44 protein-coding genes are annotated in these 48,264 nt (G+C 67.0%); 23 read left to right on the top strand and 21 right to left on the bottom strand.

The features are described 5' to 3' along the window. The first annotated feature begins 63 nt into the window (after positions 1–63). From N415_RS28480 to N415_RS28460, 5 genes are read left to right on the top strand one after another with little or no spacing between them, the layout of a single operon-like run. On the top strand, positions 64–1,197 hold the full coding sequence (locus tag N415_RS28480) for a beta-eliminating lyase-related protein (RefSeq protein ID WP_081665582.1): 1,134 nt from the start codon (positions 64–66) through the stop codon (positions 1,195–1,197). Continuing rightward, on the top strand, positions 1,194–3,011 hold the full coding sequence (locus tag N415_RS28475) for an FAD/NAD(P)-binding protein (RefSeq protein WP_068189086.1): 1,818 nt from the start codon (positions 1,194–1,196) through the stop codon (positions 3,009–3,011). Before N415_RS28480 ends, N415_RS28475 begins: the two co-directional genes overlap by 4 nt. A gap of 4 nt (positions 3,012–3,015) precedes the next feature. Then, complete coding sequence (locus tag N415_RS28470) at positions 3,016–4,290, top strand: hypothetical protein (protein WP_068189083.1); 1,275 nt, start codon at positions 3,016–3,018, stop codon at positions 4,288–4,290. Positions 4,291–4,295: 5 nt separating this feature from the next. After that, the gene (locus N415_RS28465; RefSeq protein ID WP_068189080.1) at positions 4,296–5,243 is read left to right on the top strand and encodes a homoserine O-succinyltransferase; all 948 of its coding nucleotides are present in this window, start codon (positions 4,296–4,298) and stop codon (positions 5,241–5,243) included. A gap of 19 nt (positions 5,244–5,262) precedes the next feature. Continuing rightward, a complete protein-coding gene (locus N415_RS28460; protein ID WP_068189078.1) occupies positions 5,263–6,540 on the top strand; it encodes an O-acetylhomoserine aminocarboxypropyltransferase/cysteine synthase family protein in 1,278 nt (425 codons plus the stop codon). 1 nt (position 6,541) lies between these two features. Here N415_RS28460 and N415_RS28455 read toward each other — a convergent pair whose 3' ends face one another. After that, positions 6,542–7,930: a phenylacetate--CoA ligase family protein gene (locus tag N415_RS28455; RefSeq protein ID WP_068189076.1), complete on the bottom strand. Its 1,389-nt coding sequence runs from the start codon at positions 7,928–7,930 to the stop codon at positions 6,542–6,544. Positions 7,931–8,007: 77 nt separating this feature from the next. Next, on the bottom strand, positions 8,008–9,552 hold the full coding sequence (locus N415_RS28450; RefSeq protein ID WP_081665581.1) for an amino acid adenylation domain-containing protein: 1,545 nt from the start codon (positions 9,550–9,552) through the stop codon (positions 8,008–8,010). Positions 9,553–9,659: 107 nt separating this feature from the next. Here N415_RS28450 and N415_RS28445 point away from each other — a divergent pair, with 107 nt between their 5' ends. Beyond that, positions 9,660–10,340, top strand: a complete 681-nt coding sequence (locus tag N415_RS28445; protein ID WP_068189068.1) for a cutinase family protein — start codon at positions 9,660–9,662, stop codon at positions 10,338–10,340. A gap of 16 nt (positions 10,341–10,356) precedes the next feature. On the opposite strand, the gene N415_RS28440 is transcribed toward N415_RS28445, so the two are convergent. Both N415_RS28440 and N415_RS28435 read right to left on the bottom strand, forming a co-directional pair. After that, on the bottom strand, positions 10,357–11,112 hold the full coding sequence (locus tag N415_RS28440; protein WP_068189065.1) for a GNAT family N-acetyltransferase: 756 nt from the start codon (positions 11,110–11,112) through the stop codon (positions 10,357–10,359). Between the two features lie 27 nt (positions 11,113–11,139). Continuing rightward, the gene (locus N415_RS28435; RefSeq protein WP_068189062.1) at positions 11,140–11,760 is read right to left on the bottom strand and encodes an FMN-binding negative transcriptional regulator; all 621 of its coding nucleotides are present in this window, start codon (positions 11,758–11,760) and stop codon (positions 11,140–11,142) included. Positions 11,761–11,981: 221 nt separating this feature from the next. Between N415_RS28435 and N415_RS28430 the strand changes: the two genes are divergently transcribed. Both N415_RS28430 and N415_RS28425 read left to right on the top strand, forming a co-directional pair. Further along, complete coding sequence (locus tag N415_RS28430) at positions 11,982–12,227, top strand: acyl carrier protein (RefSeq protein ID WP_068110477.1); 246 nt, start codon at positions 11,982–11,984, stop codon at positions 12,225–12,227. Between the two features lie 12 nt (positions 12,228–12,239). Then, positions 12,240–12,656, top strand: a complete 417-nt coding sequence (locus N415_RS28425) for a 4'-phosphopantetheinyl transferase superfamily protein (RefSeq protein ID WP_068189060.1) — start codon at positions 12,240–12,242, stop codon at positions 12,654–12,656. Positions 12,657–12,696: 40 nt separating this feature from the next. Here the strand turns inward: N415_RS28425 and N415_RS28420 are convergent, their stop codons facing one another. Genes N415_RS28420 through N415_RS28405 form a run of 4 tightly spaced genes read right to left on the bottom strand, consistent with a single transcriptional unit; the run spans position 12,697 to position 16,742 of the window. After that, on the bottom strand, positions 12,697–13,113 hold the full coding sequence (locus N415_RS28420; RefSeq protein WP_068189058.1) for a hypothetical protein: 417 nt from the start codon (positions 13,111–13,113) through the stop codon (positions 12,697–12,699). Positions 13,114–13,138: 25 nt separating this feature from the next. Beyond that, complete coding sequence (locus tag N415_RS28415; RefSeq protein WP_068189057.1) at positions 13,139–14,974, bottom strand: hypothetical protein; 1,836 nt, start codon at positions 14,972–14,974, stop codon at positions 13,139–13,141. 27 nt (positions 14,975–15,001) lie between these two features. Continuing rightward, positions 15,002–15,517: a hypothetical protein gene (locus N415_RS28410; protein WP_068189054.1), complete on the bottom strand. Its 516-nt coding sequence runs from the start codon at positions 15,515–15,517 to the stop codon at positions 15,002–15,004. 1 nt (position 15,518) lies between these two features. Continuing rightward, positions 15,519–16,742, bottom strand: coding sequence for a molybdopterin-dependent oxidoreductase (locus tag N415_RS28405; protein WP_068189052.1), 1,224 nt, complete (start codon positions 16,740–16,742; stop codon positions 15,519–15,521). A gap of 189 nt (positions 16,743–16,931) precedes the next feature. Here N415_RS28405 and N415_RS28400 point away from each other — a divergent pair, with 189 nt between their 5' ends. From N415_RS28400 to N415_RS28390, 3 genes are read left to right on the top strand one after another with little or no spacing between them, the layout of a single operon-like run. After that, positions 16,932–18,353: a hypothetical protein gene (locus tag N415_RS28400; RefSeq protein ID WP_068189050.1), complete on the top strand. Its 1,422-nt coding sequence runs from the start codon at positions 16,932–16,934 to the stop codon at positions 18,351–18,353. Continuing rightward, the gene (locus tag N415_RS28395; RefSeq protein WP_068189048.1) at positions 18,350–20,509 is read left to right on the top strand and encodes a hypothetical protein; all 2,160 of its coding nucleotides are present in this window, start codon (positions 18,350–18,352) and stop codon (positions 20,507–20,509) included. Before N415_RS28400 ends, N415_RS28395 begins: the two co-directional genes overlap by 4 nt. Beyond that, positions 20,506–21,111, top strand: coding sequence for a DUF1616 domain-containing protein (locus N415_RS28390; protein ID WP_081665580.1), 606 nt, complete (start codon positions 20,506–20,508; stop codon positions 21,109–21,111). Before N415_RS28395 ends, N415_RS28390 begins: the two co-directional genes overlap by 4 nt. Positions 21,112–21,138: 27 nt before the next feature. Here N415_RS28390 and N415_RS28385 read toward each other — a convergent pair whose 3' ends face one another. The 6 genes from N415_RS28385 to N415_RS28360 all read right to left on the bottom strand — a co-directional run bounded on the left by N415_RS28385 (position 21,139) and on the right by N415_RS28360 (position 28,785). Next, positions 21,139–21,990 (bottom strand): methyltransferase domain-containing protein, encoded by an 852-nt coding sequence (locus N415_RS28385; RefSeq protein ID WP_068189044.1) that lies wholly within the window; start codon positions 21,988–21,990, stop codon positions 21,139–21,141. Positions 21,991–22,059: 69 nt separating this feature from the next. Further along, on the bottom strand, positions 22,060–23,334 hold the full coding sequence (locus N415_RS28380) for a glycosyltransferase family 4 protein (protein WP_068189042.1): 1,275 nt from the start codon (positions 23,332–23,334) through the stop codon (positions 22,060–22,062). A 21-nt stretch (positions 23,335–23,355) separates the two neighbouring features. Next, complete coding sequence (locus N415_RS28375; protein ID WP_081665579.1) at positions 23,356–25,524, bottom strand: acyltransferase family protein; 2,169 nt, start codon at positions 25,522–25,524, stop codon at positions 23,356–23,358. 315 nt (positions 25,525–25,839) lie between these two features. Then, positions 25,840–26,550: a DUF1361 domain-containing protein gene (locus N415_RS28370; protein WP_068189037.1), complete on the bottom strand. Its 711-nt coding sequence runs from the start codon at positions 26,548–26,550 to the stop codon at positions 25,840–25,842. 168 nt (positions 26,551–26,718) lie between these two features. Then, on the bottom strand, positions 26,719–27,744 hold the full coding sequence (locus N415_RS28365; protein ID WP_068189035.1) for a hypothetical protein: 1,026 nt from the start codon (positions 27,742–27,744) through the stop codon (positions 26,719–26,721). 42 nt (positions 27,745–27,786) lie between these two features. Beyond that, entirely contained in the window at positions 27,787–28,785 is a 999-nt protein-coding gene (locus tag N415_RS28360; RefSeq protein WP_068189034.1) for an SGNH hydrolase domain-containing protein, read from the bottom strand. A gap of 345 nt (positions 28,786–29,130) precedes the next feature. On the opposite strand from N415_RS28360, the gene N415_RS28355 reads away from it, so the two are divergent. The 4 genes from N415_RS28355 to N415_RS28340 are packed head-to-tail and all read left to right on the top strand — an operon-like array spanning position 29,131 to position 32,649. Continuing rightward, entirely contained in the window at positions 29,131–30,135 is a 1,005-nt protein-coding gene (locus tag N415_RS28355; protein ID WP_068189032.1) for a hypothetical protein, read from the top strand. After that, positions 30,120–30,758 (top strand): SIS domain-containing protein, encoded by a 639-nt coding sequence (locus N415_RS28350; RefSeq protein WP_239645728.1) that lies wholly within the window; start codon positions 30,120–30,122, stop codon positions 30,756–30,758. The genes N415_RS28355 and N415_RS28350 overlap by 16 nt, the downstream gene beginning before the upstream one ends. Further along, positions 30,755–32,002: a glycosyltransferase family 4 protein gene (locus tag N415_RS28345; protein ID WP_152531624.1), complete on the top strand. Its 1,248-nt coding sequence runs from the start codon at positions 30,755–30,757 to the stop codon at positions 32,000–32,002. Before N415_RS28350 ends, N415_RS28345 begins: the two co-directional genes overlap by 4 nt. A 35-nt stretch (positions 32,003–32,037) precedes the next feature. Further along, positions 32,038–32,649 (top strand): HAD-IIIA family hydrolase, encoded by a 612-nt coding sequence (locus tag N415_RS28340; protein ID WP_068189026.1) that lies wholly within the window; start codon positions 32,038–32,040, stop codon positions 32,647–32,649. On the opposite strand, the gene N415_RS28335 is transcribed toward N415_RS28340, so the two are convergent. The 3 genes from N415_RS28335 to N415_RS28325 form a co-directional block, all read right to left on the bottom strand. After that, positions 32,650–33,705, bottom strand: coding sequence for a glycosyltransferase family A protein (locus N415_RS28335; RefSeq protein WP_081665575.1), 1,056 nt, complete (start codon positions 33,703–33,705; stop codon positions 32,650–32,652). A 9-nt stretch (positions 33,706–33,714) separates the two neighbouring features. Continuing rightward, positions 33,715–34,704, bottom strand: coding sequence for an SGNH hydrolase domain-containing protein (locus tag N415_RS28330; protein ID WP_152531623.1), 990 nt, complete (start codon positions 34,702–34,704; stop codon positions 33,715–33,717). Positions 34,705–34,790: 86 nt separating this feature from the next. Beyond that, positions 34,791–35,696 (bottom strand): FkbM family methyltransferase, encoded by a 906-nt coding sequence (locus N415_RS28325; RefSeq protein WP_068189020.1) that lies wholly within the window; start codon positions 35,694–35,696, stop codon positions 34,791–34,793. Positions 35,697–35,978: 282 nt separating this feature from the next. Between N415_RS28325 and N415_RS28320 the strand changes: the two genes are divergently transcribed. Both N415_RS28320 and N415_RS28315 read left to right on the top strand, forming a co-directional pair. Beyond that, the gene (locus N415_RS28320) at positions 35,979–37,574 is read left to right on the top strand and encodes a GMC oxidoreductase (RefSeq protein WP_068189019.1); all 1,596 of its coding nucleotides are present in this window, start codon (positions 35,979–35,981) and stop codon (positions 37,572–37,574) included. After that, positions 37,571–38,482, top strand: a complete 912-nt coding sequence (locus tag N415_RS28315) for an NAD-dependent epimerase/dehydratase family protein (protein ID WP_068189015.1) — start codon at positions 37,571–37,573, stop codon at positions 38,480–38,482. Before N415_RS28320 ends, N415_RS28315 begins: the two co-directional genes overlap by 4 nt. Before the next feature lie 12 nt (positions 38,483–38,494). Here N415_RS28315 and eccE read toward each other — a convergent pair whose 3' ends face one another. After that, positions 38,495–39,700, bottom strand: coding sequence for a type VII secretion protein EccE (gene eccE / locus N415_RS28310; RefSeq protein WP_068189012.1), 1,206 nt, complete (start codon positions 39,698–39,700; stop codon positions 38,495–38,497). 137 nt (positions 39,701–39,837) lie between these two features. On the opposite strand from eccE, the gene N415_RS28305 reads away from it, so the two are divergent. Genes N415_RS28305 through N415_RS32365 form a run of 4 tightly spaced genes read left to right on the top strand, consistent with a single transcriptional unit; the run spans position 39,838 to position 42,882 of the window. Then, positions 39,838–40,461, top strand: coding sequence for a hypothetical protein (locus tag N415_RS28305; protein ID WP_152531622.1), 624 nt, complete (start codon positions 39,838–39,840; stop codon positions 40,459–40,461). 60 nt (positions 40,462–40,521) lie between these two features. Continuing rightward, complete coding sequence (locus tag N415_RS28300) at positions 40,522–41,517, top strand: GNAT family N-acetyltransferase (protein WP_152531625.1); 996 nt, start codon at positions 40,522–40,524, stop codon at positions 41,515–41,517. 6 nt (positions 41,518–41,523) lie between these two features. After that, on the top strand, positions 41,524–42,198 hold the full coding sequence (locus N415_RS32370) for a DUF5642 family protein (RefSeq protein WP_068189006.1): 675 nt from the start codon (positions 41,524–41,526) through the stop codon (positions 42,196–42,198). 27 nt (positions 42,199–42,225) lie between these two features. Further along, a complete protein-coding gene (locus N415_RS32365) occupies positions 42,226–42,882 on the top strand; it encodes a DUF5642 family protein (protein ID WP_068189003.1) in 657 nt (218 codons plus the stop codon). Positions 42,883–43,007: 125 nt separating this feature from the next. On the opposite strand, the gene N415_RS28285 is transcribed toward N415_RS32365, so the two are convergent. After that, positions 43,008–43,604, bottom strand: a complete 597-nt coding sequence (locus N415_RS28285; protein WP_193376517.1) for an alpha-ketoglutarate-dependent dioxygenase AlkB — start codon at positions 43,602–43,604, stop codon at positions 43,008–43,010. Between the two features lie 70 nt (positions 43,605–43,674). Between N415_RS28285 and arcA the strand changes: the two genes are divergently transcribed. After that, the gene (gene arcA / locus N415_RS28280) at positions 43,675–44,886 is read left to right on the top strand and encodes an arginine deiminase (RefSeq protein ID WP_068188996.1); all 1,212 of its coding nucleotides are present in this window, start codon (positions 43,675–43,677) and stop codon (positions 44,884–44,886) included. Between the two features lie 54 nt (positions 44,887–44,940). Here the strand turns inward: arcA and N415_RS28275 are convergent, their stop codons facing one another. Both N415_RS28275 and N415_RS28270 read right to left on the bottom strand, forming a co-directional pair. Next, positions 44,941–45,789 carry a hypothetical protein gene (locus tag N415_RS28275; protein ID WP_068188993.1) on the bottom strand — a complete coding sequence of 283 codons (849 nt, stop codon included), beginning with the start codon at positions 45,787–45,789 and terminating at the stop codon, positions 44,941–44,943. A 107-nt stretch (positions 45,790–45,896) separates the two neighbouring features. Beyond that, on the bottom strand, positions 45,897–47,453 hold the full coding sequence (locus N415_RS28270) for a dolichyl-phosphate-mannose--protein mannosyltransferase (protein WP_068188990.1): 1,557 nt from the start codon (positions 47,451–47,453) through the stop codon (positions 45,897–45,899). 24 nt (positions 47,454–47,477) lie between these two features. Here N415_RS28270 and rsmI point away from each other — a divergent pair. Further along, positions 47,478–48,264: 16S rRNA (cytidine(1402)-2'-O)-methyltransferase (gene rsmI / locus N415_RS28265; RefSeq protein WP_068189089.1), on the top strand; the 787-nt coding region annotated here is incomplete at its 3' end.

Genomic DNA, 48,264 nt, shown 5'->3' with positions numbered 1-48,264 from the left:
GGTCCAGCTGGGCCTGATACCGAAGCTCCGGTTACGCGCGGACGACACGGGACCGTGATCGCCATGAGGCCATGCCGCTCCCTCGTCAGCGATAACACCGCGGGGGGTGCACCCGAGATCATCGCGGCCATTGCTGCGGCGGCAGCCGGGCAGGCACCGCCCTATGGCACCGACAGTTGGACGTCCAGCGCCCGGCGCCGCTTCAGCGAGGTCTTCGACCGCGACGTCGATCTGCTCCCCGTTTCCACCGGCTCGGCGGCGAACGCATTGAGCTTGGCCGCGCTGACCCCACCATGGGGCGCCGTGCTGTGCCACCGCGACAGCCACATCAACAACGACGAGTGCGGCGCCCCGGAATTCTTCACAGGGGGCGCCAAACTCATTGCCCTGGGCGGGGATAACGCCAAGATCGACGCCGACGAGCTGCAGGCCGCGGTGCACCGCAAGGTCGGGGACATGCACAGCGTGCAACCCGCCGTGCTGAGCCTCACCCAGTCAACCGAGACCGGCGCGGTATACACCCCCGCCGAGATCGGACGCCTGGCCTCCATCGCGAAGCGTGCGGGCCTGCGCGTCCACCTGGATGGGGCCCGCCTGGCCAACGCCGTCGCGGCGTTGGGCTGCAGCCCCGCCGAACTGACCTGGCGCGCCGGCGTGGACGTGTTGTCCTTCGGCGCCATCAAGAACGGGAGCATCACCGCCGATGCGATCGTCGTGTTCGACCGCTCCCTGACCACCGAACTGAGTTTCCGGGCCAAGCGCGCCGGACAACTCGCGGCCAAGATGCGTTTCGCCGCAGCCCAACTCGACGCCTACCTCGCCGACGACCTGTGGCTGCGAAATGCCTTGCACGCCAATGCCATGACCGCGCGGCTCTACGAGGGTCTGAATTCCATTGCCGGCGCCCGCGTTGCGGGCACGCCGGAGGCGAACATCCTCTTCTGCCGCCTGCCCCAGCAGGTCATCGACGGACTGCTCGAGCAGGGCTACGACTTCTACCACGGCCGGTGGGAACCGGGTGTCGTCCGTTTCGTCACCTCCTTCGCCACCGCGACCCACGTGGTCGACGAACTCGTCGACGCGGTCCGCCGACTCACCGCGGCCGCAATCCAGGAAAACCGGCCGAACCGGTCTCGAACGCAGAGATCAGCCAACGGCCGCCGAGCTGAGGTGGCGTGTATGGGAAGTGTCCGATGATCGAGATGGCCATCGTCGGGCTCGGCGCATGGGGCCTTTGCGTCCTCGAGCGCACGGTGAGCCGGGCCCGGCGGGTCAACACGCCGGTGCGGGTGCACGTGATTGAGCCCGCTCAACTCGGAGGCGGCGTCTACTCCGCCGAGCAGCCCGACTTCCTGGTGCTCAACAACGCCTGCGGCCAGCTCTCCCTTTACGTCGCGCCCGACGGGGACCCGCTGCCGCCCTACGCGGTGGGACTGCATCCGTGGGCGGTGGTCCGCGGCTACCGCTGGATGGGTTACGAATGCCGCATCGGCGCCGGGGGTGACCCCATCCTGCCCACCGACTACCTGCCGCGGCGGTTGATGGGCGAGTACCTGGTCTGGTTCTACGACACGCTGGTGTCCTACGCCCCGCCCAACCTCGAGATCGTCCGGCACTACGCGGCGGCCGTCGACATCTCGCCGGCCCTCCACGGGCGGGAGGAGGTGCTGCTCGACAACGGCACCACCCTCACCGTCGACCACGTGGTGCTGACGTCGGGGCACACCTGGAACCACGAGCGCGGGGCCGACGGGGGCGTGCGCTACCTGCAGCCCTACCCGATCGAGTGCCTCGATCGCAGCGCTCCGGCGGGATCCTCGCTGGCCGTGGCGGGCATGGGCCTGGTCTGCTTCGATGTCCTGACCGCCCTCACGGTCGGACGAGGCGGGACCTTCGTGGACCGGTGCGACCGGGGTGACCGAATGCGGTATGTGCCCTCGGGCAGCGAGCCGACCATCACGCTTTACTCGCGCTCGGGCGCGCCGTACTGCGCCAAGTCGGCCACGGGCGTCGACCCCTACGGCCAGTACCAGCCGGTGGTGTGCACCACCGAGGAGTTTGCGGCGCTGACCAATCCGGGCGGATCGCCGGTGCGGCGGCATGTGGACTTCCGGGCCGAGCTTCTCCCGCTGATCTTCGCCGAGATGCAGGCGCGCTACTACATCCAGGCCGCCTCGCGGGCCGGGGGCGACGTCGAGTCCACCGAGGTCCGCTCCGTCCTTCGGCAAGGCTGGCTCGACGGACACTACGAAAAGGTCGTCGACGGTCTCGAGCCGCGCTACGGCCGCTTCGATCCGGCCACTCACCTCTTCGCCGGGTCGGACCGCCACTACACCTCGGCCGGTGACTACCAGAGCCAGGTCTACGACATGATCGACGACGACCTCACCGAGGCCCTGCTACCCGGGGGCAGCCCCGTCAAGGCGGCCCAGGAGGTGCTGCGCATCCTCCGCGACAAGCTGCGTTCGGTCATCGAGTTCGGCGGCCTCTCGCTCGACTCCTACGTCGAATTTCAGTCCAACGTCCGGGGCCGCATCAACCGGCTGGAGGCGGGCGTGCCACCCATGCGGTCCCAGCAGTTGCTGGCGCTGCTCGACGCCGGAGTGGTGCGGATCCCGCTCGGGCCCAGCCCGGAGCTGGCCGCGTGCGGCGACGGCGTCCGCCTGAGCTCCACGGCCCTCGACGAGCCGACGGCCTTGACGGCCGACGGGGTGGTTCGGGGCTACCTCGACATGCCCTCGCTGGCCCGGTCGGGCTCGCCCCTGCTGAACCGTCTGTACGCCAAGGGCAGGCTGACCCAGCTCACCTACGGTGACACACCAGTGGGCAGCGTGGCCATCAACGAGGACTTCCACCCCTACGACACGGAGGGCCGGCTCCAGCCCAACCTCTCCTTGCTGGGCGTGCTCACCGAGGGGGTGCGCTACTTCACCCACTACCTGCCCTCACCCCGCAGCCGACTGCGGGCCGTGTACGACGCGCAGGACTGCGTCGAGGCCGTGATCGGCTGAGCCCATGACGGATTCCCCGACCGGACGACCGCGGCCGCTGGTGGCGGTCGGCTACGGGCCGCGTTGCGTCCCCGTGATGCAGCTGGCCGAAGCGGCCGCCGGCCTGTGCGACCTGCTGTGGCTGATCGACACGGCAGTGCCGGGGATGGGCGAGATGGTCGATCTCCTCAACCGATTCGGCCCCGTCGTCGACCTGGAGGGCATGAGCGCGGAGCAGGCGGTCAAGATTCTGGGCGACTGGGAGCCCGACGGCATGACCACCTACCTCGACGCCGGCATGGTCGAACTGGCCCATGTGGCAGAGGGGCTCGGCCTTCCCTTCCACAGCCCGGCCACCGCCGCCGCCCTCACCGACAAGGCCCGCCAGCGCCGGGCCCTGGCCGACGCCGGCGTCGAGATCCCCCCGTGCCACCTCATCCGCCCCGACCAGTCCGAGCGCGAGCTGCGGGCCGTCGAGGCCCAGGTGGGCTGGCCCGCCGTCCTCAAACCCCGCTCGGCTCAGGGCAGCCGCTGCACCTTCCTGGCCCGCGACGGCGCCGAACTCGAGAAGCTGCTGAATGCGCTCGGCCCGGGCCGCCGCGACATGGTGCTCGAGGGCTATCTGGCCGACGATCCGGCCCGGGCCGGCGGCCCCTACGCCGGCTACGTCTCGGTCGAGAGCGTGGTGGCCGACGGCGTCGTCAGCCACCTGGCCCTGACCGGCCGCTTCCCGCCGGCCGAGAACTTCCGCGAGACGGGGTTCTTCATCCCCGCCGCGCTCGACGCGGAGAGTCGTTCGGCCGTCCTGGACCTCGCCACCCGCGCCATCGACGCCCTCGGGGTACGCACCGGGTGCCTGCACACCGAGGTCAAGTTCACCCCCGACGGCCCCCGCATCATCGAGGTCAACGGGCGGCTGGGCGGCGGTGTGCCCGAGATGCTGAAGCGCGCCGCCGGCATCAGCCTGCTCGACCTCACCCTGCGGGTGGCCCTGGGCGAGCCGGTCTGCGTCGAGGGACCGGTGGCCACCGACCGCATCGGCTACCGCTTCTTCCTCCAGCCGCCGACCGTCTCGGCCACCGTGACGTCCATCGAGGGCATCAACGACTTCAGCGACCAAGCCGGAGTGGACACGGTGAGCGTCCACCAGCGCCCGGGCGCCTCCCTCGACTGGCGGGACGGCTCCGGCAACCACATCGTCGCGGTGGTCGGCTCGGCCGACGACGAGGAGCAGTTGCAGGCGGCCTACCGGCTCCTCCACCAGGAGGTCACCGTCACCTACACCGATGTCAGGCATTGACGGCGATGGGCGTTCAACTGGCAGGGGACCTCGATCCGACCGACGGGATCGAGGGACCGGCGCGCTGGACGTGCGCCCTGGTCAACAACATGCCGGATGCCGCCTTCGGCGCCACCGAGCGACAATTCATGGGGCTGCTGGGCGCCGGGTCCGGGTCTGACACGGTCGCCGTCACCCGTCACACCATGGTCGGGGTGCCGCGGGGGGAGCGGATCCGCGCCCGCATCGCCGCCGATTACCGACCCCTCGAGGACATCATTTCGAACCCTCCCGGCCTGCTGATCGTGACCGGGTCCAACCCGATCGAGTCCCGTATCGAGGACGAGCCCTACTGGTCCGATCTGCACGGCCTGCTGAAGTGGGGGAGCGAGAACGTGCCCGCCATGGTGCTGTCCTGCCTGTCGGCTCATGCCGCCCTGGCCGTCTTCGACGGCATCGAACGGACCACCCTGCCGGTCAAGTGCACGGGCGTCTTCGCCCAGGAGGCCGACCGGTCCCATCCCCTGGCAGCGGGCTTGGACGGTCCCCTCGTCCTGCCCCACTCCCGGCTCAACGCCGTGCCCGCCGAGACGGTGGCGGCCGCCGGCTACGCGGTGGCATTGCAGTCGGCCGAGGTGGGGTGGAGCGTGGTCAGCAAGACGGTGGGGATTTCCCAGGTGGTGCTGTTTCAGGCGCATCCCGAGTACGACCCGTCGAGCCTGGTGCGCGAGTACGGTCGGGACGTGCGGCGCTACGCCGCCCGCGAGCACGACGAATTGCCCTGCCTCCCAAGGGATTGCGTGACCGGCCCGGACTGGGACGGTCTTCGCCGGCTGCATGAGCGGGTGATAGGTGGCGAACGGGACCCGGCCCTGGTGGCTGCTTTCCCCTTCGACGAGATTGGCGCCCGCGCCCCATGGCGGTGGCGGGGCGCGGCCCTGTGTATGTACGCCAACCTGTTGGCGACGATCTGAGAAGAGGAGGGCGGAGAGGATGCACGACGAGACCATCGCAATCCACGGTGGCTACACCGCCGACGGGACGCGGGCCGTAGCCGTCCCCATCTACCAAACGGTGGCCCACGACTTCATCAGTGCCGAGCACGCGGGTGCCGTGCTCGACCTAGAGACGCCGGGCTTCCACTACAACCGGCTCAACAACCCGACACTCGACGTCCTCGAGCAGCGCATCTGCGCCCTGGAAGGGGGGACGGCGGCCCTGGTGGTGGCTTCGGGCATGGCCGCCGTCAGCTACGCCATCCTGACGGTGGCCACTGCCGGCTCGAACATCGTCGTCGCCCCCCAGCTCTACGGGGCCACCTTCACCTACTTCGCCCACGTGCTGCCCACCCTGGGCATCAAGGCCCGCTTCGCCGCCGACGACCGGGCAGAGTCGATCGCCCGCCTCATCGACGGCGACACCCGCGCCGTCTTCTGCGAGACCATCGGCAACCCGGCGGGCAACATCGTCGACCTCGAGGCCGTCGCCGCCGTGGCGCACGCGGCGGGCGTGCCGTTCATCGTGGACAACACGGTGGCCACACCGCTGATGCTCAAGCCCTTCGAGCACGGGGCCGATGTGGTCGTCCACTCGCTGACCAAGTTCGTGGGCGGCCACGGCACCACCCTCGGCGGGGCCATCGTGGACGGCGGCCGGTTCCCGTGGGCCGACCATCCCCACCGCTTTCCCCTGTTCAACCGGCCCGAGCCCGCCTTTCACGGCGTCGTCTTCGCCCGCGACTTCCCCGACCGGCCGTTCGCCGTGCGGGCCCGCTCCATCCAGCTGCGCAACAGCGGCGCCACCCTGTCGCCCTTCAACGCGTTCATGCTTCTGCAGGGCCTCGAGACGATGGCCGTGCGGCTCGAGCGCCACGAAGCAAACGCGCGGGCGGTGGCCGATTACCTGGCCGCCGACGACCGCGTGGCCTGGGTGAGCTTCGCCGGCTTCCCCGACCATCCCTACCACCACCTCGTCGGGCGCTACCTGCACGGGCGCGTGCCGTCCATCGTCACCTTCGGGGCCGAGGGCGGCTACGAGGCGGGACTGGCCTTCTTCGATGCCCTCCAGCTCGTCAAGCGGCTGCTCAACCTGGGCGACGCCAAGACCCTGGCCATCCATCCGGCGTCGACCACGCACCGCCAGTTGTCCGAGGCGGAACTGGCGAAGGCCGGCATCCGGCCGGAGACGATCCGGCTGTCCATCGGGATCGAGCACATCGACGACATCATCGCCGACATCGATCAGGCGCTGGACAAGGCTATGGCCGGCTGAATCAGCTGGGGTCGAACTGCCGGCACTTCCCCCTCGACAGCCGCTCGATGAATTCCACCTCGCGCACCCGGACATCCGAGGTCGGCCCGCCGTGCCGGCGAAGCAGGTCGACCAGGTCGGTCTGTAGGCGCTGCAGGTCGGAGGAACCGTCGGTCACCACCGACACGTCGAGACCGTGCTGCGCCTTGCCGACGGAGAAGTTGGCGACACCGGGGGTGGCCACGACGGCCTGCTCGACGGCGGCGCGCGGCACCCGAGCACCGCCCTCGTATTCGAAGGCTCCGTTGATCCGGCCGTTGACGGAGAGGATGCGGCGGTGGGCGCAGCCGCACGGACAGGGTTCGTCGGACATCGTCACGGCGTCGACCATGTCGTAGCGGATCAGCGGTTGGTCCAGGTTGAACAGGTTGGTCAGCAGCATCCGATCCGCGGGTTGCCCGAATGGCACGACGTTGCCGTCGGCATCCGCCGGTTCGAGAATGACCAGATCGTCCGCGACGTGCATGCCCTCTCCGACGCCGCACGGAAAGGCGTAGGTCCCCTCCGAGCAGCCCCAGAACTCCGAGGCCTCGATCCCCCACGCGGCCCGAACCGCCTCTCGCACCGGCGGCGTGCAGAGCTCCCCGGCGACGCTCACCCAGGTCGGTTCGATGGTGAGCCGGCCGTTCATCGCCTCCAGGGCCAGCTCGCGGATGAGGCTCGGCCACCCTTGCAGCGCCTGCACCGCGGGACGGGCGTTGTTGAGGCGGTCGACGATCTTGTCCAGGGGGAGCGTGGCATCGCAGCAGTGCGAGGTGGGTCCGCCGCTCTCAAACGTGCTGAAGGCGTAGAAGATCCCGGATTCGTGCTTGGGGCTGCAACTGAAGCACTGCGCCAGCACCGCGTCCGGGTCCTCGCCGCGTCGCCCGGTCCAGCGCGAGCCTTGCATCACGAAGGTGACGAACGCGTCCCAGCCGTAGACGTGGAGTGACGGGGCTTGGACATACCCCGACGTGATGATCGCCCGGTACTGGCCGTCGAGGTAGCCGTCCCCGCTCAACTCGTCGAGGTGCTGTTGGACCCGGGCACGCGTCAACCCGGGGACGGTGACCAGCCGGTCGAACTCCTCCATCATTTCGGCCTTGGTCAGGATCGGCAGCGAGGGGAGGTCGGCCTCGGTGAAATTCGCCAGATCGTGCCCCGCCAGTCGTTCCCGCCAGAACGGCGAATGTTCGGCGGCGTAAACGAGTAGCTCCCGAAGCCGCCGTTCGCGCTCCGCGGCGAGCCGCCCGGCGTCCCAGCGCAGCCGGCGGACCCCCTGCAGATACGTATCTTGCAATTGGGCACGCTGGCGCCGGACCAGCTGTTCGTACGTTTCCCCCGAGGCCGTGCCAGTTGCGCTCGCCTCCACGCGGCGATCGTAGCCCAGGCACCGGGTTCAAATACTGTAGTCAGGCCATTTCCGTGTAAACGACTTGCAACGACCGCTCAGGCCCCGGTGTTCGGCGGAGACAGGCCGGCCTCCTTCAGCAGCCGTCGCTCGTCCACCTTGCTGGACGAGGTCAGGGGCAGGTCGGCCACCAGGACGAATTGATCGGGCAGCATCGTTTCGGGGAGCCGTTCGCTGGCGGCCGAACGGACGGCGATCGGGGTGAGTTCGCCGTCCGGCACCACGAACGCGACGACTCCCAGGTCGCCCTGCAGGTCGAAGGTCGTGCACGCCGCCGATGCCACCCCGTTCAGGCCACCGAGCGCCTCGGTCACCTCGACCAGGGACAACCGCACGCCATGTCGCTTGATGACGCGGTCGGAACGCCCCATATATATGTAGTTGCCCCGGTCGTCGCGGAAGGCGAGGTCACCGGTGCGGTAGACGGTGGATCCCTCGACGACGTCCGTCCGCAGCACGGCCGCGCTCAGCACCGGGTCGTTCAGGTATCCGGCCATGAGCTGCAGCCCGCCGATGTACAGCTCGCCGACCGCTCCGGTGCGATCGATCAGGCCGCCGCGCTCGTCAACAAGGTGAAACGAACTCCCGCTGTGCGGATGACCGATCGGTACCGGTCCCGCGTCGAGCAACTCGGGCGTCAGTTCGAGATGCGCGACGGCGATCGTCGTCTCGGTCGGGCCGTACCGGTTCACCACCCGCAGTCCCGGACTGGCGGCCCATACCGCCCTGATGTCGGCGCTGGACGGCGCCTCGCCGCCCAAGGCGATCACCCTGAGCGCGGTGTCGGCCAGCCGATCGAGCCGGCCGCTGGCCCGGAGTAAGCGGAGGTAGCTGGGGGAGAAGCTGGTCGCCGTGATGCCCTCGTCGGCGACGATCGAAAAGAACCTGCGGGGGAACAGCAGGGCCTCGCGGTCGGGAATGACGAGCGGGAGGCCCCGCACGAGCGGGGGAAACATGGCGGAGAACGACCCGTCGAAGTGCACGGGCGAAACGCACAGGCACCGGTCGTCCGCGCTGAGTCCCACGGCGTCGGCGCACGCCTGGACCGCGGTGTAGAAGGCCCCTGGGGGGATCTGGACTCCCTTGGGGATGCCGGTCGTCCCCGACGTATAGATGATGTAGGAGACGGGGCCGATCACCGGTTCTGGCGGGTGCCCGTCCGCGGCGCTCAGCTCCGCAAGGGAGGTCCACGGCGTGCCGGCCGGAAGTCCCCCCGGGGGCGCCGTCTGGTCAGGGCCCGCGGTGATCACCTGCGCGGGCCGGCAGTCGGTGACGATCTGCTCGCGGCGGATGTCCGGGTCGGTGATGGCCAGCGGCACGAACGTGACCCCGGCCCACAGGCAGCCCAGCGCCGCCACCACGAAGTCCGCCGAGTTACCGATCAACAGGGCGACCCGATCCCCGGGCGCGACGCCTTTCCGACGCAGGCCGGCCGCGACCGCCCCGGCCGCGGCGCGCAATTCGCCCCGGGTCAACGCGCGGTCCAAGTCCTTGACGGCGGGCACATCCGGGGCCCGCTCGGCGTGGCCCAGCACCGCACCGAGCACGTCGCGTCCTGTCACGCCTTCTCGCGGCTGCTGCACGCTCGCTATTCTCGCTCACCCGCGCAGGTCACGAGGCACGACGCGAAAACTCCTGTCGTCCAGCCGCGCTCGGCTTCCGCGGCCGCGGATTGCCGCAATGTGTCAATATGAACGACGTGAGCGTCCGCACGATCGCTCGTTTCCTCGGCGCCGCGCTACTGACCACCTGCGCGGTGCCAAACGCCGTGATCAGCATGCCTTCGACCGCCGCTGCGGCGCCGTGTCCCGACGTCGAGGTGGTGTTTGCTCGCGGCAGCGATGACCCACCCGGGCTCGGCGTGATCGGGCAGACGTTCGTCGATTCGCTGCGTCCGCAGCTCGTGGGGAAATCCGTCGCGGTGTACGCGGTCGACTACCCTGCGACCAGCAAGAGCAGCGAATTGGCCAGCTCCGCGTCCGCGGGCGCCAAAGATGCGAGCGCCTACGTCCAGTCCACGGCGGCGAACTGTTCGGACACCAGGATGGTGCTCGGTGGATACTCCCTGGGCGCGGCCGTGATAGACCTCATCACCGCGGCGGGTGCGCCACCCGCGGGCTTCGTTCCCGCGCCGATGCCGCCGGACGTGGCTCGCCACGTTGCCGCGGTCGCCGTCTTCGGAAATCCGTGGGATAAATCGCTGCGGGCGTCGCTGACCGCGATCAGCCCGCTGTATGGGGCGAAGACCATCGACCTGTGCAACCCCGGAGATCCGATCTGTTCCGACGGCACGGATTCGTCGGCGCACGTCGGCTATGTGCAGAACGGGATGGTCAATCAGGCAGCGAACTTCGTCGCTGGGCGGATCTAGCCGACCGGCGGGCCGTTCAGGCGCGGCCCATCATCCAGCGAGGCCGGGACCAAAGCTGCCAGTACTCGACGACCTGGTAGCCAAGCCCGCGGTACAGGCGCTCGCCCGGCGGCGACGACTGCAGCAGTGAACCCTTGATCCCCGCGTCGAACTGGGACCGCAGCACGGCGGCCAGCAGCCGCCGTCCGTAGCCCTTCCCCTGGTCGCGTGGCCGGGTGGCCATCGACCAAACCACCAGCAGCCCGTCCTCGATGACCCCGGTGAACATGGACACCATGCGGTCGCCGTCAAAAATGCCCCACGCCCCGAGGTCCGGGTCTTGCGCGGCTTGGACGGGGATGGCCACCGCGGTGGCGGCGTCGGACATGCTGTAGGTATCGGCCAGCAGGGCGCGGGCCTCGGGTAGCTCCTCCTCGGTCAGGGCACGCACACCCGCCCCGTCGACGTCGGGCGGGTCGGCACCCTCGAGCAGCATCAGGGGAAGGGCCTCCACCACGGCCCAGCCGGCGTCGACCAGCTTCTGGGCGGTGGCCAGGCCGGGTCCGGCCAGCATGACGATCCCGGGCTTCTTGAGGTCGAGCAGCGGCTGGAGGCAGTGCTCGACCAGCACGTCGTTGTCGGAGGACTGGCAACAGGCCACGTTGTAGTCAACGCTGATCTCGCCGCTGAAGGCGGTCCACCATTCTTCTTCCACGGTGTGATGGGCCGGCGCGGACCACAGGCGGGCGGCGGCGCCGAGGTGCCGCCTCAATTCGATCGCAGTCCGCGCCATGGCCGTCGATGCTAACGGGACACGCCGTTAATTGCTCGGCAAGCGTGCGCGCTCTACGGCCAGAGCAACGTCTTCGCGCCCGGTGGTGATTAGACCCGAGACCACGCCGTCGATGTCGGCGGCCGACCGATTTTGGCTGAGCTTGAATTTGGCCTCGATCCGGGTGATCGACAATTCCACTCCCACGATGGCGCGCAATTGAGCCTCGACGAACTCTCGCGGCGCGTCGTCGACCGACCATGGTTGCGGTCGCCCGACCTCGTGGCGCCCGGTCAGTTCACGCACATTTTGTTCGACCCAGGCGGGGTCGTCGTGGACGGTGAGTCGCCCGTAGACGTGCGCGGTGACGTAGTTCCACGTGGGCACCACCCGCCCGTGCTCCGCCTTGCTCGCGTACCAGGCCGGGGAGATGTACGCATCGGGTCCCCGCACGATGACCAGGGCCTCGCCGACCGCCGGGCGCCGCCACTGGTCGTTGTTGCGGGCGAGATGCCCCCGAAGCGTCCCCGCGCCCCGGTCATACACGAACGGCAGCATGGTGGCGACGACGCCCTCCGGTGTTGCGGTGATCAGGTCCGCTGCTCCGTGGTGCGTGAGCAGGTCGTCGACGGCCTGCTCGTCGGCAGCGAAATGGGCCGGGATGTACATGTCGTCAAGTATGTCGGCCGCGATTGATGGCCACTACCGCCGCCGCGCGGGCGAAAATGCCGCAGCGAGGCGACCGACGCATTCACATTCAGTTCGTCTGCGGCCGACCGGATTTCTGATGCGGTATGAGAACTTTCCGCATAACGCGGTCACGTTTGCGGCGGTACAGTACGACACTGGCTAATAGGTTGCATTACGGCAGAAATTGGAGGACCAGCGCGATGCAGGACCGAATCCGTGACGTCTTAGCTGCCCATGGTCGGATGGCGGTCGATCCGCGTGAGGTGGACGACCAGGCCGACCTGTACGAGCTGGGCCTGACGTCGCACGCGTCGGTCAATGTCATGCTCGCGCTCGAGGATGCGTTCGGCGTCGAGTTCCCCGACGAAGTGCTCAAGAAGTCCACCTTCGCCTCCATAAGCAGCATCGAGCGGGTCGTCGACGGCCTGGTCAACTCGTCTTCCTGACGCGCTGACTGCATGATCAATGTGCCGGGCGAGCTTGACGGGCGCCGCGTGCGCACCGGATGCGACGTCGTGGCCATTGCGGATGTCCGGGACTCGCTGGCGGCGTTCGGGGATCGGTACCTGCACAAGGTTTTTACGGCGAACGAGATCGACGACTGCCGGGGCCGCGATCGGGTGCCCGGACTGGCGGCCCGGTTCGCGGCCAAGGAAGCGGTGATCAAGGCGTTCGGGGAACCCGACATGCCGTTTCCGCTGCGCGAGATCGAGGTGGCCCACGACGGTCCGCTGCCGCTACTGCGCCTGAGCGGAACGCTCGCCGAGCGGGCGCAACTGCAAGGCTGGCTCAGCTCGTCGTTGTCCCTTTCGCACGCCGATTGCCACGCGATGGCCGTCGTCGTCGTGGTCTGCGGCCCCGCCGAGGCCGGCTAGGGACTTCGGGCATGCGCGGGCCCCCGTGGGGGGCAATGCGTTACGGGACCTGCGTGAATTTGACGCTGCTGGTCAACCTGTACCCCAGCGGGCGGCCGCAGGCCGTGCTCTTGCCGGTAAGTTGAACCGTGCCCGCGAGGGTGCTCGGATCCCACACGTAGTGGGCGTCTTCGGCCCGGTAAACCGTAATGTCGTTGCGACACAACGCATTATTCGTGGTGTCCAGCGTCCATTGTCCGTTGGCCAACTGGGCCCGCCCCCACGGTTGAACCGAAGCGCAGCCGTCACCGCATGGAGTGAAGTACCAATCGTCGGTGGTGGTTTGGCCGGTGATGGTGTTGGAGACGGTCACGACGTAGTGCCCGTTCATCACCGGAGCGGCCGACGCGGGGGCAGCGGGTCCGAGGGCGATGCCGCCGAACACAGCGGCTGCGGCGAGAACCGGTGCGGTGGGCATGGTTTCATTCTCCCATTCGAGTTGATCAGCGAGTCGGGCAAGCGGCCTCTGCCGGCAACACCGCGCTGCGGATCGCGGTCAAGATCGCCGGGTGATGGGCGACATGATCGCCGGTGGGTACCGCGATCAGGCGGGTCCGTCGCGACGTTCGGCGCAGCCGCTCGAGGGCTGCCCGACCGCCTTTGGCGGCGAACGCCTCCGCGTCCTCGGGCGAGGCGATCAGCGTCACGTCGGTTCCGCGGCGGGCAAGTGTCGTTAGGACCGGCTCCGGCAGCCACACCAGTCCAATCCAGCTCAAAAACCGCAAGACGTGTCGCGGGAGGTGTTGGTGCATAAGGCGTTTCGCCGGCTCCCGGGCCGGGTTGAGCAGTCCTCTGAGGCGCTTCGTCTTGGCTTCCGACGGGCCGGTGGCCGTGTCAACGACCGCGTTGGCGCGGCGCGCTTTCTCGCGGCCGATCCACTGCATGAACAAGGCGGGGGTGACGCGCCAATTCCACATCACCAGGTTGACCAGGATCGCCGATTGCGCACCGATGCTGCGGGCGGCATGGGCGGCATACCACGAGCCGGAGCAGATCCCGACCAGCTTGAGTTCGCCGGCGCCTTGGCGCGCATGCCTGGCCACCGCTATCGAGTCGGCGATGTCGGCCTTGGAGTAGATGTCGCGCCAAGGGCCCCGGGTGATTTCGCCCGACAAGCCCTGTCCCGCGGGGTCCCAGCGCACCGCCTGCGCCCCGGTCGCCGCGACGCGACGTGACAGCTCGACCCACTCCCGGGCTGGTCCCACGTGCAGGTCGTGGCCGGTCACGAAGAACAACACGGTGCCTGCGGGCGACGGATCGGGGTGCCGGGGCAGCGTGCGGACGGCGAATAGCCCGTTCGGCTCGATTCGTTCGATGCGCTCGACGACGTCTACCCCATCGGGCCCGTCGGCCGGCACCGTCGCCGTTGTCCGGTATCGGGGTGCGGCGCGATGGGTGCGGGTGGCACTGTTCTGGTCGATCCACTGCGTGATCGCATCGACCGCGGTGAAGGGGATCGGCAACATGTAGTCCCGCGGGCTCGGCCCCGCGCATTCCCGCAGGCCGACGGTGATGACCGAATCGACTCCCGGCGCCGACGCGAGGGCCGTGATGCGCCGGTCGGTCTCGTCCGGTCGCCCCACCAGAAGCATGTTGTCGACGCCACGGGCGCCGACCGGATCGGCACGGATCTGCAACGCGGCGAATTCTGCGGCGGCGTGGTCGCTCAACCGCCCGCCGACGATCGACACTTCACCGGGCGTGGCAGCGTCCTCGCCCACCGACAGCCGGAACAGCGTCGCGTGTTCCCGGAGGTAGCGTCTGCCCGTTCCGGCGGGATCGAGGTAGACCACGCGGTTGGGCGGGTGCGATTGGCCGGCAAGATATTCGTCGAGGAGCAGGCACCCGGCACGAATGCCGACAGCCGTCGTGGATTCGGCGCCGATCAGCGTGAGGTAGTCGAGCGCGTGGCCCACGCTGGCCACCCAGTTGGCCACCGCGTCGTCACGGCCCTGCGCGTAGGACGAATTACCCGAGCCCAGGTAGTCGAAATGCAGCACGGCGAAGCCGCGGTGCGCCAAGCCGTCGCCGAGGATCCGGTGCAGGCGGACGCTGTCCATCCCGTCCTTGCCGAGCGAGCCACAGATCAGTACACCGCCCCTGATCTGCTTGTCGGCCGGCAGATGGAGCACGCCGAACAGTGGCGAATCAGCTGGTCCGAAGAACGTCGGGACTTCGGTCGTCGAAGGTGTGTCGCGCCGACTCGACGCCGGGTCCACGGTTGCGCGGATGTCGTCGGAAGCTGTTGCTAGCGTTTCGTGGGCGGTCGAACCCGGCATGGCGAAATTATACTGTAGGTTTGTATTTTAGCCAGAATAACTGTCATCCGGTCTGGAATCGAGGTGGGCCTGGGCGGCGCGGCGCCGACGGGCCAGGACGAGGCGGCAGGCGTAGAGGACCGCGGAGATCGCGAAGGCCAGCGCGCTGACCCCGGCCCAGTTGAACAGGTAAACGTCTTCGGTGAAGCCGGTGGTCGCCTGGTAGTAGGAGTCGGAGAGCCGGAAGACCAGTGGGAACGAGATCGCGAAGAGAACACCCGAGACGACGGTTGGAGCCCGGACGTAGTTGATCCACGGAACGACCAGGCTTCGGCGCGCAGCCTGCCCGCTTTGTACGCGCTGCATCTTGCGGTCGGCCCACGCGTAGATCGGCCATCCGATCAGGTCGTGGGCCACGACGCAGAGGACGAACCACAGGAAGACTGCGGTCCATCCTGCCTCGTGCAGGATCCGGGTAGCCGCGTAGGCGGCGACGGCGAAGCAGATGAGCAGCCCCACCAGATTCAGCGGCCTGGCACCGTAGTGGCGGCGGAACCACTCCATCTCAGCTCGCCTCCGAGAACTCGATTCGGGCGATCCACTTCACGTTGTGGGTGCCGGGGGCCGCGGGAACCATGACCCGGGCCGGGAATCCGTGGTCGAGGGAGAGGTCCGCTCCGTTGACGCGCAAAGCGACCATCGAGCCGGCAGAGCAGACCTGTGCGCCCGAGAGCGTCACCGTCAAAGAGTCGAGGGACTCTATTTGCGCGCGGCCGGGTCGTTCGATGCCGGCGAGTCGCGCCAGGGCGGCAAGGGGGACACCGGTCCACGCCTGCGTCGTCGACCAGCCTTCCGTGCAGGCGATCGGCAGGTTCGCGGTCGTCAACGACATGCTGGTCAGCTGGGCCCTGCTGACCGAAAGCCGGCGCGCCCCCACCAGGACCAGCCGCCAATCCGGGCCGGTTTGCGCGGCGGTGATCTGGCGCCCCGCCGCCGTGTGGTTCACCGGAAAGTCGTTTCCTGCGGGGCCACTCGATCGGTAGTGGGTCCCCAACAGAGCGAATCGGCGCATGAACCCACCGACGTTTTCGCCGGCGGTCACCACGCATACGACGAGCGAAGTGCCGCCGACAAGGGCGAGGGCGCCCCGGCGGGAGATCGTCGGAGCGGCCGGTTCCGTCGGGACGAGCCCGTGGCCGACGTCCTCCGGGCGAGTACCTTCGAGCCCCGTCCGCAGCTCGGTACGCAGACTCCTCGAGCGCAGCGCGCGCAACATTTCCCCGAATTTCACGCAAACGTGGACGACGAAGCCGGCGATGAAAGCCCAGGCGCCGAAGAAGTGGGCGCTGTAGAAATCGATCGTCGTGAGGTAGTCGATGTTGAGGATTCCCGTCGTCATCTCGAACAGCACGCCGCCCACCACCAGGATCAGGCTCAGCCGCTCTAAGCGCCGGGCCACCGAGCGCCACGGCGGCCAGGTGAAAAGCCGGGGAATCACCGACCACAGCTTCGCGAGCACCACCGGGACGAGCGCGAGACCCAACATCACGTGGATGCCCTCGGTGAGCCGGTAGACCCAACTCGGCGACGTCAGCCAATCGAACAGGTAGAGCCCGAACAGGCCGCGCGCCGGGTTGGGGTCGTTGGTGCCGAACCGGGGGTTGTAGGCGGCGTACGAAATAAGCCCCGTGACGAATTCGACCGGGATTCCGATGAGCAGGACCAGACCGAAAACCGACGTGAGCCAGGGTCCCCGGATGGGGCTGCGCCAGGCGCGCGATCCGTTCACAACTCAGCCCTCCGGGCAGGCGGCCGCATCAGCCTCCGCCTAAACTATAAGTCGACTAATTGGTATTATTCTCGTCCAATAGTATGTAAGCTATGGCTTCTGGTGCATCGTTGGTATAACGCGTACCTGGCAGCCAGGCGTCGACGTAATGACCGGGGATAAGGCAACCGGGGTTGGGGTTGAGGGTTCATGAGTCTGGCTCGTGAGTCATCTGACCCGGCGCATGACTCGCCCGCCCCCGACGTCAGCTATGCCCTGCCGTCGCGGGCGTCCGAGCTGAGCCGGCGTCCGGACTTGAGGGCACGCATTGATTGGGCGCGCGGCTACATCGATCGGGCCCGCAGCGACTCACTGATCAGAAACGGCGTCTTCAGCACCGCGACTCAGGTGGTGAACTCCGCGTTCGGCTACGCCTTCTGGCTCTTGGCGGCGCACCTTTACAGCCCCTCGACCGTTGGACTGACGGCCGCGGCCACATCGGCCACCAGCATCGTGCTGATGTTGTCCTGCCTCGGGGTCGGCGGGATGCTCATCCAGTCGCTTCCCCGGCAGCCGAAGGAAACCGAGTGGTCGGCCACGTTCTGGGCGGGGGTGGCGACGGTGACGCTGTTTGCCGCGGCCCTGTGTGCGGGCAGCGTCGCGGTGCTCCCGCTGATCTCCCCCGAACTGGCGGCGCTGCGCGGCGTGGGCTTCGCGGCCGTGTTCACCGTCGGCACCGTCGCCCTCACGGTGGGCGTCACGCTCGACTGCGTCTTTCTCGCCGAACGCAAAGCGAACTATGCGTTCAGGCGCAACTTCGCCGTCGGCGCCGTCAAGGTGCTGATGCTCGGGCTCATGGCACTCGCCTTTGCGCCGGACGCGGTGCGCCTGCTCGGGGCCTGGGGAGCCGGGGCCGTGGTGGGCCTCGGTTTCGGTGCGGTGCTGCTCGCCCGTCGTATCGGCGTTGCGCGACCGCCGGAACTTTCGGTCTTGCTGCGGACCGCTCGGGGGTTTCGCTCGCGCGTCACGCTTCACCAACTGATCGGGCTCGGCGCGGGGCTGTTGACGTATCTGCTCCCGGTGATCGTGACGGTGCGGCTCTCCGCGCGCGACAACGCCTACTTCTACACGACATGGATGTTGGCGGCGCTCTTCCTCGTCATCGCGCCCGCGTTCTCCAATAACCTGTTCGCCGAGGGAATGCACCGGCCCGAGGAGATCGGCGCGCTGGCTCGGTCGGCATTCAAGACCTTGGGCGCCATCATGGTGCCCGGCTTGGTGGCCATCCTCGTTTTGGGTGGGACGTTGTTGTCCGCCTTCGGTCATTCTTATACCGGCCACTCGGTGGGGCTGTTGAGGCTGGTTGTGCTGGCCTCGATTCCGGACGCGGTGGTGCATGTCTACGTCGGTGTGCTGCGCGCCGAGGCGCGGCTCGTCGCCGCGGCCGTGCTGCTGGTCGGCATCGGAGTTGGCACCGTGGTGATTTCGTGGTTTCTGCTGCCGTCGATCGGCATCAGCGCGGTGGGCTGGGCATTCCTGGCGATGCAGCTGTGCGGATGCGCATACGTCGTGCTGGATTGGCGCAGACAGGCTTCGCGCGCTCGGGTGCACAGCGGCCAGGAGATCCGGTGAGGCCCCGGCTCGAATTCGTTTCGGCCGGCGACGGCGACGACGTGGACGAGAGGACGCTGGTTCCAGCCGCGACGTGGCGCCAGGCCCAGGGCTTCCTGACAACTCTCAGTGGCGTCGCTGCCGTCCCCCGTCGGTACGGCCTCAGACTGATCCGTTCGGGCGACGCGGCCGACGTCAAACCGATCGGCGGCGGTCGAGCGGCGACATCTGGCGCAACGGAACCACTTCCGATCCGGTTCACCCCGGAGGAGCCGCGGTCGGCTCGATTCTCTTACGGGTGGGTGGCGCTGATCGTTCTCTGCAGCGCCGCCGGGCTCGGCGTCCTCTGGGTGGCCGACCAAGCCAATCGAAACGAAAATACCTCCCTCCCAACGTATGTGATGTTCTGGCTCGGCGTGCTGTTGATCTTCGTTCCCGTCGCCATGCGGACCCTGGCACGCGACGTCAATCCGCTGGAGCGGCTGACCCTTATCGTCTTCCTCGGGCTTGCTCTGTATTTCGTGAAGGTGTTGGGCTCGCCCTACGACTTCACCTTCGTCGACGAGTACGTCCATGTGCGCAATACCCACGCGATCATCAGCAAGGGTCACCTGTTCACCTGGAACCCGCTCCTGGACACGGCCGCTTACTACCCGGGACTGGCCGCGCTCACCGCCGGAGTGGTGGAACTCACCGGGCTGAGCATGTTCGCCGCGGGTCTGTTGATCATGGGCATTGCCCGCGTCCTGGTGTGCGCATTCTTCTACCTCATCTTCGAGAGCGTCACGCGTTCGGGCCGCGGCGCGGCGCTCGCCAGCCTGGTCTACATGGCCAACCCCATGTTCTTGTTCTGGTGCTCGACGTTCACCTACGGGAATCTTGCGGTTCCCCTCGCGGCGTTCGTGGTCTGGTGGGTCGGCCGCACACGCAACCGTGCTGGCATCGCGCCCATGGTCATCGCGGTGGTGGGCATAATCGCGGTGACCCTCACCCACCACGTGGTCGGGTTCATCCTGGCGGGGCTGCTCGTGGGCTGGTGGCTCGCCGAGCGTGTCGGCTGCCACGCGACGAAAGCGGCGCGACGCCAGGTCGGAATCCTGGCGATGGTGGCCTGCGGCGTGACGTTCACGTGGTTCTTCGTCGTGGCGCGTCCGGCCGCGGCGTACCTGATCACGGGCAATCTCCTTCCGGCCCTGCAGAGTACGGTCAACGTCATCCGCGGGACCACCGCCCCGCGCAAGCTGTATCACATCATCGCCATGGCCCCACCGGCGTGGGAGCCCATGGCGGGTTATGCGGCCGTTCTGGTGCTCTTGGGGGTCCTGCCCGTCGCCCTCCTGCGCGCGCGGTGGTCTTGCCGCCGGGCACCCGTGGCCGTTGCCACCATGCTGGCGATAGCCTTCCCGCTCAGCCTGGTGCCGCGTTTCGCCCCGAACGGCGTCGCGGTGTCGGGTCGGTCCTCGGAGTACGTTTACACGGGCCTGGGCTGTGTATTCGGCCTGTTGTTCGCCGCGGCGGCGACGAGATGGTACGAGTGGCGGCTGTCCGGGCGCGGCGGGCGCGCCGGGCGCGGCAGCAAGATCCGAACGGGCCGCCTGGCCAACGCAATTGGAAACGCCTGGCGTGACTCGCTGGTCCCGACCGCTATCGCCGCCGCCCTCGTGACCGTCGTGTTCGTCGGTAACGTGACCGTGGGCACCCGGTTCTTCGAACGGCTCCCGGAGGGGTCGAACCCGCGCGGCTATGAGAGGTCGTTGCAGCCGGACGTCATCGCCGCTTCGATATGGGCTCTGCAGCATCTGGGACCGAACAACATGTTCGGTGCCAACGACATGGACTCGTGGGCGCTCGCCACCTACGGAGATCAAGACCTCGCCGACTCGCGCCTGCTCTGGCCCATCTTCTTTTCCGAATCGATCAACAGCGCGATCGTGCAGAACATCAAAGAGCTGCGGCTGCGGTACCTACTGGTCAATTGGCGTATGACGCTTAGCATTCCGAACCTGGCCGATCATTATGTGCACACCCAGGAGCCCGAGGCTGGCCACCAAAGCCACCCGTTCCCGCCCGCAGCTCTCGAGAAGTTCTCAGCCGACCCTTGCATCAAGCTGATCTACGACGCGGGACCCATCCAGATCTATGACGCCTCCCAGATCGAAAGCGGTGCCTGTTCATGAGTCTTGCCTCGCCCCAAGCCTCCCAGACCGGCATGACCACACGCGCCCGCCGGCTGTGGTTTTACACGTCGTTCGCCGCCGGGTGTGCCGGCATGAATGCGGCAACCGGCTACGCGGGGCCCCTCCGCGTCCCGCAAGTCATTCAGCTCGTGCTGGGCCTGCTGATGGTGTTCGTGGTCCCCGGTTTGTCTTTCGTGTGCGCCGCGCTGCCCGACTGGCAGTCATGGGTCGAGCGGCTCCTTGCCAGCCTGGGTATCAGCATCGCCGTGGCGACGTGCGCGGTGGTGCTGCTCGCGGCCATGCCAATGGGCTTCTCGCGGCAGCCATTTGGACAGTTGCTGGGGGGCATCACGGTCGTGCTGTCCCTTGGCGGGCTGTACCGCTTGAAAGCAGGCGCCATAGTCTGGGAGCCCCGCGCCTGGATCAAGAACGCGCTCTCACTGGTCGAAGAACGCGTCGCCGCCGGGCAGCGTGACGCGCTGAGGTTGAACAACCGCACAACGACCGCGAGGCCGCAGCCGCCTTCGGAGACCGATGGTCGCCGATCCGTGATGGTCCTCAACTTCTCGTTCGACGGCAAGCGCGCCGGCCCGCGCGCTTGACCGTCGTCGTCTCGGGCTTCGCGTCGATCATCCCTCGCCGAGCGCGCGCCCCGCGGTCCGGTGTGCGACGACCGTGTAGAGCGGTACCGGCAAGGTCACCCGGTGCCGGGTAGACAGCTGCCGGTGATAGGTCAGGGTCGACGATTCGAACCCCAGCACGCCGAGGAACCGCTTGACCAGCTTGGGGCTCAACGTCCACCACGTTTCGTCGGGGCTTCCCGTCTTGGGATTCGGCTTGAAGCGCATGGCCGGGCGCTGGAACATATCCAGCATCTTGAGCGGGAATACGTCTCTGGGAGAGAGGATGTCGGTGACAATGACCGTTTCCCGGGTGAGGCGGCACGCGTTCCAGAGCGCCTGGAACGGGTCCCGAAGGTGCAGGAGGATCGAGCCGAAGGTCGCGACATCCACCGCTCCGATCTCCTCGGGAACCGCATAGGCGGACGTGTATACGACTTTGGCTCGGGAGTTGAACGCTCCGTGCGCCAACCACCAGGCGTTGTTGATCTTCCGCATGTGCGCTTTGCGGGCCGAGTCATCGTCTGCCGCATCAGATCTGGCGAATGGAACGATGTCCCAGGACTGCTCCTCGGACAAGTCGACGCCGACGACGTCGGCCCCGCGCCGCTCCATCTCGAAGCAGAGGAACCCGTTTGCGGTCCCCATCTCGAGCACTCGCTTGCCCGTGAGGTCAACCCCGCCGAGATAGCGGTCGACCCCTCGTCTCAAATCCCATTCCCCGTCGAACGTGCCGTGACCCGGGATGTCGATGGTGTGGTAGAAAAAGCACGATTCGGGGTCCGTGACGGTTCGCGGTGGCGCGTAGATCGACGGCGTCGGTGTGAGTTTGGTTGCAAGGTTGTCGCTTAGGACGTCCACGGTTTAATTCCTTCCTTGGGGGAAACTGCAAATAGGCGTTGGTGTCTGCGGAACGTATTCATTTGTCGGTCACACTCGCGGCCTCCGCTCGTGTGCTGGCATTTGCGAACCGTGGGTTCGCGTTTCGAGCACGTCGTGGAAAACCTGCTCCCAGGCCCCCACGACGACGTCCGAGGAGTACGCGACCGCCCTCTCGCGAGCTGCCGCTCCCAGTCGGGCGCGCAAGGGCGCGTCGGCGACGATGCGCTCGAGCGCATTGCGTAACGCCGGTACGTCACCCGGTGGCACGTGAATCCCGTTGACGCCGTCTTGCACCAGTTCGGCCAACCCACCGACCGCTGACGCGACCACCGGCCTCCCGGCGGCCATCGCCTCCGCGGCGACCAGGCCGAAGGGCTCCGGCCACACCGAAGGCGCCACGGCCGCAAGGCAATTGCCCCATCCGCGCAGGACCTCGTCACGGGGGAGGATGTCGTCGGAGACGATGACGCCGGGCGGGAACGAGGTCGGGGTGTCGTGTCGCCGGATCCCGGCCAGGACCAACGGCGGCCGGTTTTGCAGGCCCGACCAGGCCTCCAGCAGGACATCGATGCCCTTGTGCGGTCCGAGCGCGCCGGCGAACATGAGGTAGTCGCCTTCGGGGGGCGCGAAGGCCGGACGCGGTGCCCGTGCGGCCTGGAATGCCTCGTCCGGGACGAATGGCGGGATCACGTCTATCTTTTGGCCGGTACCGGCGACCAGTGGCCTCGAGGCGTCGGCAACGAATCGGCTGTTCGCGACGTAGCGATCGACACGCCCGCGCCACGGCTTCATCACCGCCAGTCCGGTGGTGAGTGCGAAACCCTTTGCCGCGCCGTATTGCTCGCGCGAGCACGAGAGGCACTTCGTGTACCCGGGGCCAGTGCAGACGCTGCCGCAATGAACGTAGCCGACCCGGGGGCAGACGAAGCCATAATCGTGCAGCCACACCACCAGTCGGGTTCTCGCCGACGGCAGCAGAGGCAGCAGCGAGTACAACAGCCACGAGTGCACATGGACGATGTCCGGCTGCCGCTCCTCGATGAGCCGCGCAATCGCGCGGACCAGGCCCGGGTCGGGAAGCGTTGGGTGGAAGGGCTTTTCGGGGTCAACGTAGAGCGAATTGAGAAGGCGCCCCCACCCGGCCATCCGATGTACTCGTACGTCGCCGTCGTGCTCGGTGCGCGGTCCCTTCGCCCCGGCCAGAGTCAACACCTCGACCTCGTGGCCCCGGCGCGCCAGCTCACGCGAAAGCTGTTGGACCGCGAGATCACGGCCGCCCACCAACGGGGGTGGGTAGCAATCGGTTGCCTCGAAGATCCTCACCTCATGTCTCCTGACGCCGGCCTAGGTAAGCACCGGTCGCAGTGCCTCACCGACCGCACCGGTCAGATACGTCGCATACGACCTGCTGAAGTGGAACCGCTCGTAGTACACGCGGATGTCGGCGATGACGGGTTCGCATCGATTGGCGCACACCCACGGGACGGTCGGGACATACAGCGCCCCGGCCGCCGATGCGGCGGCTTGCTCGGCTTCGGGACTTCCCGACGGCATGCCCTCCGATCTCGGCACGCTGCACTGTTGAACCGCGCTGGCATGGGCCGCCAGGCAGTGCGCGTCGTCTTTCTCCCACGTCGGGATGGCGCCGAGCATGGCGAACCGGGTTTGGGGTTGGGCCAGTTCCCGGAAGGTGGAGGCCCAGCCCTCCTGCCACTGCGCGGCGGTCGGCTGGCTGCCATCGGCGAGCAGCTGCGTGCCGGCGCCTGTCGCGATCACGAGATCCGGATGCAGTTTCCGGATCGCGGCTACCGCACTCCGATGGAATTGATAGCACTCGTCATTCGGCGCCTGGGTCTGATACGACAGGAAATGGAGGTTCAGAGCCGGGCAGCTGTTCATGTAGAACGTGCGCAACTTATAGCCGTTCGCCGCGGCCACACCCTCGAGCGCCGCCCCCCACATCCAGGCGCGGGAATCTCCGAAGGTAACCATGAGCTTGGTGCCGTGCTCGGCGCCGGCCGCACATTGCCCGAACTCGTGCCCCAACTCCGACTTGGAGAAGTCGACGAATTCGGGAGGAAGCGCGATCTGGTAGCAGTCGAAGCGTCCCGTGGCCTTGGCCAGGTCCAGTTTGGTCAGCGAATCCGCCACAGACTTCGGCAGGACGTTGAGGCTTTGGGCGGCCTGGACGGCTTCGAGCACCTGCGCCTGCCCCACGGATGACGGCTGGAGTTTAGGTGGGTTCCAGGTTCGTTCGTGCGAAGCGATCTGATGCTGTGCCACCGCGACCGTCACCAAGGTCAGGGCCACACCGATCGCCAGAGTCAATTGCGTCCGAGACCTCAGGAAGGCGGACTGGCGCACGGGATTCTCGATCAATCGAAACGTGATTGCGCTGGCGGCGACCGCCGCCAACAGCAATCCGGAGTTTTGCCACGCGCTGAGCTGGTGCCCGGCATATCGGGCGGCGATCACGAGAATCGGCCAGTGCCACAAGTAAAGCGAATAGGACCGCGCCCCTAACCACTGCATCGGGCGAACGGAGAGGACGCGGCCGACGACCGTCTGCGGGTTGCCGCATCCGGCCGCAATCAGCATCGCGCTGCCGACCACTGGGATGGCCACCGCCCAGCCGGGATAGGGCATCGATGACGTCAGAATCAGTGCGCTGGCTGCGATCCCGGCCAAGCCCAACAGCGCGCTCACCTGGTGCACCGATTGGGGTGCTCGTGACAGCGCGGGCCCGAGCACTGCGATCAAGGCTCCCAGAGCCAGTTCCCAGGCGCGGGTCAGCGGAGAGAAATATGCCCAAGTCGCGTTCGACGACGTCTGAACAACCGACCACGCAAGCGAAGTGCCGATGACCACCAGCAGCGAACTGGTGAGCACGGCGACCACGTTGCGGCGCTTCGACAGGCGAACGACGATGGCTACCAACAGAAAGAGGGTCGGCCAGGCTAGGTAGAACTGCTCCTCGACCCCGAGCGACCACATGTGCTGAAGAGGTGACGGCGGCAGTCGCGACCCGAGGTAATCGGTCCCTTGCTCGGCGAAGTGGATGTTCGCCGCGAACACGGCCGTCCATTTCGCATCGTTGGCGACTTCGTTCCCGGAGATGAAGCCGAGCAGCTGGTAGGCCGCGAAGATCGTGACGAGCACCGTGAGGGTCGCCGCCGGAAGGATGCGCCGTACTCGCCTGGCATAGAAGCGCCACAGGGAAATCCGGCCGTCGTTGATCTGCTCGTGCAGGAGCAGGCCGGTGATCAGAAATCCGGAGATGACGAAAAAGACGTCCACACCGACGAACCCGCCGGTGAAGGGCTTCCCGTAGCCGTGAAACAAGAGCACGAGTCCGACTGCGACGGCGCGCATGCCCTCGATGTCTGGGCGAAACCGATCGCCGCGCCTGCCCGCCGGCGAAGGGCCGGCATCGGCGAGTCGCGATCGACGGGCGACGGCGGCATCCAGCGATGCGACCGTCGTGCCGCGGTGTGCCGTCGCCCGATGCGTCATGAGGCTCGCGGGCGGGACTTCGCTCGGGAGGGGCTTGCCGCCCCATCCCTTAGCCGCGTGATCACGAACGGCATCTGCTCCTCCCAGCGTAAGCAGGGGACCAAAGCGGTCCGTAGGTCACCTCGGCCCGTGAGTCCGACCGGTTGAGCGTATACCGAAGATGCGCTTATACGGGCACAGTACATCCATTTTGTCTCAAATATGGCCGATTCGCAAACCTATAGTTTCCTCGAACCGGAGCGGGTGCTGCGCCCCACGCGTCCGCCGCGACCAGCGAAGCGATAACCCGGCACCCGACGGCTCATCGCCAACGCGTCATGGCAGCTTGCCCGCCCCCCTTACCGCGGGGTCGGCCTCGACGCCGTCGGGCGCGCCCTCGTCCGCCGGCATCAGGGCGCGCGCCGGCCACAGGGACCACAGCGTCAGGTATGCCAAGCCGAACAAGGCCCCGACCGCCAGCGCCAAACCGGTCGGCTGGACGTAGGCAAGCGGCGAACGCACCCAGTCGAACGTCGTCGCCGCCACCGCGCCCGGCTGGGTGAGCAAATCCCAAGAATTCCACCGCTGAAACCGCCCGATCACCACGCCGATAGCGCACAAGCCGACCGACACGACTACCGCGATCCACCCGATCACCGGGCCGAACTCGCGTTCGATCCGCCGACACACCAGATGCACCGAGACCACGCCGAGGATGACGCCGGTCCACGCTGCGACCCCATATTGCATGACGTGCCGCCACAATTCGACGTCGTGACGTAGGTGCACGAGGTCGGTCATCAGGTACGGGGCGTTGGGCAGGAACGCCAGCCACAGCAGCCCGATCGGCACCAACCAGATCCGGCGGCGTACCACGCCGAAACCGGCCGCACAGAACACCGGAATCCATGCCAGCGCCAGGTTCCACACGAAAAAGCGGGTCGGATAGCTCGCGGGGGGGAACGGGTCGGTGACACCCAGGACGAGTGTCAGCCCGGTGGTTGCCACCAGCGACACCACCAAGACCACCCGGCGCGCAGACGTCATGAATGCAGTTTGCCAGCCACGAGCAAGCGGTTCGATGACTGCGCGCCCGCCGCGGCCGTCTCGGTCAGTCCCGTGACCCGGAGTAGGGCAGCACCTCCGATGAGAACGCTTGAGGCACCAGGACTTTCGCGATCAAATGGTCGGGCACAGCGGTCGCCACCAGGAAAATCACCACCGTATCGGGAACGTGGAGAACGGTCGGGCGATGTCCGGACGTAGCCGCCGCTGTGGGTCGAACAGGCCCGTCTGCATGTCTTTCGTCGTGCCGAAGTCGTAGGCGGACCAGGCCAGGGCGCCCATACAGCGGGGATCGTTGTCGATCATCGCGCGGACCGCGCTGTAGTAGGCGGCTCGCTCCTCGGGTGACGAGGTGTTGGTGATGCCGAACTCGCCGATGATCAGCCTCTTGTTGGCATTGGCCGGGTGACCGTACGCCTGGAGGGAGTCCGTGGCGTGGGGCAGGTAGTAGACGTGGAAATCGAGAAAATCGCCCAGGTGGTCGGTGTAGTAGTCCTGCGCCCATCCGCTGCGCGCCGTGACGCTTCGGGAATAGGTGATCGGCAGCCCGGCAGACCGAACGATGCCGCCCAACTCGGTCAGCATTTCGGCGACCGGTTCTGGCTGGTTATATGTCCAACCGACCGGCGCCAGCGGCTGGGACGCCTCATTGACGATGTCGACGCCGATGACGTTGGGGTAGCTCTTCAGCAATTGCGCGAGCTGGCGATAGGTCTCGGTGGATTGCGCCCAGGTGTATCTGCCCCAATGCCCCAGGTCGCCGCCGCAGGCGTAGACGAAGAGGCCAAGAGCCTGGGCGTGGTCGAGGAATTGTTGCCACCGGGCCAGGTACTGCGTGAGTGTGATGCTTTCCAGCGCCAGGACCAGCGTGTTGCCGAAGATGCGGACCGCATTCGCGATCGTCGCGATGTCCTCCAATTGCGGCGCGATGAGGCCGTGCCAATCCCAGACACCCCACAGCGACGCCCAGATGTCGTTGCCGTCGGCGGCGGTCGTCTGAGTGAAACTGTTGACGAGGTTGACCCCACGGAACTTGGTGCCCGGCGGGATGCCGGGATCGCTCAGGCTCTGGGCGTTCAGGATGGCCGCAGCCCCAACGGATCCCGACAGCGCACCGACGGCGGCGAAGCCACTCGCCCCGTGCAGAAATGCCCTGCGCGAAACCTGGCGCGTCATCAACGGGTCGCTAGCAGCCGACGGCCGGTCATCGGTCGTCGCCTAGGTGAGTGCCGGTTGGAGTGCCTCGCCGAGTGCGCCGGTGAGGTAGACCGTATAGCTGTTGGTGAAGTGGAACCGGTCTTGGTAGACGCGGGTGTCGGCGATGACGGGTTCGCATCGGTCGGCGCATACCCAGGGCAGGGTGGGGATGTAGAGCGCTTGGGCGGTGGTGGCCGCGGCTTGCTCGGCGCCGAGGTTTCCGGATGGGATTCCCTCGGCGACCGGGACGCTGCATTTTTGGACTGCCATGACGTGGCCGGCCAGGCAGTGGGCGTCGTCCGTTTCCCAGGCGGGGATGTCGCCGAGCATCACCAGCCGGGTTCCGGGTTGGGTCAGCTGCTTGAGGGTTGTCTCCCAGCCTTTTTGCCATTGGACGGGGGTTGGCTGGCTGCGGTCGGCGAGCATATGGGTGCTGAAGCTGGTCACGAGGACGAGGTCCGGATGCAGGTTTCGGATCGCGGCGATCGCGGCCGGACGGAATTCGTCGCAATCGACGTCGGGCGTGCCTTTCTCGTACGAGAAATAGTGGAGATCGGGCGGCGAACAGGCCGCCATCAGGAAGGTTCGCAGCTGGTAGCCGTTCTTTGCGGCGATGCCTTCGAGCGCCGCCCCCCACATCCGGGCACGCGAATCTCCGAATATCACCATGCGTTTGGCGCCGCGCTCATCGCCGGCCGCACACTCTCCGAACTCCGTCCTCTTTGGATCGACGATATTGGCGGGAACATCGACGACCTGGTGGCAGTCGAAGTGCCCTTTGGTCATCGGCCAGTCCTCGTTGGTCAGGAAGCCCACCGATTTGGGCAGGGCGTCGGTGGTCTGGGCCGCGTGGACGGCTTCCAGCACCTGCGCGCCGGTGGCAGCCGCCGGGTTCGTCGAGGCGCCCTGAGGGCCCGCCGGCGTGTTCGACGTCGAGCACGCACTCACCACGACGGCGGCGGCAGCGACCAACCGTGCGGCTCGGTGTCCGTGCCGCTTTTGAATCCCGAAAGTTGTCATAGGTTGCGACCCAGTTCTCAGCTCCGCGGCTGACCGCGCGCGTGTGTCCAAAAGGCATGATACTTGAAGTTGGGCGTAGCGCTTCGCATCATATGAAAAGTATGTATGATCCCTGTTTATGTGTATGGCCGGTACGGACCTCCGGACGCCTCGACTAGCGCAGCCGCCGGGGACGACGTGCCGTTTCGCGACTCTGCACCCTGCTCTCGCCGCCGGCAACAATTAGCCAAGGGACAAAACATGCCCGCACACACTGTGACGGCCAACTATTGGTTACAGGCGAACACGGGTCTCCGCGAGCGTGACAGGCGGCGACCGGCCCACCGGGTCCGTTCCCGTGCGCCCTTGCGGATCGGCCTCGCCGGAGGCGGAACAGACGTGTCGCCGTATTGCGACACGTATGGCGGCATCGTGCTGAATGCCACCATCGACCGATACTGCTACGCCACCCTGGAAGAGACCACGGACGGCGCCATCGAGTTCTGCGCACCCGATATCGAGGTGAACGACCACGTCGCCGACGGGCTGAAGCCGGCCGGGTCGGGACAGCTGACCCTTCACCAAACCATCTATGAACGCCTGACTCGCGATTTCGATCTGGGTCGGCCGGGCGTTCGTCTGACGACGGTGTCGGACGCACCTCCCGGGTCCGGCTTGGGCTCTTCGTCAGCCCTGGTCGTCTCGGTGGTGGAGGCGTTTCGCGAGTTCTTCGCCTTGCCGCTCGGTGAGTACGACGTGGCACGGCTCGCGTTCGAGATCGAGCGCAACGACTACGGCCAAGCCGGGGGAAGTCAGGATCAATACGCAGCGACGTTCGGTGGCTTCAACGTGATGGAGTTCGGGCCCGGCGGACGGGTCATCGTGAATCCGTTGCGAATCAAGGAGGCAACGCTGCGCGAGCTCGAGGCATCGATCGTGCTGTTCCACACCGGGGTTTCGCGTAAGTCCGCCGAGATCATCGAGCGTCAGACCACCTACATTTCAGCGGGCTCCGCGTCGCAACTCGCAGCCACCCATGAACTCAAGGAAGAGGCGATTGCGATGAAGGAGGCCTTGCTGAAGGGGGATCTGGTCCAGCTCGCCGGAGTTCTCGAGCGGGGATGGCGAATGAAAAAGAAGCTGGCCGAGGGCATTTCGACTCCCCGCATCGAACACTGCTTCGATGTCGCGCTTGCGGCCGGCGCCCTCGCGGGAAAGGTGTCAGGCGCAGGGGGCGGGGGATACGTCCTGTTCCTCACGGACCCGGTCCGGCGGCCGGCGGTCACGCGGGCTCTGGGCGACTTGCACTTCGGCGCGGTACAGCCGGCACATTTTGTATCGGAAGGAGCGGTAGCGTGGGCGCTGCGATGAACACCGAGATGCTTGCATTCATCGACGGAGAGATGGCGAAAACCCGTGCCAGCCTCGACGCCTTGCAAGATCTGCGATACGCAACAATTTTGGCGGATATCTCGTGCGCGATCATCGAATCCTTGCGGTCGGGCGGAAAGATAATGTTCTGCGGAAATGGCGGATCGGCCGCAGATTCGCAGCATCTGGCCGCAGAGTTGGTCGGCCGCCAGAACTACGATCGCGCTCCTGCTGCCGGGATCGCCTTGACCGTTGACACTTCGGCCCTCACCGCGATCGGAAACGATTACGGATACGAATTCGTTTTCGCCCGGCAGGTCGAAGCGCTCGGGCGTGCCGGGGACGTTCTCATCGGGATCTCGACCTCGGGTCGCTCGGTGAATGTCGTCAGGGCGCTCGAGGCCGCGAAGGCGATGGGTGTCGTCACCGTGGCTTTCACCGGCAACCAGCCCAGAGACATGGGCATCGCCGAATATCAATTGAACGTGCCTGCCAGCGAAACGGCCAAGATACAAGAGCTTCACATCATGTGCGGCCACATGATTTTCGCTCTGGTGGAGCGGGAGCTCTTCCCGATCGAGCGAAGTGCAGACGCGTTTCTCTTCGACACCACGGGCGTGTGAGCGTGGTCGAGATCTCTCCGGCAAAGCCCATGCGCGTTGAGGCGACCCCAGCCGGCCGAACGAGCGGGATGCGGCCATCGGATATCGATGGTGGACCCGACGCCGTCATGCTCGTCGGCCCGGGCGCTCGTTTCCTCTCGGCCGTCGGATACCACAACGCCGCGATAGCCAATGCCTTCGCGCGTCGCGGCGATTCCGTGAGCGCCCTGCTGATCAGGGAGCTGTGCCCGCGTCGCTTCTACCCCGGACGCGACAGGGTCGGAACGTATGGCCCCGAGGCCCTGCATCTCGAGGGCATTCCGACCTGTGAGGGCCTCGACTGGTATTGGGGCGCCTCAATTTTTCGTTCGATCCGGTTCCTCCTCCGGCGGCGACCGAAGGTGGTCCTGCTCCAGTGGTGGGCGGCGCTGACCGCGCACAGCTACCTGATGGTTGCGTTGATGGCCCGGCTGATCGGCGCGCCGGTGGTGTTGGAGATGCATGAAACAACGGACGTCGGTGAGGCGGCGGTTCCCTTCGTCACGTCATACGCCCGGGTGGTGATGCGCCTTTTGGCGCGGTTGGTCTCCGGGGTGGTTGTTCATTCCAAGTCCGACATTGATGTGATGCAGCAGTTTTATCCCTGCCTGCGGCGACTGCCCTTTTCGGTGGTATTTCCCGGACCGCTGGAGGACGTGGGCGATGGTGAATCCGCCGCCAAGAAAAGGGTGCGCAGCGAGGGAGATCCGGTGCGGTTTCTCTTCTTTGGGGTCATCCGCCCGTACAAGGGCATCGATGAACTCGCCGAGGCCTTTTCCATGCTGATGCGCGACGGGGTGCGTGCCCATCTGACGGTGGCCGGCGAGCCATGGGGCGGCACGGAGGAGGCCTTGCAGACTATTCGAGACACGGGTGCGGAGAATCATGAGATCATCCTGGGCTTTCTTCCGGAAGACCAAGTCAGAGACTTGTTCGAGACAACAGACGTCATAGTCGTCCCGTATCGCCGTGCCTCGGCCTCGGGACCAGTCAACTTGGCGATGGAAGCGGGCCTGCCCCTGGTCACCACGAAGGTGACCGCGCTTCAAGAGGCCTGTGAAAATTACGGCGGAGTCGTTTTCGCCGACGTGGGAGATCCGGTCGGGCTGCGCGACGCCATGCTGCGATCCATGACGAAAGTCGGTACGCGCTTTGATAATCCGCACAGCTGGGATGCCAACGTTGATTGCTACGCCGATTTCTTTCGCGAACTTGCCCAGCGGTGACGTGCGATCGAAAGCCCTCACAGCGACCCCGATTCATGCTGCGCTACCTGCGAACTGAAGCCACGACGACGCCTCGGCCCGCGCTGTTCCTGGACCGCGACGGGGTCCTGAACCGGCATATCGTCGACGGGTACGTCATCGAGCCCGGCGACTTCGAGCCGATAGACCTCGCGCTCGAGGCGGCGGCCGCCGCCCAAACGACCGGTGCCGCACTGGTCGTCGTCACCAACCAGGGAAGCATCGGCACCCGCAAGGCAACCGAATCGCACGTCATGGTCATCCACGCCCTGCTTGTCGCCGCGCTCGCCGCGCACGGGATCGCCATCGACGCGATCTACACGTGCCCCCACCATCCGCGGTCCGCCGACCCGGCGCAAAGATATTGCGAGTGTCGAAAACCGAAGCCCGGCTTGATCCTTGCCGCAGCGCGCGACCTCAACCTGGACCTGGCCCGTTCAATGCTGATCGGCGATCAGCCCACCGATATTGCCGCCGCCCACGCCGCCGGGATCGCACCGGACCGAGCGCTGCTCGTCGGGCCAACCGCCGGAAGGGAATTGGCCGGCTGTGTCCGCGAAAAGCTTGGACGGCACGAGAACTATGTGGACCGGCGCAGGCGCATGAGGCACGTGGCGAACGTTCGCTGATCAAGCGCTGTCCACCGCGAAGCTGCCAGGACGACCGGCAAGTCCGTGTCTTGCGAGGTGCCGTCGCGACGGCAACGCGTGTCGTCCCTTCGCTCTGACGAAGACTTCCATGTCAGTCCGGGCCAACGCGCACAGCATGCCGACGGCGGCGACCGGGCGCATCCCGGACCCTCCGGATCGAAATGCGGTCGAGAATGCGTCGACGGCCGCTGCCCAGTTTCCGGAGATTAATTCGACGCGCCCCCTGGCGATTTCGGCTTCCTCGTTCTGCCGGGCGCCGTCCGCGCGCACCGCCTCTTCCAGGTCAGCGGTGATGCCCGGTGGAAGGCGGTCGCGGACGTCCGACAGGAACGTCTCGAGAAAGCGAGTCCTGTCGTTGGTGGTGTTGAACCAACTGCGTGTCGTCACCTGCGTCGAGTGTCGGCGCCAATTGCCGAGGAGCCTCGGCGAGGGGGCGAATTTACCGGTCATTGCGAGCCGGAGCCAGGTGGGAAGATCAACGTAATTCGTGTTCTCCGGTTGCCAAAACCCGCCGACCTCGTCGAGGGCCGTCCGTCGAATCATCACCGTCGACGCGTTGATGAAGTTGAGCCGCACCAGGGCGGGCAGGATCGAGCCAACCGGTTCGTTGCGGGCGACGGCCCCGCGCGGCTTGTGCCAGTATTTCGCGTAGGTCACCCCGTTCTCGTCCATGAGACCCGCTGTCCCGTAGCTGAGTACGACGCCAGGATCGGCGAACAGCGGCAGCTGGTGCTCGATCTTTTGATCGGGCCAGGTGTCGTCGCCGTCCAAGATCGCGACAATCGGACTTGTCGCGCTGGCGAGTGCCAATTGATACCCACGCGCCAGTCCACCGATTCCCTCGTGGGGCCTGCGGATGACGATAATTCGCGGATCTCCGAAGGACTCGGCAATCTCGGCGGTGCCGTCCTGCGAACCGTCGTCGACGACGATCATCTCCCAGTCGGGATTTGTCTGCCGGAGAACACTTTCGATGCAGGTCCCGATGAACGCACTGTGTTGATACGTCGCCGTGAGGATGCTGACGGATGGCATTGACGCCGCCTAGGTGAGTGCAGGTTGGAGTGCCTCGCCGAGTGCGCCGGTGAGGTAGACGGTATAGGTGTTGGTGAAGTGGAACCGGTCTTGGTACACGCGGATATCGGAGATGACGGGTTCACATCGCTCGGCGCATACCCAGTTCAGGGTGGGGATGTAGAGCGCCTGGGCGATGGCGGCGGCGGCCTGCTCGGCCTCGAGGTTTCCCGACGGCATGCCCTCGGCGCGCGGCACACTGCATTTCTGGACTGCCATAACATGGCCGGCCAGGCAGTGGGCGTCGTCGTTTTCCCAGTCGGGGATGTCGCCGAGCATCACCAGCCGGGTACCCGGTTGGGCGAGTTCCGTTAGCGTTGTCTCCCAGCCCTTTTGCCATTGAGCGGCGGTTGGCTGGCTGCCGTCGGCGAGCATATGGGTGCTGAAGCTGGTCACTAGCACCAGGTCTGGATGCAGATTTCGGATCGCGGCGATCGCGCTCCGGCGAAATTGGGCGCAGTCCCCGTCCGGGACGTGTTTCTCATATGAAAAGAAGGGCAGATCCAGCGGCGCGCAGTCGCCCATGTGGAAGGTCCGCAGCTGGTAGCCGCCCTTAGCGGCGATGCTTTCGAGCGCCGCTCCCCACATCCCGGCGCGGGAGTCCCCGAAGGTCACCATGCGCTTGGTGCCGTGCTCGGCGCCGGCTGCACACTGCCCGAACTCGGATACGGAGGGGTCGAGGACATTTGCGGGCAGGCCGACCTCGTGCGGGTCGACCTGGTGGCAGTCGAAGTGCCCGGTGGCCATCGGCCAGTCGGCTTTGGTCAGAAAGTAGCCCACCGCATCGGGTAGGGCGTTGATGGTTTGGGCCGCTTGGACGGCCTGAAGCACCTGAGCCGTCGTGGCGAAGACCCGGGCCGGGTTCGGCGGGGCGCCCTGCGGCGCAGCTGGCGCGTTCAACGTCGAGCAGCCACTCAGAACGACGGCGGCGACCGCGATCGTCGCGGCGGATGTTTTCAACCCGGGCCTGAGGATCTTTGTGGAGAACGCCCTTGCCGCACAATAGTTTTGGGTCATCGCCGGGCCTGGTGCTGCTGCGCAGATCTTCAGGACAGGGCCAGCGGTTGGCGGCTGAGGAGAACGTCGGCGGCATGCGCTCGAGCTTCGCGCCACCCCCGGTGGGAGAAGTCGTGGTATGCCGCCTCGGTAATCGCCGGCACCTTGTCCTCGTACACCCACCGATAATCGTTGTGCATGTCGTAGACGTGGAACCCCTGCTCTTGGAACGGCCGCAACGTGGCCTCGATTTCGGTCCTCACCTCGAGTGCCACCACCAGGTTGGGATGGGTGAATTCAGCGGCGATCTGGGGCGCGATCGCCGTTTCCGCGCCCTCGACGTCGACCTTGATGAACGAGACCCGCGGAGCGTCGGCACCCACGAGGGACGCGAGCGTGTCTGCGGCCACGGCGGTGGGAATCCAGGTGCTTCCCGTGAAGCGGCGGTCAAAATCGCCCTTGGCCGGTGGGCTGAGCCGGGAGAAGGCGTCAACGCTGGGATGCAGGTAGAAGGTGAGCTCGCCTTTCTCCGGGGCGCACGCCGCCTCGACGACGTGGACGATGCTGCCCGCCCCATTGAGCTCGACGTTGGTGCGCAGCCGCCGCGCGGTGTCGGGCGCGGCTTCGATCGCGATGACCTTCCCGGACGGGCCGACGCGCTTGGCGAACAAAAGGGTGAAGTAGCCGATGTTGGCGCCCGCGTCGACGCAGACGTCGCCTTCCTGGACGTGCCGCAGAATGAATTCGGACAGCACCGGTTCGTAGGTGCCGCGGAAGCGGAGGCAGGACGTGATGGCTGAGCTGTCCAGGCCGGCGATGAACTTGGTCCCGTAAATGGATTCCACCGGCGTTTCGTCTGGTTCGCTGCCGAGCGCCGTGAGCAACTGGCTGCATCGGTTCACGAAGACTTTCTTGGCGAGCATGGGAAGGTGTTCGTTCGCGACGCATGCGCGCATGTACCCGACTAGGGCATGGCTCGCGCGTCGCTTGGTCGGGCTGAGAGCGGGCATTATGTGCTTCCCAAGGGTCTCGTTGCGGTCCAACGTGGCGGAGATGGGTGATGACTGGTAGTCGGTGATATTGCCTTAAATCATCTTTTTAGTCAGCGTATCACGTGACAGCAAGACTGTAAGAGGCTTAATATGCGTCAAAAGATACGATAGACCCGCTAATGGGCATGGCGCGTACCCTTCACCGACTGCGCTACACCGGATCGCGCTGCGGGTCCAGGAGGTCCGATGGAAATTGTGATCGTGGGATCTGGCCCGTCGGCTGCCGCGGCCGCCCTGGCGCTTGAAGGTGTTCGCGAGGCGACGGTCACCGTTTTGGATCTGGGCACTCAGCTCGAGGACGGGCGACAAGCCGCCCGGGCGGCGATGGCAAGCACGTCGCCAGACCGCTGGAGTGCGGACGACCGGGACCTGGTCTCCGCGCTTCCGAAGGCCACGGTCGCGGGCCAGCTTCCGGTCAAGCAGATATACGGGTCGAACTTCGTGTTCGCGAACGCGGGCCAACTCGACGACATCGACGCGGACGCTGAAGCCAACCCGCTGGTGGTGTCGGGGGCCTACGGCGGGTTCTCGAACACGTGGGGGGCACAGGTGATGCCCTATTCGACGGGGACGTTCAAAACGTGGCCGATCTCGCGCCCCGACCTGGAACCGCACTACCGCGAAATCCTCAGCCAGATCCCGTATTCGGGCGAGGCCGACGACCTCGAGGAGACCTTTCCGCTGATGGGTGCTCCCGAGCACCTGCCCACGGTCACCGACCGCACGTCGTCGGTGCTGCGGCGCTACGAACGGAATCGGATCGCCGTCCGGCGGCACGGGGTGACGGTTGGTCATGCGCGTTTGGCGCTGAAGGGATCGGCATGCCGTCGGGTCGGCCTGTGCATGACCGGCTGCCCGTACCAGCTCATCTATTCCGCGTCGCAGACTTTCGATCGGCTCCGGGCACAGCGCCGGGTGGATTACCGGTCCGGCGTGCGGGTGGACCGCATCGAGGAGGACGCGGCGGGTCGTGTGTCGGTTCACGCCACGGAAGTCGACACGGGGCGGCGGCGAGTTTTCGGTGCGGATCGCGTCTTGGTCGGGGCGGGAGCGATCGGCACGACGAGGATCGTCGCCGGCTCCCTCGGACTCACGGATCGCTCCATCAGATTGGCGGAATCCGTTCAGTTCATGACGCCGTTCCTGTCGACGCGGCCGGTCGCCGAGCTGACACAGGACGGCCAGTTCACGCTCAACCAGTTCAATATCTTCGTCACCTTCGACAGCGACGGCAAAGAAGCCGCACTCGTGCATTGCTACCCGTACAACGACATCATGTTGGGGGCGCTGCCCGGGGTCTTGACCTCTGGCTCGCTGCGCTCGCTCGCCCGAACGGGCCTGCGGCGCCTGACCGTCGGCCTCGGCTACCTGCCCTCGTGGGCCTCGCCTCCCGTCGAACTTCGCATCGGCCGGGTCGAGGCCGACCGTTCGCTACCGCCGGTCCGGGTGACGTCGGGCCACAATGAGGCGACGCAGCCGATGCTCGAGCGGGTGCTCCGACAACTCCGCCGTTGCGGCCGAGCGCTCGACCTGCACCCGATACCGGGCCAAACGAAACTCTCCGGACCGGCGAAGAGTTACCACTACGGGGGATCGTTTCCCATGCAGGCGAAGCCTTTCGGCCCGTTCGCCAGCGACTCCCTCGGTCGGGTAAAGCCTTGGCGCAACGTCCATCTCGTGGATGCCTCGGTGTTTCCCACGGTGGCGGCGACCACGTTCACGTTGACGATCATGGCGAATGCGCACCGAATCACCACCGAAGCCCTAGGGGGATCGCGATGACTTCAGACCGGGTGGCGATCACGGGTGCGACCGGTTACCTCGGATCGGTTCTGTCGGAGCATTTCTCCAATCGGGGCGACCAGGTGGTCGCGTTGACGCGTCGGCGACCCGAACGCCAAGTCACCGAGTGGCGCCACTTCGAACTCGGTCGACCCCTGGACGCGGCAATTTTCCAAGACGTGAACACGCTCGTCCACGCTGCTTGGGTACTGAGCGGGAAAGACACGAGCCAACTTTGGCGCGAGAACGTGATCGGTTCGCGCCGGCTGATCGAAGCCGCCGTGACCGCCGGCGTCGGCAAAGTCGTGTTCGTGTCGTCGATGTCCGCCTATTTCGGGACACGGCAGGCCTACGGCTTGATGAAGCTGGCGGTAGAACGCACCGCCCTCGACATGGGTTGCGTCGTCGTCCGTCCCGGTCTGGTCTACGGAGAATCGCCCGGGGGCATGGCGGGCACGCTCCGGAAAATTTCTGGTCTGCCGCTTTGGCCGCGTTTCAAATCGGCCAAGCTCTTCCTGGCACACGAGGACGATGTGGCGCACGCGATCGCCACGGTGATTGAACACTTCGACGAGCTGTCGGGCGAGGTCATCGGGCTGGCGAATCCGCAGCCGGTCGACCTGCCATCGATCTTCGCGGGCCTTTCGGTCAAACGTGAACGCCGCCCCAGCGTGCCCGTGCCCGCCCGCCCCGTGATGGCCGCTTTACGGCTGCTCGAGCTCGCCGGCGTCCCGTTCCCATTTCGTTCGGACTCGCTGCTCGGGCTGATCGAGGCCGCCGACGTATTGCCCGGCCAGGACTGTCTCGTGCGGCACGGCGTCGAGTTTCGAAGTGTCGGATCCGCCCGCCAGCGGGAGCCGGTGCGGCCGCCCGGTCGCGACAAGCCGGCCGTCGAACTCCCGGTCTGACCGCGGCGATACTCAGACCGCCGCGGCCTCGCTCATCGGGTGTTCCTCCGATGCAGCGTCCAGTTCTGTTGAGCCCAAACCTATTTCGAGTCGTTCGTCGTCGCGCAGCGGGCGCCCCGGCACCACCAGCGGCGGGCGCTTCGCCGGGGCCGGCAGGCTCGCATGCACCGCGGCCAGCTGGCGGGCGACGAGCCGATTCAACCCGACGCAGACATCGTTGCCCAGGGGTTCCGCGCTGTGGTAGCGGACCCAAGCCGATGCGTGGACCCGGCCGGCTGCGGCGCTCAGCCGAATCGTCAGCACGGTGACATCGGTGTCGTCCAGCCACAACCGGTCCAGCGTCTCCGACGTGATGTCCTGTGGTGACACCCAGAAGCTGGTCGCGTACCCGTCGAAACACTTGAGGTGGCGCAATCCCGACCGAGTCGAAGCCGGTTGCAGTCCCGCCGCCACGGCGGCGTCCACTTCGGCGAACTCGTCGGCAGTCAAGGGCCGGGCCGCGCAGCGCCGACCGTTCAGATCGTCGACGAGGCGCTCGACGACCGCCGCCAAAGTCGAGGCCAGCGAATCGCGGGCCGCGACCGCGCCGACGTTGCGCTGGGGATCCATCCGCAACACCAGCCACGTACGGTGCTCGAAACCCGCAGGGCGACCGTCGGCGGCGTACCGCCTTCGTACCGAGACGATGTCGATGGCGTCCAGGCGCACATCGAAGTGGTGCAGTCCCGTTGCCACCGCCAGCACCGGCAAGGTAGCCGACGCGGCCGTCTGGTGATGGTGCGGTGCGTCCGCCGGCCCGTCGAGGGCCACCACGGCGACCAGCTGGCCCCGGTATCCGCGCACTCCGACCACGCGGCGGCCGAAGCGGCGCCGATGATCGATCGCCGCGGTGCAGCCGGGATTCAGTATCTCGCCCCGGGGCGGGGAGGACTCCGGCGTGCTCAGTGCCGCCGCCGACTCAGGGGACGAGTCCCAGATGTCGGGGGCCGACCAGTCCCACAACCACCGGGCCAGGGCCGAGATGACCGTGATCCCGCGGTAGGTGAGCAGCAAGGCCGCCGTCGCCACCACGGCGACCGCGACGCCGCCCCACCACATCGCGGTTTGCGGCCCGCCGGCGAGCTTTCTGACCACGACGAGCACTGCGACGTCGATCAGGAACGCCGACGTGGTCTTCGGCCACGACAGCGCCAGCCCGAGGCGGGGCTGGGCCTTCATCGGGGCCGCGGAGGCCGCCGCATCGCCGAGAGACTTAAGGTCTGTTTTCACCTACCTGATGATACAGAAAGTATTGTAATATGGTCTATTACTAAATAGTCCGTTTGTAGCTGGCCTCCCTAGCTGAGGAGCGGCGTATGTCGTTCTCACCAACACCCTCGGTGCGAGTCGCGATCGCGGTGGGCTGCGTCCTGGTCAGTGCCACGGCGGGGTGTTCGCGATCGCCGACAAGCACACCGGCCGCACCGGCAAGCCCGTCCGCCGTCGCGTTGGTGCCGGCCGCGTCAGCGGTCCAAGGCGAGTCGGTTCCCGGTATTGGAGCCACCCGGGCCGCTTGGGACGACTCGCACACGCCAAACGCCGCGGCTCCCAACGCCTACGGTCGAGATCCCAGCTTGCCGGAGTACCTCGCGCATGGCGGCGCCGTCTACAGCGACGTATCCGACCAGGGCACCGACAGAATCCACGGCTACTCCTTGAATATGCATACGGTCGACCGGTTCGAGGTGTTACGGCGGGTGTGGCAGGAGTTGCCTTCCGACGCGACGGTCGCCTGGGATCTGATGCGCGACCATTGTTATCGAGTGGCGTTCAACAGCCCGACCCTGCGGGCCGTCGGAGATTTCATGGCAACGGTTCAGCTTCAGTACATTCAGGCCGACGGAAAGAAGGCGACGAGTTCGGACCGCTTCAACCAAGCGGTGTTCCGGCTCGACCGTGCCGGCTCCCCACCCGACGGTGCGGAAGGCTGCGGCAAGTAAGGCGTGACCGTCCCGGCGCCGGAGCGCGCCGACCCGGTGCGTGTCGGGGCAACCCGTAGGATTGTCGTGGTGGCCGAACTGACCGGCGCGCGAGCCGAAGAGCTCGCAACAATGGACATCTTCGAGGGCTGCACTACCGAGGACCTAGTGCCGCTGGCGGCCCGTCTCCAGCCGCTGCGCGCGGCGGCCGGCCAAGTTCTGATGCAGCAGGGCGAGCAGGCCGTTTCGTTCCTGCTCATCTCGTCGGGCACCGCCGAGATCAAGCGGGTCGACAGCGACGGCACGGTCAACGCCGGACACGTGACGCCCGGGACCATCGTGGGAGAGATCGCCCTGTTGCGGAATATCCCGCGCATCGCGACGGTCACCACGGCCGAACCGTTGACCGGCTGGATCGGGGACAACGACGCCTTCACCTGGATGGTGCACCTGCCGGGGGTGATGCCGCGGTTGCTGCGCACGGTGCGCCAGCGGCTGGCCGCATTCATCACCCCGATCCCCATAGAGGTGCGCGACGGCACCCGCCTGATGCTGCGCCCGGTCCTGCCCGGCGACGACGAGCGCACCGTCCACGGCCACATCCAGTTCTCCAGCGAGACCCTGTATCGGCGGTTCATGACGGCCCGCATGCCGACCCCGGCGCTGCTGCACTACCTGTCCGAGGTCGACTACGTCGACCACTTCGTGTGGGTGGTGACCGACGGGGACAACCCGGTGGCCGACGCCCGCTTCGTCCGCGACGAGAGCGATCCCACAACCGCCGAGATCGCCTTCACGGTGGCCGACGCCTACCAGGGCCGGGGGATCGGGAGCTTCCTGATCAGCGCGCTGTCCATCGCCGCAAGGGTCGACGGCGTCGAAAGATTCTCCGCGCGAATGCTTTCCGACAACGGGCCGATGCGAGCGATCATGGACCACTACGGCGCGGTCTGGGAGCGCGAGGACGTCGGCGTCATCACCACCGTCATCGACGTGCCTCACCGGCTGATCTTCGGCCGTCACATGGCCGAACAGATCAAGCGCGTCGCCCGTCAGGTGATCGAAGCGGTCGGCTGAACGGGCATGCGGCCGTTGTGGATTGGGATTCCGGTTGTCCTGATGACGGCGTGTGCGCACACCCACGCGCCCGCGCCGTCGGTCGCGCCCACCAAATCGGCCGCCGCCCCCAACGCAACCGTCAACCCCGCCAACATCAAGCGGGTGGTTGGCGAGCTGCCTCCCCACTACGAGGTGACCACCAACATTCCGAGCGGGGCGTCGCCGAGGGTCATCTGGAGCCTCGAGGCCGCCGCGAGCGCCAAGCCGCTGCCGTGCGCGACGCTCGCCGACCCGGGCAACGGACGTGACCAGTCCGCGCAGGGCTTTTCCGGGTCGGGGACCGGCGGCATCGTCGACGCGGTGGTGGTGGCTTTGCCAGGGCCGGTGGACCTCGACCAGGGCGTCGTCGCGGCGTGCGGGCGGTGGACCATGAGCGACGGCCACACCACCGCCAGCGTTCGACTCATCGACGCCCCTCACATCGACGGCGCGGCGACGCTCGGCATGGTGGCCGACACCAAGTCGTCCGTCGAATCGGGCACCGAAATCGATTCGCGCGCATACACTTTCACCGCCTACCTGGGCCAGTACTACGCGTTCACCACGCTGACCACGGACCCCGGTTCGACGCTGCCCGCGCTACCGCCGCAGTTCGCCGCCGACCTGCTCGTCAAAACGGTGTCCACATTGCGCGGCTGAGCGTCCCCGTTGGGTAGATTGGCCACGATGTTGAAGGTGTTGCTCGCGACCGCCTCCGTGTGCGTGCTCGCCGGATGCTCGTCGGGCAACGATCCCGCCCCCGTCAAGGCCGACATCGGCAAGGTCGTCGACGTCAAGTCGAGCTTCGGGCCCGACTACAAGGTCACCGACATCCCCGTCCGAGGCGTCGACCCCAAGCTGCTCTCGGCCCGGAAACTGCCCGACGGCCTGACTTTCGACCCGGCGAACTGCGCGAAAGCGGCGGTCGGCCCGGACATGCCACCCGACTTGCAGGGCAACATGGCCGCCGTCTCCGCCGAGGGCAACGGCAACCGGTTCGTAGTCATCGCCTTGGAGACGTCAAAAGCCCTGCCGTTCAACGACCCCGGGAAGGACTGCGCCAAGGTCGCATTCGCCGGGACCGGGGTACGGGGCGGCATCGAGGCGATCGACGCGCCGCACATCGACGGGGCCCGCACCGCGGGCGTGCACCGCGTCCTGCAGGCCGTGGTCGGCGGGGGAGCGCGCACCGGCGAGCTGTACGACTATTCGGCCCAATTTGGTGATTACCAGGTGATCGTCATCGCCAACCCGCTGGTCATTCCGGACCAGCCGGTGGCCAAGATCGACACCCAACGCGCGCGCGACCTCCTCGTCAAGGCGGTCGCCGCGGTCCGTTCGTAGGCCGCTAGGCCGATGGCGGCGACCCACCGCGCCCGGCTGGGCCGTGCTTGTGATCGCCGCTAGGCCGATGGCGGCGACCCACGGCGCCCGGCTGGGACATTGCTGCCGCGTCTGCGGCAGCGCCGCTAGCGCACGTCGCGGGGACGGAACTGGATGCTCACGCGCGGGCCGATCGGCGCCGAGGTCTTGGGCACCGAGTGCTCCCAGGTGCGCTGGCACGATCCGCCCATCACCAGCAGATCGCCGTGGGCCTGCGGCAGCCGCAGCGACGGGCCGCCACCGCGCCGCCGCATCGCGAAAGTGCGCGTCGCGCCCAGGCTGACGATCGCCACCATGGTGTCCTGCGAGCTGCTGCGCCCGATGGTGTCGCCGTGCCAGGCCACGCTGTCCGAGCCGTCGCGGTAACAGCACAATCCGACGCTGGTGAAGGGCTCGCCGAGCTCGCCGGCGTAGATGTCGTTGAGCCGCCGCCGCAGCTTGCCCAGCAGCGGGTGTGGGGGATCCTCGACGGTCAGGTCGTGGAAGCTGACCAGCCGCGGCACGTCGACCACCCGGTCGTACATGTGGCGGCGCTCGGCCCGCCATGGGACGGTCGATAGGAGGTCGGCGAACAGGTCGTCGGCCTCGGCCAGCCAGGCGGCGCGGATCTCGATGAAGGCGCCGTCACCGAGCTGTCTGCGCTCGGTGTGCTCGAACAGCGAGCCCTGTACCGCGATGCTCACGGCGCCCATTTTATCGCACACCCGTTCGATGAGAAGGGGGCCGGCCTCGCGACCGGCTACCGTTTTCAGGGTGGGTGTTGTCGAGCTGGGCACCAATTCAGAGGTGGGCGCGCTTCGGGTCGCCATCCTGCACCGCCCCGGCGCGGAGCTGCGCCGGCTCAATCCGCGCAACAACGACCAGCTGCTCTTCGACGGGCTGCCCTGGGTCGCGCGGGCGCAGGAGGAGCACGACGAGTTCGCCGAGCTGTTGCGTTCCCGCGGCGTCGAGGTGCTGCTGCTGTCGGATCTGCTGACCGAGGCCCTCAACCACAGCGGTGCCGCCCGGATGCAGGGTGTCGCCGCGGCGGTGGACGCTCGCCGGCTCGGGACGCCACTGGCGCAAGAGCTTTCGGCCTACCTGCGGGGGCTGGACCCGGTGACGCTGGCCAACCTGCTGATGGGCGGCATGACCTTCAACGAGCTGCCGCCGGACACCCGCACCGAGGTCTCCCTGGTGCTTCGCATGCACCACGGGGCGGATTTCGTCATCGATCCACTGCCGAACCTGGTGTTCACCCGTGACTCGTCGATCTGGATCGGGCCGCGGGTGGTGATCCCGACCCTGGCGCTGCGCGCGCGCGTTCGCGAGGCGTCGTTGACCGACCTGATCTATGCCCATCACCCGCGGTTCACCGGGGTGCGGCGCGCCTACGAGTCCCGCACCGCCCCCGTCGAGGGCGGCGACGTGCTGCTGCTCGCCCCCGGCGTGATCGCGGTCGGGGTTGGTGAACGGACCACCCCCGCCGGTGCGGAAGCGTTGGCGCGCAGCCTTTTTGACGACGATCTCGCCGACACCGTGCTCGCGGTGCCGATCGCCCAGCGGCGCGCGCAAATGCACCTGGACACGGTGTGCACGATGGTCGACACCGACACCGTGGTGATGTACGCGAACATCGTCGACACGCTGTCGGCGTACACGATCCAGCGCACCCCCGGCGGTGTCACCATCGGCGACGAGACGCCGTTCCTGGAAGCAGCCGCCAAGGCGATGGGGATCGACAAGCTGCGGGTGATCGACACCGGTTTGGATCCCCTCGTGGCCGAGCGGGAGCAGTGGGACGACGGCAACAACACGTTGGCGCTGGCACCCGGCGTCGTCGTCGCCTACGAGCGCAACGCGCAGACCAACGCCCGCCTGCAGGACGCGGGCATCGAGGTGCTCACCATCGCCGGGTCCGAATTGAGCACCGGCCGCGGCGGCCCCCGGTGCATGTCGTGCCCCGCCGCGCGCGATCCGGTGTAGGCCTTCTGCACCGAGATTGCCGGCATGGTTGTGCTGGTGCGCGAATCGCAGCCATCAGGGCAATCTCGCTGCAGATCGGCGGGCCAAGGCGTCGCGTGCCCGTTGAATGACGACGTTCGGCCGGTCTTCGTTGATCACCTTGATCACCTCCCAGCCAAGGCGATGAATCATCTCGGCTCGGCGGATGTCGCGCACGTATTGGCGCCGATCGGTGCGATGTTGGTCACCGTCGTATTCGAGCGCCACCATTGGCCCGTCCCAGCCCATGTCGAGGTACGCGACGAGGTTGCCATCGGTGACGTGAATCTGTGTGGTAGGTCGCGGCAAGCCGGCATCGATGAGCGCGAGCCGCAACCAGGTTTCCTTGGGCGACTGCGCGCCACCGTCCATTAGTGAGAGCGCCGTTCGACAGCGACGCACGCCCCTTGCGCCCGGATGGCGGTCGATCAACGGCATCACATCAGCGGCGGTGATCCCGGTAGCGGCTGATAACGCGTCAAGATTGGCGACCGCAAGATCGCGTGCCAGGTGACGCGCCAGATCGAACGCGGTACGCGACCGGTCAGTCAGCAGCAGCTGACCCCGTTCAACGAGATCCTGTGCGGCGATGCGTTCGCGGCGGACGATGATGCCGGGCGGTGGATGGTTGAACGGCCCGACGATTTCTATCGGGGTGAAGTCCTCGACCCATTTGGCTCCGTGGAGGGCTGCTGCCGCTCGGCCCGCGATGATTCCTCGACGGCCGGACCACAGCCAGGCGGCGTAGATGTCATCCCTCAGCGACCGTGCTGCGTTCTTGGGTAGGTATACGTCGCGATGAATCTTCCGGTAGTTCCAGCGCAATTGGCCGCGCGTGAGGGCGCCGCGCGCTACTGCCTCACTGCCGAGAAAGACCCCCACCACGCGCTTATGATGCGCACGACGACCGACAGCCTGTCGAGATTGCCGTCATGGTTGTGCTGGCGCGCGAATCGCAGCCACCACGGCAATCTCGCCGACAGATGCGAGAACTAGCGCCAGCTGGGCAGCCAGATCTCCATGTTCCAGGTCTGCTGGGAAATCGGCAGGCCGGTGAGCACGGGGAACAGCCACGCGAAATTGGTCACCACTAATGCGACATAACAGCTGACCGCGATCAGTCCGAGCGTGCGCCGTTCGGAGTTCTGGTTGCGGGCGTAGAGGATGTCGCCGCAGATCAGCGCGATGCCCATGGCCAGGAACGGCGCCATCGTCGCGGCGTAGAAGAAGTACATCTGCCGGTCGATGTCGGCGAACCACGGCAGCCACCCCGCGCAGTAGCCAGTCAAAACGGCCGCATAGCGCCAGTCCCGGCGGACCAGCATTCGCCAACAGGCGTAGAGCAACACCGGCACCGCCAGCCACCACATCGCCGGGGTGCCCACCAACATCTCCGCCTTGACGCACGACTGCGCGCCGCAGCCAGGGACGTTCTGCTGGTCGATGGCGTAGAGGACCGGCCGCAACGACATCGGCCAGCTCCACGGTTTGGATTCCCACGGGTGATAGTTGCCGGCGGAGTTCGTCAGGCCCGCGTGGAACTGAAACGCCTTGGCGGTGTAGTGCCACAGCGAGCGAATGGCGTCGGGCAGGGGAACGACGGAGTGCGGGCCGATCGACTGGCCGACCTCGTGGCGGTCGATCGCGGTCTCCGACGCGAACCAGGGCGCGTAGCTGGCGAGGTATACCGCGAACGGGATGAGCGCCAGCGCGTACCCGGTGGGAATCAGGTCGCGCCGCAAGACCCCGAGCCACGGCCGGGTCACCTGGTATTGGCGCCGCGCCGCGACGTCGAACGCCAATGACAGCACACCGAAGAACAGCACGAAGTAGAGACCGGACCACTTTGTGCCGCAAGCCAATCCGAGCATCACCCCGGCGAGGAAGCGCCACCAACGCACGCCAAGCCTTGGGCCCCATAGGGTTTGGGCGCTGCGGCCCTCCACGAGCGCGATGTGCAGTCGCCAGCGCACCTGATCGCGGTCGACGATCAGCGCGCCGAACGCGGCGACCACGAAGAAGGTCAACAGGCCGTCGAGCAGGGCGGTCCGCGCGGTGACGAAGCTGACGCCGTCGCAGATCACCAGCACCCCGGCGATCGCGCCGACCAGCGTCGAGCGGCTGATCCGCCGGACGGTCCGCATCACCAGCACCGCCATGACGACGCCGAGCAGGGCGCCGGTGAACCGCCAGCCCACCCCGTTGTAGCCGAAGACCGCCTCGCCGAGAGCGATCAACTGCTTGCCGACCGGCGGGTGCACGACCAGGCCGAACCCGGGGTTGTCCTCCACCCCATGGTTGTGCAGCACCTGCCAGGCCTGGGGCGCGTAGTGCTTCTCGTCGAAGACGGGCGTGCCGGCATCCGTCGGCGAGCCCAGGTTGAGGAACCGGGTCACCGTCGCCAGCACCGTGATCACCCCGGTCGCGACCCAGCCGCGAATGGTGTCGGTCGGCCCGAAGTCCGCCACCGGAACCAGCGGGCCCGGGCTGTCGACGGGTACGACACGCTCGCGCTCGGCGACGGCGCTTTCGCGGGGCGGGGCGGTCATCACGTCGATCGTAGGCTGTCCGTCATGACCTCCGGTCGCCTATTGCTGGGCGCGACGCCCCTGGGACAACCGTCGGATGCCTCGCCGCGCCTGGTCGACGCGCTGGCCCACGCCGACGTGGTGGCCGCCGAGGACACCCGGCGGGTGCGGATCCTGGCCAAGGCGCTGGAAGCCGAGATCAAGGGTCGGGTGGTCAGCCTGTACGACCGGGTGGAGGCCGTTCGGGTGCCCGCCCTCGTCGACGCGATGAAGGCCGGGGCGACGGTGCTGATGGTCAGCGACGCCGGCATGCCGTTGATCAGCGACCCCGGCTACCGGCTGGTCGCGGCGTGCGTCGAGGCCGGGGTTCCGCTGACCTGTCTGCCCGGGCCGTCCGCGGTGACGACCGCGCTGGCCGTGTCCGGGCTGCCGTCGGAGCGGTTCTGCTTCGAGGGGTTCGCCCCGCGCAAGAAGTCGGCGCGCCGGACCTGGTTGGCCTCGCTGTCCGACGAGCGCCGCACCTGCGTGTTCTTCGAATCGCCGCGGCGGCTGGCGGCCTGCCTGCGCGACGCCGTGGACGAACTCGGCGGCGCCCGCCGGGCGGTGGTCTGCCGCGAGCTGACGAAGGTGCACGAGGAAGTGGTGCGCGGTTCGCTGGAGGAGCTGGCCACGTGGGCGAACGACGGGGTGCTGGGCGAGATCACCGTCGTGCTCGCCGGCGCGACGCCGCGCGCCGACCTGCCGTCACTGGTGGCCGAGGTGGAGGCGATGGTTGCCGGCGGCGTGCGCGTCAAGGACGCGTGCAGCGAGGTGGCCGCGGCGCATCCGGACG

The organism is Mycobacterium sp. UM_CSW, assembly GCF_000455205.1.
Taxonomy (GTDB): Bacteria; Actinomycetota; Actinomycetes; order Mycobacteriales; family Mycobacteriaceae; genus Mycobacterium.
This window is presented reverse-complemented; position numbering and strand designations above follow the sequence as displayed.

Bases quoted from the DNA above. Each gene is read 5' to 3' on its own strand.
- N415_RS28470 (WP_068189083.1), top strand. From the start codon at position 3,016: ATGACGGATTCCCCGACCGGACGACCGCGGCCGCTGGTGGCGGTCGGC.
- N415_RS28365 (WP_068189035.1), bottom strand. From the start codon at position 27,744: ATGACGCGCCAGGTTTCGCGCAGGGCATTTCTGCACGGGGCGAGTGGC.
- N415_RS28315 (WP_068189015.1), top strand. From the start codon at position 37,571: ATGACTTCAGACCGGGTGGCGATCACGGGTGCGACCGGTTACCTCGGA.
- N415_RS28270 (WP_068188990.1), bottom strand. From the start codon at position 47,453: ATGACCGCCCCGCCCCGCGAAAGCGCCGTCGCCGAGCGCGAGCGTGTC.
- N415_RS28425 (WP_068189060.1), top strand. From the start codon at position 12,240: ATGATCAATGTGCCGGGCGAGCTTGACGGGCGCCGCGTGCGCACCGGA.
- N415_RS28370 (WP_068189037.1), bottom strand. From the start codon at position 26,550: ATGACGTCTGCGCGCCGGGTGGTCTTGGTGGTGTCGCTGGTGGCAACC.
- N415_RS28375 (WP_081665579.1), bottom strand. From the start codon at position 25,524: ATGACGCATCGGGCGACGGCACACCGCGGCACGACGGTCGCATCGCTG.
- N415_RS28420 (WP_068189058.1), bottom strand. From the start codon at position 13,113: ATGCCCACCGCACCGGTTCTCGCCGCAGCCGCTGTGTTCGGCGGCATC.
- N415_RS28480 (WP_081665582.1), top strand. From the start codon at position 64: ATGAGGCCATGCCGCTCCCTCGTCAGCGATAACACCGCGGGGGGTGCA.
- N415_RS28440 (WP_068189065.1), bottom strand. From the start codon at position 11,112: ATGGCGCGGACTGCGATCGAATTGAGGCGGCACCTCGGCGCCGCCGCC.
- N415_RS28475 (WP_068189086.1), top strand. From the start codon at position 1,194: ATGATCGAGATGGCCATCGTCGGGCTCGGCGCATGGGGCCTTTGCGTC.
- N415_RS28445 (WP_068189068.1), top strand. From the start codon at position 9,660: ATGAACGACGTGAGCGTCCGCACGATCGCTCGTTTCCTCGGCGCCGCG.
- N415_RS28390 (WP_081665580.1), top strand. From the start codon at position 20,506: ATGAGTCTTGCCTCGCCCCAAGCCTCCCAGACCGGCATGACCACACGC.
- N415_RS28325 (WP_068189020.1), bottom strand. From the start codon at position 35,696: ATGCGCGCATGCGTCGCGAACGAACACCTTCCCATGCTCGCCAAGAAA.
- N415_RS28430 (WP_068110477.1), top strand. From the start codon at position 11,982: ATGCAGGACCGAATCCGTGACGTCTTAGCTGCCCATGGTCGGATGGCG.
- N415_RS28465 (WP_068189080.1), top strand. From the start codon at position 4,296: ATGGGCGTTCAACTGGCAGGGGACCTCGATCCGACCGACGGGATCGAG.
- N415_RS28400 (WP_068189050.1), top strand. From the start codon at position 16,932: ATGAGTCTGGCTCGTGAGTCATCTGACCCGGCGCATGACTCGCCCGCC.
- N415_RS28305 (WP_152531622.1), top strand. From the start codon at position 39,838: ATGTCGTTCTCACCAACACCCTCGGTGCGAGTCGCGATCGCGGTGGGC.
- N415_RS28435 (WP_068189062.1), bottom strand. From the start codon at position 11,760: ATGTACATCCCGGCCCATTTCGCTGCCGACGAGCAGGCCGTCGACGAC.
- N415_RS28415 (WP_068189057.1), bottom strand. From the start codon at position 14,974: ATGCCGGGTTCGACCGCCCACGAAACGCTAGCAACAGCTTCCGACGAC.
- N415_RS28335 (WP_081665575.1), bottom strand. From the start codon at position 33,705: ATGCCATCCGTCAGCATCCTCACGGCGACGTATCAACACAGTGCGTTC.
- N415_RS32365 (WP_068189003.1), top strand. From the start codon at position 42,226: ATGTTGAAGGTGTTGCTCGCGACCGCCTCCGTGTGCGTGCTCGCCGGA.
- N415_RS28410 (WP_068189054.1), bottom strand. From the start codon at position 15,517: ATGGAGTGGTTCCGCCGCCACTACGGTGCCAGGCCGCTGAATCTGGTG.
- N415_RS28320 (WP_068189019.1), top strand. From the start codon at position 35,979: ATGGAAATTGTGATCGTGGGATCTGGCCCGTCGGCTGCCGCGGCCGCC.
- eccE (WP_068189012.1), bottom strand. From the start codon at position 39,700: ATGAAGGCCCAGCCCCGCCTCGGGCTGGCGCTGTCGTGGCCGAAGACC.
- N415_RS28360 (WP_068189034.1), bottom strand. From the start codon at position 28,785: ATGACAACTTTCGGGATTCAAAAGCGGCACGGACACCGAGCCGCACGG.
- N415_RS32370 (WP_068189006.1), top strand. From the start codon at position 41,524: ATGCGGCCGTTGTGGATTGGGATTCCGGTTGTCCTGATGACGGCGTGT.
- N415_RS28340 (WP_068189026.1), top strand. From the start codon at position 32,038: ATGCTGCGCTACCTGCGAACTGAAGCCACGACGACGCCTCGGCCCGCG.
- N415_RS28460 (WP_068189078.1), top strand. From the start codon at position 5,263: ATGCACGACGAGACCATCGCAATCCACGGTGGCTACACCGCCGACGGG.